We start from the raw sequence: 57,671 nt of genomic DNA on the forward strand, positions 1-57,671 counted from the left end.
GCCTGCTTTGGGAGCAGGATGTCGCAGGTTCAAATCCTGTCGTCCCGACCATATCTTGCGGGCGTAGTTCAATGGTAGAACCCCAGCCTTCCAAGCTGATGACGCGGGTTCGATTCCCGTCGCCCGCTCCACAAGATAGCTTAACGGCTCTGATTCCCTTTGGGATCAGAGCCATTTTCATATACATGCCGGGGACCCCACATCCCCTCCTAAGTTGCGGTGAAATACGGACTGTTTTTCGGCTTTTATGGCCCATGTACTCCGTATTTCACCGCAACTATTTGTAAGGTTGGATTTTGATGCCGTTGGGAGGGTCGTAGCGACCGTCTACCGAGAGTGGAAATATTTTTTGAAGCTCTGACCTGCGGCGTCAAGCTTTTTGTCAGCTTTTGGCAAAGCCTGCGGACGGAAGCATGCGATAGCGTAATGGTATTCTCTCCGCCGTGATGGTTATGGGGTTGGCCATGCTCGATAAAGGCAAACATTTTCCGCAGTCATATGCAAGGATGCTATTCTCGGCCGTTGGAATTCATCAAGATGGACAGCTGCTTATAACAATTGATCCTTGGGATGAACGCCGTGCGCGTGAGCTTATGCAGGAAGAGCTCATGCTTCGTCTTTACAACCACGTGTATGCGGATCCGGTCTATTGGAATAATCTTGGGGTTGAAGATCGCATCTTTCAGCTGGCATCCGCTATTGCGGTCGTTGAACCGGATGCTGTGTTTTGCGGATCGACGGCAGCGCTGCTCTACGGCATCGGCTCGGCGTATACGCTTCTGGATAAAGTGCAAGTACTGCTGCCACGGTCTACAAGGCGTGATACGTATGAGTTCGTTGAATACAAGCGCTGGCGGGCGGGCGAAGTGTGGCGGCTAGGTCTGTTTACACTGACGGATCCGTGTCGAACGGTTGTTGATATCGCTCGAACGAGCGCCTTTCGCTATGCGCTGGGCTATGTCGATGGCTTGGCCCGTGAGTACGATGTCGAACGCGAAGAACTGCGAGCATACGCGCAGGCAAATTGCCGAGGGTTGCATGGCATCGCGCGTGCTTTTGACGTTTTTGAGTATATGGACGGCAGGTCAGACAATGGCGGCGAGTCTGAGGCGAGAGCAGCGATGATTCTCGCTGGGGTTGCCGCGCCCGAGCTTCAAGTTGAGATAACGCGACCGGGAAACGCTGGCTATTATCTAGCAGATTATGGCTGGCAGATGCCAGGCGGCTCATGGACGCTGGCAGAGCTGCATGGGCTAGGCAAGTTTGAAGACGAAGCTCAAAATGATCCAGAGCAGGCGGCGGCAAAAACGTATCGAGCGGCCCTCATGCGCGACGCGAACCTTCGCGCCATGGGCCACAACGTCATTCATTTCAAACTCTCGGACACCTATGACGTAGAATCGTTCGGTGCCATGATGCGCGGCTACGGCATTCCGACAACAAAACCCTACGCCGAATCCCGATAGCGAAATCGTTCGCGGTCCACCTTCAATAAGTTGCGGTGAAATACGGACTGTTTTGCGGTTTGACCAGCAAAAACAGTCCGTATTTCACCGCAACTTAGGAGGGGATGGGGTTAGCTGCGAGGGCGGTGGCGGAGTTTGTCGATGGTGGAGTCGGTGCTTCGGCTGCGGGCTTCGGCGGCGCGGTCGCGGACTTCGGCAGCGGTTTGGCGCTTGCGGCGGTAATCGATCATGCCTTGAATGATGGGCTTGCCAAAGCTCACGACATCATCGTTGTAGATGGCGGTTCGGGCTGCGAGGAGGCAGTCGGTAAAGTCCATATGGGTCTTGCCAAAGAGTTTGACGGCAAGGGCGACAACGGTGGGCTCGTCGACCATGACGTCATCGAGCAGCCTTCTCATGGCCGTAGCAATCTCAGTGCGGGGAACCTTATAGACGTCGCGCAGCGTGACCACGACGCGCGTGATGATCTCGGGGTAGACGCGAGCGGTGCGCGTGGCGATGACCTTGGCGGCGCGCGGTGACAGAACTTCGTCGTCGTCAAGCAGGTAGCGTAGGATGACGGTCTCGTCGATGATGGTGCTACTCATGGATATCTACTTCCTCGGGACCCAAAATCGAATCGTCGCTTTCCGTGGCAAGGTATTCAACCCAGGCATTGCGCTCCTCGGCGCGGCGATTGGGGTCACCATATGCTTTGAGCGATCCATAGGCGGCGGTGCCGTCCTTTGAGCGCACGGCGACCGGCTAAAAGGGAAGCTTGCGCATCAAAATGCTTTGCGCGACAAATAAACGGACAGCCTCGGCGAGCGATGTGCCCATGGCGTCGTAGAGATGCTCGGCATGCTGCTTGTCTTCCTCGCGAATGCGCACCTGCAGGATGGCTCGTTTTTGCGTCGATGACATTACTGGCCTCCCTTAATGAGCGTGCAATATGAACAGTCAAATACAGCATCGGCTAATAATAGCCAATCTTATAACCACTACTTTATTGCACTAGAGTAATTGATTGTGAACAACATTACAAACGTACTACATCCTTCAGAAGCGAACGTGAAATCTTTCTTGGGCGTACGCATGTAATACACTCACCTTTATAGCTTATAGAGAATAATTCCAACCTGCCCAAACCCCTGCAATACACCCGTATTGCAGGGCCTATGCTCAAGTTTGCCCCCTGCAACTGCGTATATTTAACCTGTATATCGTTGGAGGAATTCTATCGAAGTGCCTGTTTCGCCGCATGCGCTCGATACGCCGATGCCGGACCACGGGCGGTCCGGGGCAACGTCGGCAGGGTCTCTCCGGCATGGGATTCAGGAGGGAGTGAACAACATGGGCAATAAACGAGTCGTGGCTGATTCCTCACGCTGCATTGGGTGCCAAACCTGTATGGCGGCGTGCATCGAGGCACACGATATTCCCGGCAACATCGCCGCGCCGCGCCTGCGCGTGACGCGTACGTACGAGATCTCCGCACCGGTGGCTTGCCATCATTGCGAGGATGCCCCGTGCGCGAAGGCCTGTCCTACGGGCGCCTTGTTCTTTGATCCAAAGAACCATCGCATCGGCGTCAACGAGGACAACTGCATCGGCTGCAAGAGCTGCGTCATGGCATGCCCCTTTGGCGCCGTGAGCGTGGCGACCACGCAGGTCCCCGTCTTGATGGGCGACGTGCGCGTGGGTTCGCAGACTAAGAGCTTCGTGCTTAAGTGCGACCTGTGCGTGGACCGTCCCGGCGGTCCGGCGTGTGCCGAGGCGTGCCCGACCAAGGGTCTCACCCTGGTAGACGATGAGCGCCTGGCAGAACTGACTGCCGAGCGTGCCCGCGCCACCATCGAAAACGAGGCGTAAGCGTCGGGGCGACAGGCCCAATGATTGTCAAATAAGTACCGAGTATTCGGTAGCAGAGAAAGGAAGGAGGGTGTCATGGAGAAGCATAAAGTGATTTGCCCGTACTGCGGCGCCGGTTGCCAGTTTAACCTCTTGGTCCAAAACGGCCAGGTCGTGGGTACCGAACCGCTCAACGGCATCACCAACCAGAGCGAGCTGTGCCTTAAGGGCATGAGCGGCTACGACTTCATCAACGACACCAAGATCTTGACTCCTCGCGTACTGCACCCGATGATCCGCCGCACCAAGGGCGCGGATCTTGAGCGCGTAAGCTGGGACGAGGCACTGGATTTCACCGCATCTAAGATGCAGGCCATAATTGACGAATATGGTCCTAACGCTGTCATGACCACCGGCTCTTCGCGAGGCGGCGGCAATGAGGCGAACTACGTCATGCAGAAGTTTACGCGTGCGTGCATCGGCACCCACAGCGTGGACAACTGCGCCCGTACTTGACACGGCCCTACTGTCCTCGGTCTGATGGACACGGTTGGTTCAGGTTGCATGTCATGCTCCATCCCCGGTATGGAGGATGCGGGCTGCATTTTCCTCTTCGGCTATAACCCTGCCGATTCGCACCCCATCGTCGCAAGGCGTATCGTGCGAGCCAAAGAAAAGGGTTGCAAGATCATCGTCGCCGATCCGCGCCATATCGAAACCGCGCGTATCGCCGATCTCTACCTTCCGATCAAGAACGGTTGCAATGTCGCGTTCCTCAACGCCTTTGCCAACTGCTTGGTCAACGATGGCCTCTACGACAAGGAATTCGTCGCCGAGCATACGAACGGCTTTGACGAGTGGTGGGAGACCATCAAGAACTACACTCCCGAATCCGTACAGGACATCACGGGTGTTGAGCCCGCGCTGATCCACCAAGCTGCCGAGATGTACGCCACGGCGAAGCCCTCTGCCATCATTGGCTGGGGCATGGGCGTATGCCAGCAGAAGCAGAACCTGAAGACGGTGCACACCATTGCCTCCATCGCCTGCGTTGCCGGCCAGATCGGCAAACCCAATTCCGGCCTCGCGCCCGTGCGTGGTCAGAACAACGTCCAGGGCTCCTGCGATATGGGCATGCTGCCCAACCTGTACCCTGGCTACCAAAAGGTCACCGACCCGGCAGTGCGTGCCAAGTTTGCCAAGGCTTGGGGCGTGCCCGAGGAAAAGCTCCCGCTCGAGGAGGGCTACAAGCTCACCGACCTGGGCCACCTGGTCGACGAGGGCAAGGTGCACTGCTTCTACAACTACGGCGAGGACCCGGTGCAGACCGAGCCCGATTCGGCCGGTATGCGCAAGACGCTCTCCGAGCTGGATCTGTTCATTTGCCAGGACATCTTTATGACGCAGACGACCATGCTCGCCGACGTCATCCTGCCCGCTACCTCTTGGGGCGAGCACGAGGGTGTCTTTACTGCATCCGACCGTAGCTTCCAGCACTTTGACGCGGCCGTTCCGCCCAAGGGCGAGTGCCGTCACGACTGGGAGATCTTCGCGGACCTGTCCACGCGTATGGGTTACCCCATGCACTACGACAACACCGAGCAGATCTGGAACGAGTGCATTAGCCTGTGCCCCAACTTTGTGGGCGCGACCTACGAGAAGATGGCTCCCGAGGGCGGTTACGCCCAGTGGCCTGTCAAGAGCACCGATGTGAACGACCACGGTACGCCCGACATGTTCGCTGGTGGCAAGTTCACCACCAAGGACGGTCGCGCCAACCTGATGGCGCACGATTGGGAGGCGCCCTCCGAGCTTCCCGACGATGAGTACCCGCTCATCCTGTGCACCGTCCGCGAGGTCGGCCACTACAGCTGCCGCTCGATGACCGGCAACTGCAAGACGCTGGCGCTGCTTGCCGACGAGCCCGGTTTTGTCCGCATGAATCCCGCGGACGCCGAGGCGCGCGGCATCAAGAACGGCGACATCGTCTCGATTCACAGCCGCCGCGGCCAGGTATACAGCCGCGCCGACGTGAGCGATCGCATCAACAAGGGCACGGTCTATATGACCTACCAGTGGTGGATCGGCAAGTGCAACGAGCTGACCATTCACAAGGTCGACCCGGTCTCGCATACGCCCGAGGACAAGTTCTCCGCCTGCCAGGTCGACGCTATCGCCGACCAGGTCTGGGCCGAGGGCGAGGTCGAGCGTCAGTACACCGAGCTCAAGCAGGCTCTGGTGGACGCAGCCGCTCCCCAGGACGTTGAGCCCGGTGCCGCCAAGTTCGACGACGAGACGCACGTGAATCAAATCGTGTAGTCCCGTTCTCGTTGGCTATTTGGGCCGGGCGTCCCGTACGTTCGGGAGCCCGGCCCGTTATTTTGAAAGGAAGTGGGGATGAACCGCTTCATCGACATCAACCCGGAGAGGTGCATCGGCTGCGGAACATGCCAGTCCGCCTGTGCCGACGCCCACCGGATGCAGGGCCTTCAGGATACGCCGCGCCTGGCGCTCGTGAAGACCGGCGGTATTTCGGCCGCCCTTGCCTGCCACCATTGCGAGGGTGCCCCCTGCGCCGAGGTTTGCCCGGTGAATGCCATCGAGCACGATGGCGACCGCATCCACGTCAAGGAGCAGGAGTGCATCGGGTGCAGACTGTGCGCCATCGCGTGCCCCTTCGGAGCCATCCATCCCGATGGCACGTCTATCGCCGGTGTCGCAGGCATGTGCGACCCGACGCCTTCGTATCCTAAGTCCCTGAGCAGCCTGCTTACGTGGGCTCCTGGCCAGTACACCTGCGCTATCAAGTGCGACCTGTGCGCCTTCGATCCGGACGGCCCGCATTGTGTGGCGGCGTGCCCCACCAAGGCGCTGACCGTCATGGGCGGCGCGGCCGATCGCGAGCTCGACGAGGCCAAGCGCCTGCGCTCGATCGAAAACGGTCCGGTTGTCGACGTTACCGCTGTGGCCCAGGGCCTGTCCGAGAAAGCAGAAGGGAGCGTAAACAATGGATAGCATGACGCTGTTTATCGCATCGCTTGCCGTCTCGTGCATCGGTGCGCTCGCCTCGGTTCTGCTGATCAAGGCCGATAACGCCGCCAAGACCGCCGGCTGCCTTATCGGCGCCGTCGCCGCGGTGCTTTCGTTTGTGGCCGGTATCCAGGCCGTGCTGGGCAATGTCACGTCGGTCGATACCATCGTGTTTTTCCCGTTTGCCCATTTCCAGCTGCTGCTCAATCAGCTGTCCGGCCTGTTCGTGGCGCTCATCTCGGTGCTTGCGTTTGCCGGTTCGATCTACGGTCTCAACTACTTTGATGAGTACCCGGGCAAAAAGGGCCGCGCCGGCTTCTTCTTTAACACCTTCGTGGCGTCTATGATGCTCGTCATCACCGCCGACAACGTGTTCTGGTTCCTGGTCGCCTTTGAGCTCATGTCCCTTACGAGCTACTTCCTTGTCGTTATCGAGGAGAACAAGAACTCCATTAGGGGCGGTTGGCTCTACTTCGTCATCGCGCACGTGGGCTTCGTTCTCATCATGGCGAGCTTCCTGCTCATGACCAACGGCGTGGGCGGTTCCTTCAGCTTCAGTGATTTCCGTACGCATGACTTTGGACCCGCCGTCTCCTCCGTGTGCTTCGTGCTCGCCTTCTTTGGCTTTGGCGCCAAGGCCGGTATCATCCCGCTGCACGGCTGGCTGCCCAAGGCACATCCCGAGGCGCCGTCCAACGTGTCGGCCCTCATGTCCGGCGGCATGATCAAGATCGGTATCTTCGGCATCCTCAAGGTGGGCCTCGACCTGCTCTCCGCCTCGGGCGTTCAGGTCTGGTGGGGTCTTATGGTCATGGTCTTCGGTGCGATCTCGTCGGTCCTCGGCGTTGCCTTCGCCCTGCAGGAGCATGACATCAAGCGCCTGCTGGCCTATCACTCGGTCGAGAACATCGGCATCATTCTGCTCGGCGTCGGCGCCTCCATGGCCGCCATGGCGCTCAACTCGGTCGGCATCGCCGTCCTGGCTCTGATGGCCGCCCTCTACCACACGTTTAACCACGCGATGTTTAAGGGCGAGCTGTTCTTGGGCGCCGGTGCGCTGCTGTACTCCACGGGTACGCGCAATATGGAGAAGATGGGCGGCCTGTTCCGTCGTATGCCGGCAACGGCCATCTGCTTCCTCGTTGGCGCGCTTGCCATCTCGGCCATCCCGCCCTTCAACGGCTTTGTGTCCGAGTGGTTTACCTATCAGTCGCTGTTTAATGCCGCCATGCAGGGTGACAAGGCCGTCATGATTGTGGCCGTGTTCGCTGCCGTCGCGCTCGCCATTACCGGCGCGCTGGCTGTCACGTGCTTCGTCAAGGCCTATGGCGTCTCCTTTGCCTCCGCGCCCCGCTCCGAGGCCGCGGCCAATGCCAAGGAGGTTCCCGCCCCCATGGTGTTTGCGCAGGGCCTGCTCGCTGCCATCTGCGTCGTGTTGGGCATTGGCGCTCCCGTGATCGCTCCCGTGCTGATCAATGTCGCCGCGTCCGTGCTGCATCCGTACGGTGGCGTGTTTGCCGCCGAGGGCATGCAGCTCATGAACCAGTACTCCGGCGCTGCCACCTCCACTCCCGCGATCGCTATTGCGCTTGTGGTGCTCGTCGGCCTTGCCTGCGGTTATCGCAAGCTCAAGACCGTCGGCAAGGTGCAGAAGTCCCAGCCGTGGGCATGCGGCTATGCTCCCAACGAGCATATGCCCGTCGTGGCTACGACCTTCGCCTCCGAGGTGTCCTGGTTTATGCAGCCGCTCTACACGCTGCGCGACCGCTGCACGGCCGTCTGCTGGTCCATCGCGCACTTCTTCCAGAAGCTCACCGGTGTGGCCGAGGCTGTGGAGCCCGTACCCGACAAGGTTCTTGTCGATGCCCCGCATAAGGGTGTCGAGAAGCTCGCCGACCTCGCGACTAAGCTCGAGGGTGGCAACTACAGCATCTATATCTGCTACATCGTCGCGGCACTCGTGGTGTTCCTCGTGCTCGCCGTGCAAATGGGTTAAGGAGGGGAGAGCATGAACAACATCGTACTTGCCGTTCTGCAGGGCGTGGTCGTCATGGCCGTCGCACCGTTCTTCTCCGGTCTCGGCCGCGTGATCCGCGCCAAGATGCACAACCGTCGCGGCCCCAGCATCATGCAGGACTACCGTGACCTGGCCAAGCTCTTTGCGCGCCCCGAGTCCCAGAGCGAGGATGCGAGCTTTGCGCTGCGCATCATGCCGCCGCTGTTCTTCGCCGTCGCCTTTATGCTCGCGATGGGTCTGCCGCTCTTTACGGCACAAAGCCCCATCCCGGTCTTTGGTGACGCCATCACCATCATGTACAGCCTGGCACTCGCCCGCTTCTTCTTCGCCCTCTGCGGTGTGGATTCGTCCAACGCCTACGCCGGTATCGGCGGCGTCCGCGAGCTGCTCATGAGCGTGCTCATCGAGCCGTCTATGCTGCTGGCGCTGTTTGCCGCCGCCCTGGTGTGCGGCTCCACCGATATCGCCACCATGGGTCAGCACATCATGACGGGTGCCATCGACGCACCGGTCGCCGTGATCCTCGCCGGCATCGCCTTTGCGATTGCCTGCTACATGGAACTCGGCAAGCTGCCGTTTGATCAGGCCGAGGCCGAGCAGGAGCTTCAGGAGGGCCCGCTCGCCGAGCTTTCCGGCCCGTCGCTTGCGATGGCCAAGCTCGCCATGTCCATGAAGCAGGTCCTGGTCGTCGCCTGGTTCTGCGCGATCTTCGTCCCCTGGGGCGAGCCCGCGACCGTGGGCGCCGCCGCTGTTCTGGGTGCAGTCATCTTCCTGGTGAAGTGCCTGATCGATTTTGTCGTATGCGGCGTGATCGAGAACTCCTGCTCGCGCTCGCGTTTTAAGGTGCTTGGCAATCAGACCTGGGCCGTCGTGGGCATCGCCGTTCTGGCGTTTGTCTTCGTGGTCGTCGGCGTGTAGGAGAAGGGAGAAACAATGTCATTTGCAGTCAGTCTGTCCCTTCTCGGCTTGGTCGCTATCGCGGCCCCGATGGTGGCCTCGGTGCTCGTCGCCCTGTTCCCCCGTCCGTACGCCAAGTGGTTCAGCGTTTTGGGTGCCGCCGTATCGACGGCCTGCACCATTGCCCTCGCCGCGAATTTCGCTGGCGCCGGCATGCCCGACACGCAGGTCCCCCTGATCTCGTTTGGGCAGACCCTCGTCATGGGATTTACCTTCGATCGCATGAGCACGCTGCTCGCGCCCGCCTTTGTGGGTATCGGCCTGCTTGTTGTGATCTATTCGATTCCCTATATGAGCGAGAATAACCGTGAGCATCCCGACGCACCGCGTCGTCGCTTCTACGCGTATCTCGCGACCTTCATCGGTGCCATGGCCGGCCTCGTGTACAGCTCGACCCTTTTGGGCCAGCTCGTGTTCTTTGAGATCACGGGTGCGTGCTCTTGGGGCCTCATTAGCTACTACATGACGCCTACGGCCAAGAAGGCCGGCATGAAGGCCCTGATCATTACGCATATCGGTGCGCTCGGCCTGTATCTGGGCGCCGCCATCGTGTTTGCCCACACCGGTACCTTCGCCATTACCGCGATTGCCGGCCTCGACGCCAAGCTCAAGGCTATCGTCCTTTTGCTCGTGCTGTTTGCGGCCTGGGCCAAGTCCGCACAGGTTCCCATGTACATGTGGCTGCCTTCGGCCATGGAGGCGCCGACGCCTGTTTCGGCCTACCTGCATGGCGCCTCGATGGTTAAGGTCGGCGTGTGCGTGTTCGCGCGTGCACTCGTCTCTGCCGGCGAGATCCCCGAGATCGTGGGCTGGGTCGCCATTATCGACGCCATGGTCACCATGCTCTTTGGTTTCCTTATGTACCTGCCGCAAAAGGACATGAAGCGCCTGCTGGCCTTCTCCACGATCGCCCAGCTCTCCTATGTGTTCTTTGGTCTGGGCCTTTCGGTCTTTGGCAGCCAGCTGGCCTTTGACGGTGCCGTGTGCCACATCTTTAACCACGCCTTCGCCAAGACCCTGTTCTTCCTGATCGCCGGTTCGTTCTCCTTTACCCTCGGCACGCGTATGCTGCCCAAGCTTCGCGGCATCGTAAAGAAGTACCCGATCTCGGGCGTGGGCTTTGGTGTCGCGGCGCTTGCCATTGCCGGCGTGCCGCCCATGAACACGTTCTTCTCGAAGTTCCAGATTATCGCCGGCGGCTTCTCTGTGGGTGCCGGCAACGTTGCGATCCTGGTGCTCGTGTGCATCATGGTCGCCGAGACCGTCGCCACCTTCGCCTGGTTCCTCAAGTGGATGGGCTATTGCCTGCCCGGCGAGCCGAGCGACGAGGTCGCTGCGGGAGCCCCGCTTCCCCGCGCGATGGCGTTCGTGTTCATCGTGCTCATCATCATGGTTATCGTCAGCGGCCCGCTTTCGGCCAGCTGGATCGGTTAGGAGGTAGAACGACATGGGTTATTCGATCGTCAACATCCTTGGCGGCCTTCTGATCGTCACGTCCACCATGGTGGTCGTCTCAAAGAACATCAAGCACGCCATCAGCTGGTATGCGGTGCAGTCGCTGGTGCTCGTGGGGCTTCTCGCCACGCTCGGTGTCACCACTGGTGCGCAGGAGCTGCTTATGTGGGCTGGATCTGCCTTTATCACCAAGGTCGTCCTGGTCCCTTATATCCTCAACCGCGCATACAAGAAGATGGGTGAGCCGAGCGACGCATCGCTCAAGGCCGGCCTTAAGCCCGCGTGGGCCATTTGCATCATCGCCGTCGAGGTCGCGATTTGCTTTGCCGTCGTGACGCAGATCAGCCTGCCCACGGCCGAGGTCGCAACGCCTGCGCTCGCTATTAGCTTCGCTCACTTCTTTGTGGGCCTCACCTGCATCATTTCGCAGCGCAACATCATGAAGCAGATCTTTGGATACTGCCTTATGGAAAACGGCAGCCATGTGACGCTCGCGCTTTTGGCCCCCACCGCTCCCGAGATCATCGAGATCGGTATCGCCACCGACGCCATCTTTGCCGTCATCATCATGTCCATCGTCGTGCGTCGCATTTGGGACGACTCCCACTCGCTCGATGCGCGCGACCTGTCCGAGCTGAGGGGGTAGTCCATGGAAACGTTGATTCTCGCCCTGCTCGCGACTCCTTTGGTGTTCTCGCTGGTCATGGCGTTTTTGCCCAAGAACACGTCCTATAACGTGTTTGCCGGTCTCAACCTGGTCTCCGTCGCAGCCGTCCTGGTGCTGTCGATTATGACGGCCGGCGACGTCCTTATGAGCGGCGAAACCGCGAGCGCTCTTGGCCTGTGGTTCCACCTCGATTCGCTGGGCGCCATCTTTGTGCTGCTCATCGGCTTTATCGGTTTTCTTACGGGGCTGTTCTCACTGCCCTATGTAAAGGCCGATATCGAGGAGGGCTCCATGCCCGCCGAGCGCGCCAAGCAGTATTTTGCGCTGTTTAGCCTGTTTGTGTTCACCATGCTGCTCGCGTGCCTGTCCAACAACATGATCCTCACGTGGGCCGCCGTGGAGGCAACCACGCTTTCCACCGTGTTCCTCGTGGGTATCTACAAGAACAAGACGGCCCTCGAGGCTTCTTGGAAGTATGCGATGGTCTGCACCGCCGGCGTGGCCTTCGGCCTGTTCGGTACGCTGCTGATCTACGCCAACGCCGCCGACGTGATTCCCAACGCCCACGAGGCCGCGTTCCTGTCGTGCGTGCTGCCGTATGCCGACCAGTTCGACCCGACGCTCATGCGCCTCGCCTTTGCGTTTATCGTGATCGGCTTTGGCACCAAGGCCGGCCTGTTCCCCATGCACACTTGGCTGCCCGATGCCCACTCCCAGGCCCCGAGCCCTGTCTCGGCCCTGCTCTCGGGCGTGCTGCTTAAGTGCGCCATGCTTGTGATCATGCGCTTCTATGGCTTTACCATCCAGGCCGTGGGCGCCGAGTATCCGCAACTTTTACTGCTGATCGTCGGCACGCTGTCCATTTTGGTGGCGGCACTCTCGATGTTTCGCCAGGACGACCTCAAACGCCGCTTTGCGTACTCGTCTGTGGAGAACGTGGGTGTTATCGCCCTGTGCCTGGGTATCGGTGGCCCGCTGGGTATCGCCGCGGCCCTGCTGCACTGCGTGTTCCACGGCTTTACCAAGACGCTTGCCTTCTGCGTGTCCGGCAACATCCAGCACGCCTTTGGCACGCGTAGCCTGGCCAAGATCCAGGGCGTCGTCGAGGTTGCGCCCGCAACCGCCGCGCTCGCCGTCCTGGCGCTGCTCGGTCTTGGTGCCTTCCCGCCCTTTGGCATGTTTATCTCCGAGTTCCTGACTTTTGTCGCCGGTGTTACCGCCGGTCCCATGTGGCTGGTCGTCGTGGTCGCCCTCGGTCTTACCGTGGCCATCTCCGCGCTCACCCGCATCGCACTCAAGTCGGTATTCGGCCATGCGCCCCAGGGCATGGGCAAGCATGAGGCCCCGGCGCTCATGCTTGCCCCCGAAATCATCCTGGCTGTCATGATCTTGTGGTTTGGCATCGCCACCCCGCTGCCCCTCGTGCACGGTGTGGAGACCGCGACCGGCATCGTGCTCGAGCAGAGCACCGAGGAACTTCACGCGACGCCGATGTACCGCGCTGTGTTCGGTACCGAGACCGCTCAGAGCGAGGTGGAGTAACGAATGATTGAAACTGAGAACAAGGTGTATGCCCGTCGCTGCGAGAGCCATGTCGAGGCCCTGCGCCGCGCCGTTCCGGGCTGCATCGAGAAGGTCGAGTGGCAGTGCGAGGACCAGCTGACGATTACCGTCAAGCAGGACAAGCTGCCCGAGGCCGTCCACTACCTGTATTACGAGCGCTACGGCTGGATTCCCGTGATCATCGGCAACGACGAGCGCAGTCTGTGCGGCCGTTACGCCGTGTATTACGTCATCTCCATGGAGGGGGAGGACCCCGGCTGGGTGACCGTGCGCACCGAGATCGATCCCGCCAAGATGACGTTCCCGTCCGTGACGCCGTTCGTCCCCGCCTGCGTGTGGGGCGAGCGCGAGCTGCGCGATATGTTCGGCCTGATCCCCGAGGGCCTGCCCGATCGTCGCCGCCTGGTACTGCCCGATGACTGGCCCAGCGGCCTGTACCCGCTGCGCAAGGACTCCATGGACTACCGCTTCCGTCCCGCTCCCGCGAGCGACATGGAAAACTACGAGTTCTTGGCCGACACCAAGGGCAAGGAGACCACGCTCGTCCCCATGGGCCCGCTGCACATTACCTCCGACGAGCCCGGCCACTTCCGCCTGTTTGTCGAGGGCGAGACGATCGTCGACGCCGACTACCGTCTGTTCTACGTGCACCGCGGCATGGAGAAGGTCGCCGAGACGCGCCTGAACTATGACGCCGTGACGTTCCTCGCCGACCGCATCTGCGGCATCTGCGGCTGCGCCCACTCGGTGGCCTATGCCGAGGCCGTCGAGCGCGCCCAGGGCATTCATGTCCCGCCGCGCGCCCAGTACATCCGCGCCATCATGCTCGAGGTCGAGCGTCTGCACTCGCATCTGCTCAACATTGGCCTGGCATCGCACTACACGGGCTTCGACTCCGGCTTCCAGCAGTTCTTCCGCGTCCGCGAGAAGTCCATGGACCTGGCCGAGAAGCTCTCCGGTCACCGCAAGACCTACGGCCTCAACGTGATCGGCGGCGTGCGTCGCGACATTTTGGCCGAGCAGAAGCTCTCCACGCTCACGACCATCCACCAGCTGCGCTCCGAGGTTCAGGAACTCGTCGACATGCTGCTCTCCACGCCCAACTTTATTGAGCGTACGAGTGGCATCGGCATTCTGGACCGCAAGATCGCTCGCGACTTCTCGCCGGTCGGCCCGCTCATGCGTGGCTCGGGCTATGCCCGCGACGTGCGCTTCGACCATCCCTTCGACGGCTACGCCGATCCGGATGTCCAGAAGATGCATGCTGCCACGGCCGACACCTGCGATGCCTTCGGCCGTACCGCCGTTCGCATTCAGGAGGTCTACGATTCGATCGACATGATCGAGACCATGCTCGAGAACTGCCCATCGGGCCCCATCCTCACCACGGATTGGGAGTACACCCCGCACAAGTACGCCATCGGCGCCACCGAGGCGCCGCGCGGCGAGGACGTGCACTGGGCCATGCTCGGCAATAACCAGAAGTGCTACCGCTGGCGCGCCAAGGCCGCCACGTACAGCAACTGGCCGGTCCTGCGCTACATGTTCCGCGGCAACACCGTGGGCGACGCGGCGCTGATCGTCGGCTCGCTCGACCCGTGCTACTCCTGCACCGACCGCGTGACGGTGACCGATGTCGCCGCCAAGCGCGACCACGTGCTTGACAAGGAGCAGTTCGAGAACGTCTGGCGCGACAAGTCGCCGCTTGCGGGCGAGGGCACCATGGCCGCTCCGCTCGATGAGGAGGCGCTCTAATATGCTGAAGCTTTGGAAGGTTAACGCCAAGGCCGGCGACGCGACGGTCAAGTACCCGTTTGCGCCGTTCCCCACCAACAAGGACATGCGCGGCAAGCCCGAGCACAATGCCGAGCTCTGCATCGCCTGCGGTGCCTGCGGCGTGGCGTGCCCGGCCGATGCCATTCGCATGGACACCGACCTTGCGGCCGATACCATCACCTGGTCGATCGACTACGGTCGCTGCATCTTTTGCGGCCGTTGCGAGGAAGCCTGCCCCATGGAGGCCATCAAGCTCACCGAGGAGTTTGAGTTGGCCGTCATGAGCAAGGACGACCTCACCAGCAAGAGCGTCTACACGCTCGAGCACTGCTCGCGCTGCGGCAAGCCGTTCGCCCCGCACAAGGAGATCGACTACGCCAAGCGCCTGCTGCAAAAGGCCGGCGGCATGGAGGCCGAGCAGGCCGCCCGTACCGTCGGTATGTGCCAGGAGTGCAAGCGCGAGCTCGACGCCCTGCGCGCCGCCTCGGCCGTAAAGACCGGCAACGCGCACGGCATGGCCGCCAACGAGACGCTTGCGTCCGGCGAGCCCCAGGGCCCCGGCATGGAGTATCTGGGCGGCCACGGCGTGAACCCGGAGTATATCGACCGCGGGCTCAACCCCGATGCGCCCGAGATTCCCGCCGGTCCTGCGCCGGTCGAGGGCATCATTATGGATTTTGATACGAAGGAGGAGTAACCATGGCCGAACCCACGCTTTTGCCCGAGCGGCTTCAGTACCGCCCGACCAAGATCGAGCTCGACGAGAGCATCGAGAAGGCCAAGGCGACCCTTCTTAAGAAGATCAAGCGCTCGGTGTACGTCTACCGTGTTGACTGCGGCGGCTGCAACGGCTGCGAGATCGAGATCTTCGGTTCCATCACGCCCGTCTTCGATGTCGAGCGCTTTGGCATCAAGGTCGTGCCCTCGCCCCGTCACGCCGACGTACTGCTGTACACCGGCGCCGTGACGCGTGCCATGCGCATGCCGGCCCTGCGCGCCTTTGAGGCCGCACCCGATCCCAAGATCGTGGTGTCCTACGGCGCGTGCGGCTGCACCGGCGGCATCTTCTACGACAACTACTGCGTCTGGGGTGGCACGGATAAGATTCTGCCGGTCGATGTCTATATCCCCGGCTGCCCGCCCAGCCCCGCGCAGACCGTCTACGGCTTTGCCATGGCGCTCGGTCTGCTGGACCAAAAGCTCCATGCCGAGACCACGGTGGAGGCCGCCGGCGAGCAGGCCGATATCCTGCACCCCGGCGTGCCGTACAAGCTGCGCGTTGCCATCGAGCGCGAAGCTCGCGCCATGAGCGGCTACCGTTACGGCCGCGACCTGGCCAACGAGTTTATGGATACGCTCGAGGGCGCGCCCAAGGGCGATATCCGCGGTGCCATGGCGTTGCTCATCGACAAGCAGGACGATCCGCGCCGCGTCGAGGTGTACTCGGCGCTGCAGGATCTGGTGCTTGCCGGAGGTCGCTAGATGGAGCTCACGGACCGCTCTGGTTACTTTGCGGGTCCCGGCATGCTCGGCGGCTCTTTTGGCGATGCCTCGCGCGCAAGCGACGAGGCCGCCGAGGGCGTCGCCGACCCCTGCCTGGGCCATGCGCCCGACCAGGTGGTCTTCTACGAGCTTACGCGTAAGTTTGTGGAGACCGAGGAAGACGTTCCCCAGGAGGCCTGCGACGTGCTGTACTACACGCTCGCCGTGGGCCACCACACCGGCGTGCTCGACTGCTTTGAGCCGCGCCTGTCGGTGCCGGTGGATGTGTTCTATTCGCTCGTCGACGCGCTGTCGGAGGGGGAGGCTAAGACCAAGTTCGAGGCCATCCGTTCCTTTGGCGAGTGCCAGCTCGACAAGGCGGCGGTGCCGTCGCTGCTCGAGGCCTGCGATGCGCTGCTCGACGAGCGCGGTTTTCGCGGGTCGGCCAAGGCCGGCATCTCGGTGTTCGACGACGACTTTGGCCTGCATGCCCAGCAGGTCGCGTTTCTGATGAAGTTCCGCGATTTGGTGGAGCGCGTGCGCGATGTTTCGGGCGTGTATCTGACGGGAAGGTTGCAGTAATGGATCGCGTTGTGGATGGACGTGTGAACGGCGCCCCGTTTGCGGGTATCGTGCTCACGGCGGGAAGCGTGCTGCGTGCCGACGATGCCGCCGGCCCCGTGCTCTCCAAAAAGATGGAGGACGCGCCCATCGCCGGTTGGTACACCATCGACGGCGGGCAAACGCCCGAGGACGACATCATCGAGGTTAAGCGTGAACGTCCGCCGCGTTTGGTTTTGGTCGATGCCGCCGACATGGCGCTGCCCGTCGGCGCCATCCGCTTGCTCGACAAACGTGACGTGGCCCGCAAGTCGATGTTCACCACGCATTCGCTCCCTTTGTCGATTCTGATCGAGGAAATCGAGCAATCGTGCGAAGATATCGTCTTCATAGGGATTCAGCCGGGCGATACGGAGTTTTACAACCCCATGTCCCCGGAGGTCTTTGAGGCCGTCGACGCCGTGTACGACGCCGTGGCCGCCAACGACTTTTCCCACTTTGTCCGCTTGGGGCAGGAGCTATAGCAGCGCTTGCCTCTGCTGAATAGGAAAGAAGTGATTGACATGGCAGATTCCAAGGTGGAGTACCCCGCTCCCGATTGCCTGGCGCCCGCCGCGATCGAGGCCAAGACCGAGGCCGCCGGCGTGACCAAGGCTAACCTGCCGGTCGCTAAGGCCTTTCTGTTGGCAATGTTCGCCGGCGCGTTTATCGCCTTCGGCGGCCTGTTCTTTACGGTGTTTTTAAGCGATAGCACGCTGGGCTGGGGTGCCCAGCGCGTCGTGGGCGGCCTGTGCTTTTGCCTGGGCCTGGTGCTGGTGCTGGTGTGCGGCGCCGAGCTGTTTACCGGCAATTCGCTTATGGTCTGTGCGCTCAAGAGCAAAAAGATCACCCTTGTCCAGATGCTTAAGGCCTGGGTCGTCGTGTGGGTCGGCAATTTTGTCGGTGCTCTGTTCATCGTCTTTTTGGTGTACATGGCCGGCATCTATAAACTCAACGGCGAGGCGGTCGCCAACTCCATGGTGAGCGTCGCCGCCGGCAAGGTGACGGTCGACTGGGCGACGATCTTCTTCCGCGGCATCCTGTGCAACATCTTTGTGTGCCTGGCCGTGTGGATTGGCACTGCGGGCAAGACCGTAGTCGATAAGGTTGTGGGCATTTTGCTGCCCATCGCCGCCTTTGTGGCCTGCGGTTTTGAGCACTGCGTTGCCAACATGTACTTTTTGCCCATGGGTGCCGTGATGCACGCGTGCGGCTATGGTGCCAAGGTTGCCGGCGCCGATGCGCTCAACGTCGCGGGTATTGCGTTTAATCTATCCGCCGCCACGCTGGGCAACATCGTGGGCGGCGCGGTTCTGATCGCGCTCGGCTACTGGTTTGTCTACGCCAAGAAGTCCGAGGCGTAAGGTACCGTCTGTTTGACGTTGGGCCTCCCGCGGGGCGTTGCCGTGCGGGAGGCTTTTTGGGTCTGGGGCCCGTTGCCGGGCTTTTGGCCTGTTGTGTTTTGCTGATGAAAGGGGTAATCGAGATGGCATCTGCTGTGAAGCGTGACGGTCGCGCCGTGGTGACCACATGCGGGGGATGCTATGCCGATTGCGCCTTTGCGGCACGCGTTGAGGACGGCCGCGTGGTGACCGAGTTGCCGGTGCCGGGGCATCCGTGCGCGGCGCGTGCCCTGTGCGCCCGCGGACGGCATCGCCTGGCAATGCCGTTTGACGAGCGCGACCGCATTGTGCACCCCATGCGCCGACGAGCTGATGGCTCGGGGTTCGATGCGATTTCCTGGGACGAGGCGTTTGCCCAGATTGCCGAGCGCCTTTTGGGGATTGTTGACGGGCATGGTCCGCGCGCGCTGGGCATGACGCTCGGCGTGCCCTCGTTCGACCGTTACTGGGCGTATCGTTTTATGCATGCGCTTGGTTCGCCCAACGTGTACGGTGCCGACGGTGCCTGCGAGGTAAGCCGACTTACCGGTTGGGAGCACAGCTTGGGCTATAGTCCCGCCTCTGACCTTGCGCACACCGATTGCATCATGTATCTGGGGCGCTCCATTGTCGATTCGTCGACGATGGGGGCCGTTGATGCGCTCAACGATGCCCGTCGACGTGGGGCTAAGATTATCGTGGTTGACCCCCGGCGCAGTGGCTCGGCTGCGCTTGCCGACCGCTGGCTGCGCGTACGTCCTGGATGCGATCTGGCGTTGCTGCTGGGTATCGCACATGTGCTGGTAGCCGAGGACCTGTACGATCACGAGTTCGTGGACCGCTACGCCACAGGCTTTGACGAGCTGGCGCAGGCGGCCAGTTCTTGGACACCCGAGTGGGCCGAATCGATGTGCGACGTGCCGGCCGCAGAGATTGTCGCCACGGCGCGCGATCTCGCTGCCGCCGCGCCTGCCGCTGTGGTGGATGCGGGTTTTCATGGTGGCATCGGCATCGCGTATGCCAATAGCACCCAGACCGCACGCGCTATCTACTTGGTCGATGTGCTGCTGGGCTGTATTGGACATGCGGGTGGCGCGCTCAATCCGCCCACACCGCTTTCACTGGGCGACCTCGATCTCACTCGCTTTGCGACGCCGCCGGTGCCGCGCGAGCCCAAGCTGGGGTCCGAGCGCTATCCACTGGTCGATCCGGTGCGCGGGCTGTGCACGACCATCGGTCAGTCGATTCTTGCCGGCGATTTGCGTGGGCTCATCGTCTATGCCAGTAACCCCGGTGCGGGCTATGGCAATGCACAGGCTTGGTTGGGTATTTTGCAGCAGCTCGACTTGCTTGTGACGATTGATATTCGTTGGTCCGAGACGGCGCGTGCTTCTGACTTCGTGCTGCCCGACGTGACGTATCTGGAGGCCGACCGCGGTGTGGGCACAGTCGTGGGCGCCAGCGATTCGCGCGTGTTCTACCGCAACGCCGTGCTGCCCGTGCAGCATGACGGCACACGTCCCGGTCGGGAGATTTTTGCCGGTCTGGCGCAGGCGTGTGGCGTGGGCGAGTATTTCCAGTTTACGTCTGACGATCTGACGGCTGCCCAGGTGGCCCCTTTTGGGATCGATCTGGACGAGCTCAAGGAGCGCGGCTGGGCCGATACGGGCGTGGCGCTGCCGTCGCGCACGGGTGAGCCGGTGATTCCGCTTGCCGGCGGCAAGATTGCGCTGGCAAGTGACGTATGGGAGCGAGCCGGCCTGGGGCGCGTGCCAGGCTGGATTGCGCCGATGGTGGAGCCCAGCCCGGGGATGTTTCGCCTCATTAGCGGCAATCGACCCTTTGAGTCACATACCTCGCGAAGGCTTGCGGCCCAAGGTGCCGCCGAGGCTGGATCGGACTTGGACGCCGTGCAGATGAACGCCGATGTCGCCGCTCGCATGGGTATCGCCGATGGCGAGGTCGTCGAGCTTGTGAGCGACATGGGCCGCGACCGCGTGCGCGTGGAGACGACGCCCTATCTGCATCCGGCGTGCATCTTCACCTCGGCCGCCCCCGGCGGGCGTTCGTCTGGCGCCGATACCGGTGGCGCTCAGGCCTTGGGCGTAGGCCCGCTCGACCATACGCCGTTGCGTTGGGACCCGTTGACGGGCGCTGCGCTCACCCAGGAAAACGCCGTTCGCGTGGAAAAGATCGCGGCGCGCGAGGATAATAGCGATTGATTGACTCAGCCGATCGAATTGGCTGATAGTTTGACGTTCGAACGATTGATTCACCTTTGGTTTTGAAAGGTCGCACATGAGCGATAGCCAGAACATGTCCGATGAGGTACGCGCCCGCCTTCGCGCCATTCCTTCTGTCAACGAGCTGCTCGCAGAGTGGCCGGTTGTGAAGGCGGCGGGGGAGACCTGCGACGCGGTGGTGCATGCCGCCGTCACGGCCGAGCTCGATGAGGAGCGCGCCGCGATTCGTGCCGGCGCCGCCCCGCGTTCCAAGCGCGAGCTGGCCTCGGCCATCGAGTGGCGTGCGCATCGCTCCGCGCTGCCGAGCCTGCGTCCCGCCGTCAACGCCACGGGTGTGGTTATCCATACCAACTTGGGTCGCGCCCCGCTCGCGGAATCAGCTGCCAAAGCCGTGGCCGAGGTTGCGCGCGGGTATAGCACGCTCGAGTACAGCGTCGACACCTGTTCGCGCGGGTCGCGCAAGGAGCACGCCGCGCAGCTGATCCGCTCACTCACCGGTGCCGAGGACGCGCTCGTGGTCAACAACAATGCCGCCGCGGTGCTGCTGGTGCTGGCGACCCATGCCGCAGGCAAGGAGGTCATCGTCAGCCGCGGCGAGCTTGTCGAGATCGGCGGCAGCTTCCGCATCCCCGATGTCATGGCGGCTTCGGGCGCCAAACTCGTCGAGGTCGGCGCCACCAATCGCACGCACCTGACAGATTATGAGCAAGCCATCACGCCCGATACGGCGATGATCCTTAAGGTCCATCCTTCCAACTATCGCATCGAGGGTTTTCACGAGGAGGTGGGTTCTCGGGAGCTTGCGGCGCTTGCTCACAAGCATGGCCTGCTGTTCTACGAGGACCAGGGCTCGGGCGCGCTGTTGCCCGACGACATCTTGGTGCGCGGCGGCGAAGAAACCACGCCGGCTTCGGTTTCGGCAGGGCTCGATCTGGTGTCGTGCTCGGGCGATAAACTGCTCGGTGCCGCACAGGCGGGCATTATCATGGGCCGTCGTGACCTGGTCCAGGCCTGCGGGTCGCATCCGCTTATGCGTGCCCTGCGTCCGGGCAAGCTCGCACTGGCGGCGCTCGAGGCTACACTGCGCATTTATATGGATGGGGCGGATGTGGCCCATCGCGAGGTGCCGGTGCTCAACATGCTCACGCTTCCGCAGGCTCATCTGGAGCGTCGCGCACGCAAGCTGCGCGAGCTGATGGTGGCAGGCCTCGATAAGGCGGGTCGCCCGTGCGCCGTTCAGGTGGAGATCGTCGAAGAGTCGTCGACTCTCGGCGGCGGCTCGCTGCCTACCGTCGAGTTGCCCACGATGTGCGTGGCCGTCTGCCCGGTCGACGGGCTCCTGTCCGTCGACGCGCTCAAGCGCTCGCTCGTTCAAGACTTCGATACGCCGGTCGTCACGCGCGCCTCGCACGACCGCATTCTGTTTGATGTGCGCACGCTCGTAGGCGACCGCGATATCGAGACGGCGGCATCGACGCTCGTCGCGTGCGTTGAGAAGGCGATTGCTCGATGAGTGAGGTTCAAGTGCTGGTGGAGTGTCCCGTTATCGTTGGCACGGCGGGTCATGTCGACCACGGTAAGTCGGCGCTCATCGAGGCGCTGACCGGCAAGAATCCCGATCGCCTTGAGGTCGAGCGTCGCCGCGGCATGACGGTGGAGCTGGGCTTTGGCGAGCTGGCGCTTCCGAGCGGCAAGATCGTTGGCCTGGTCGATGTGCCGGGGCATGCCCATTATCTGCGCGCCATGGTGCAGGGTGCGACGGGCATCGACGTTGCCGTGCTGGTGGTTTCGGCCGTCGAGGGCGTGATGCCGCAGACCCGCGAGCACGTGCATGTGCTGGAGCTGCTGGGCGTTACGCACATGGTGGTCGCGCTGACGATGTGCGACCTGGCCGATGCCGAGATGACCGAGCTTGCCGAGCTCGATGTCGATGACTTTTTGTCGGGTACCGTGTTTGCGGGTGCGCCGATCGTGCCCGTGTCGTCTAAGACGGGCGAGGGGATTGACGGGCTGCTTGCGGTGCTCGACGAGCAGGTAAGTGTCTGCTGGGATGCCTGTCGCGACCGTTCCGATCGGAGCGATGCCGCGCCGCGCCTGCCGATTGACCGCTGCTTTACGATCAAGGGCGTCGGCACCGTCGTGACGGGAACGCTGCATGATGCGCCGGTTGCGGTGGGCGATGAGCTCGTCGCGCTGCCGTCGCGCACGGCCTGCCGCGTACGCGGGATCCAAGTGCATAGCGACACGCAACGGGCGCTGCCCGGTCAGCGTGTGGCGCTCAACCTGGTTGGTGACGGCGTCGCCGCGCTCGATCGCGGTGAGATGCTCGGTGTGGCGGGTCGCTTTGGCCAGACGATGCGCTTTATGATGACGTTTACGTATTTGGGTCTCGAGGGAGCCAAGCCGCGTGTGCTCGAGTCGGGTGCGCGCGTGCACGTGATGGCCGGTACGGCCGAAGTCGTCGGCCGCATCATGCTTTTGGAGGGTGAGGCCCCCATGGCGGTGGGCGAGACCCGTACCGTACAGGTGCGCTTGGAGGAGCCACTGCCGGTGCGCGCCGGAGACCATGCCGTGGCGCTGTCGTATTCGCCCGTGATGCTCATTGGCGGCGGGCGTGTTCTGCTTTCGCGCTGCCGTCGCTCGCGCGAGCTTGCCGAAGGGGAGCGTGCGTTGTATGCGGCGCTTGAGGCCGGCGATATCACAGGCGGTGTGGGCGCTTGGCTGACGCTGCAGACGCTGCCGGTTACGGCGGTTGATGTTGCCGCGGCTTTGGATCTTGGCGTCGGCGAGGTCGATACCGCACTGCGCGGGTTGGTGGCGCAGGGCGCTGCTTGCGCGCTTGCTGGCTCGGATGGCTCGCTGTATGCAGATTCTTCCTCGCTCGACGCCGCGATGGATGCACTGGCGGCGACCCTGTCGGCCATGCACGCGGCGGCTCCCAAGGAGACGGGCTTTACGCCCGGCGCCGTTGCCCATGCTGCGTGGCCTGCCGCTGATGAAGGCGTTGCCGCAGCTCTGATTGCCGAGGGCTGCTCGCGTGGCGTGTGCGCCGCCGAGGGCGCCGAGGTATTCGATCCGCATTCGGCCGCCGCGGCGGCACGCGTGGTGCGAGAGGCTTGTGAGCGGATCGTCGCGCTGCTTGACGAGGCTGGCCTGGATGCACCGGCGCTTCCCGAGGTGGGCGAACAGCTGCAGCTCGGCCGCGACACCATGACGCGTGCCCTGCGCGAACTTTCGCTCAACCGCTCGATCGTTAAGGTCGAGCGCGACGTTGCCCTGTCTGCTGCCGCCGAGGCCCATGCGCGTGAGCTCGTCGCCGCCGCCATCGAGGCAGCCGGCGGCGCAGCCACCACGAGCGTGCTGCGTGAGGCCCTGGGCGTGTCGCGCAAACGCGCCATCAGCATCTTGGAGCACCTGGATGCCGTGCGCTTTACGGTGCTCGACAAGGATGCCGGCGGCCTGAGGTCCCTACGCCAGGCCGGTCATCCGCTCCCGCCTCCTCAGTTGCGGTGAAATAGTTCCTGTTTTTGGGGTCTTGCAGCCTAAGCAAGAACTATTCCACCGCAACTTCTTGCTCGTCTTTTTTGGGATGGAGCCGTTTCGGTTTGGTAAAATACCGCCGCACTTGGGAACGGATGGGCTCCGGTGGGCTCCGCGGTCCTCAAAACCGTTGCGAGGCGTGCAAAACGTCTTGGATGTGTTCGATTCACATACGTTCCCGCCATACGCTACCAGCGCTTTTGTGCTCGCGGTCTTGCTGCGTGCCGCAAAGGCGCTGTTTTGTTTTTGCATGAGCTTTTCGTAGCGCCGCTATTTCGGCGGCGGTATTTAGCTTCGTGCACCGGGTTTCGAGCATACCGATGGGGGTGGTTTGCCGTATGACTACCGTAAGACGAGCCGATCTTTCTTGCGTCGTCCAGGCGGGCGGCCTGTCGTCGCGCATGGGTTGCGACAAGGCACGCATGGCGTTTTGCGGCGAGCCGCTCATCGAGCGCGTGCTGGGTCGGCTGGCGCCAGTTGCCGGCGAGTTAGTCGTGACGACTTCGCGTCCCAGCGAGCTTGCCTACCTTGAGGAATGCGCGTTTGGCGGCTTGGTGCCGCGTGTGGTGGCGGACCTTGAAGGGTCGGCGGGCGCCATGCGCGGCATCGCGAGCTCGTTGGCCGCGGCCCGATTGCCGCTCGTGGCGATCGTCGCCTGCGATATGCCGTTTGTCTCGCCGGAACTCATCGGCGCGCTCGCCGATCGTGTTGAGGCCGAGGCGCTCGACGTGTGCGTGCCGTGCGAGGAGCGGGGGATTGAGCCGCTTTGCGCCGTCTGGCGCCGTGACGCGTGTGCGCCGGTTGCCCATGAGCTGCTCGCCTGCGACCGCCAGCGCATTCGCTGCCTGATCAATTGCGTTCAGGCTGGTTATATAGATGAGCCGCAGATCGTTAAGGCCGCGGGCTCGACGCTCTGCTTCGAAAACGTCAATACACCCGAGGAGTTTGCGGCAGCCGAGCTGCTCGCCTAGACGATTGGAGTTGCCATGTCTCACGATATTTGCCCCGACACGGGAGAGCCTTGCACTTGCGATGGTTCCGAGCCCTGTACCTGCGGCTGCGGTGGCTGTGGACATACTGCGGAAGAGGAAGCGGCCGCCGCGGCGTATCGTGAGGCACACCGCGAAGGCCCATCCGGTGATGCCCTCGACCACGAACGCAAGATTATCGTGTCGTTTGACAGCACCTTCGATGTGATGGAATGCGAGCAGCTGTGCCTGGATGCCGGCGTGCCCGGGCGCATCATGCCGCTGCCCGGCTCCATTACCGCCGGCTGCGGGCTATGCTGGGCCATGCCGTTCTCGGGCGATGCGCTCACCGCCTTCCGCGCCGCCACCGAGGGCCGCATAACCCCTGCCGACTACCATCAGCTCGTCCTCTAACCACCAACACCACCACAAAGGTGCCCAATGTGGTGGTTTGGAACATGTGGACGAAACAGCTTCGAAACACGCGATTTGCGCGTTGGGTGCTCAAAAACGCTTCTACCTGCATCGTAATCAAAACGAAACATCTGCTCGTCGGCTTATGCGAAACTTTGCTGCAACAGTGCGATATTATCCATACTCGATAAAGTTCGCGACGCATAGGGTGCCGCGACCAACATTTTCTTTTCCATCAATTGGAGGAAGCATGAGCTACACGCAGAAAGTTCTCGACGAGCTCAAGGCCCGCTATCCCGAGCAGCCTGAGTTCATCCAGGCCGCGACCGAGATCCTCGGTACCATCCAGCCGGCGCTCGACGCCCATCCCGAGTACGAGGAGGCCGCCCTGCTTGAGCGCCTCGTCGAGCCCGAGCGCATCGTCATGTTCCGTGTCCCTTGGGTCGACGACCAGGGCAAGGTCCAGGTCAACCGCGGTTACCGCGTCGAGTTCAACTCTGCCATTGGACCCTACAAGGGCGGCCTGCGCTTTAACCCGACGGTCACCCTGGGCATGCTCAAGTTCTTGGGCCTGGAGCAGATCCTCAAGAACAGCCTGACCACCCTTCCCATGGGCGGCGGCAAGGGCGGTTCCGACTTTGACCCCAAGGGCAAGTCCAACAACGAGATCATGCACTTCTGCCAGTCCTTCATGACCGAGCTCTATCGCCACATTGGCCCCAACACCGACGTTCCCGCCGGCGACCTGGGCGTTGGCGGCCGCGAGGTTGCCTACCTGTTCGGTCAGTACAAGCGCCTGACCAACGAGTGGACCGGCGTTCTTACCGGCAAGGGCCTCTCCTTTGGCGGCTCGCTCGCCCGTACCGAGGCCACCGGCTACGGCCTGGCCTACTTTGTGGATGAGTACCTCAAGAGCCGCGGCGACTCCTTCGAGGGCAAGAACGTCGTCGTTCACGGCTCCGGTAACGTCGCCATCTACGCGGTCCAGAAGGTCTCCCAGCTCGGCGGCAAGGTGCTCGCCTGCTCCGATACCCATGGCTGGGTCGATGATCCCGACGGCATCGACTACACTGTGCTCGAGCATGTCTACAACAAGAAGCGCTCTGGCCACGACAAGGGCGTTACGCTCGCTATGTACGTTGACGAGAAGCCTAACGCCGTGTGGCACGAGGGCGACGGCCGCGGCGTGTGGCAGCTTCCCTGCGATATCGCGCTGCCCTGCGCTCGCGAGAACACGCTGCTGCTCGAGGACGCCCAGGCGCTCGTCGCCAACGGCTGCAAGGTGGTCGGCGAGGGCGCGAACATGCCCACGACCATCGAGGCCACGACCTACTTCCAGGAGAACGACGTTGCCTTTATGCCCGGTAAGGCTGCCAACGCCGGTGGCGTGCTCGTGTCCGGCCTGGAGATGAGCCAGAATGCCGAGCACCTGTCCTGGACCTTCGAGGAGGTCGACGGTAAGCTCGAGCAGCTCATGCGCGGCATGTTCCACAACGTGGACGACACCGCCAAGGAGTACGGCCAGGAGGGCAACTTTGTCATGGGCGCCAACATCGCCGGCTTCCTGAAGGTCGCCGACGCCATGCTCGCCCAGGGCGTCTGCTAAATCTTCGCTCGACATAGCCTGTGATGAGGCTCCCAGCCATTCCGGCTGGGAGCCTTTTCTATCCCGGAGGACTCCTCATAACTTGCGGTGATATACGGACTGTTTTGCGTTCCAGAACGGCTAATCAGTCCGTATATCACCGCAAGTTATGGATGGGTGGGTGGATTTTGTCCTAAAACAGTGTGCGGCCCCTCGTTTGGTACACTTAAAAGTACTGGACAAGTGAAGAGATGGGGGAGAACGTGCTCAAGTTCGGTACCTACGTCCGTGTTGGAAACGCGGCCGAAGCCTATGAGCTCTTACAGAAGAACCGCAACAACAAGATTGTGGGCGGCGGCATCTGGATGCGCCTGGGTTCGCGTCGCGTGGCGACGGCGATTGACCTTTCGGCCTGTGGACTCGATCAGATCGAGGAGACCGAGACCGAGTTTCGCATCGGCGCCATGTGCACCCTGCGCCAGCTCGAGCGTCACGCCGAGCTCAACGCGCTTGTCAACCATGTCTTTGAGTTCGCCGTCCACGATATCGTGGGCGTGCAGCTGCGTAATACCGCCACGGTGGGCGGCAGCATTTACGGTCGCTTTGGTTTCTCTGACGTGCTCTCGGCCTTTTTGGCGCTCGATTCGTACGTTGAGCTGACGGGCGCCGGCCGCGTGCCGCTCGCGGAGTTCGTTGACATGGGCTACGTGCGCGACGTGATCGAGCACATCGTGGTCGTTAAGCACGACTACCGCGCAAGCTATGAGGCCGTGCGCAAGGCCGCGACCGACTTCCCCTCGCTCAACGTCACCGCTGCCTGGTGGAACAACAGCTGGCATGTCACCGTGGGTGCCCGTCCACTGCGCGCAAACCTGCTGCAGGGCGAGGCATGCGGTCTGGTGAACGAGCAGCCTTCCGAGGACGAGCTTCGCGCCCTGGCCGCATCCGTGCGCGCGCTGAGTTACGGCACCAACCTGTGGGGCTCGGCAGACTACCGCCGCCGCATCTCGGCCCCGCTCGCCATCCAGGCTGTGCGCCGCGCCGCCGGCATTGAGCTTTCGGCCGCGCTTGCCCGCGAGCTCGAGGGCGTGCAGATTCCTAAGTTTGCCACGGACGAGTATTCCTGCCGCCGCGTGCCCGGCGTCGATTCTAGTGAGGTGCGCTAATGGCTGCCAAACTCATCGATCTTTCCTTTACGCTCAACGGCCGTAAGGTCAAGGTCCAGATTGCCCCCGACACCATGCTCTTTGCGCTTTTGCGCGAGCAGGGTTGCGCGTCGGTGCGCTGTGCCTGCGAAACCACCAACTGCGGCCTGTGCACGGTGTGGCTCGACGGCGACCCGGTGCTGAGTTGCTCGGTTCCCGCGGCGCGCGTCGAGGGTCGTACCATCACCACGCTTGAGGGCCTCAAGGCCGAGTCCGAGGCACTGGCCCGTGCGATGGCTGCCGAAGGTGCCGAGCAGTGCGGTTTTTGCGCCCCCGGCCTCATCATGAACGTGCTGGCGCTTGCCCGTGCTGCCAAGGAGGACCCAAGCCTCGTTGCCACGCGCGAGGAGCTGTCGCGCCAGCTGGCCGGCAACCTCTGCCGCTGCAGCGGCTACGAGAGCCAGCTGCGCGCCATCGTCCGCTTCCTCAACGAGTCCGGCGTGCAGGTAGGCTTCGAGATGCCCGAGCTGCCCGTCAACGACACCAGCTGCGACGGCGTCTCCTACAAGCAGATCACCCACAAGCAGCCCAAGAAGGACTCGAAGGCGCTGCTCGAGGGTCGTCCCGTCTACACGGGCGACATGGTGCCCGCCGGCGCCCTGATCGTTAAGCTCAAGCGCAGCCCGTATGCCCGCGCCAAGATCCGCTCCATCGATACGTCGCGCGCCCTGAAGGTACCCGGCGTCGTGGGCGTCTACACCTACGAGGACGTGCCCAAGCGCCGCTTTACCATCGCCGGTCAGAGCTATCCGCAGCCGAGTCCCTACGACCGCCTGATTCTCGAGAACCTCGTCCGTTACCAAAACGAGGAGGTGGCGATCGTCGCCGCCGAGACCGAGGAGGCCGCCGACAAGGCGCTCAAACTCATCAAGGTCGATTACGAGGTGCTCGAGCCCCTGCTCGACTTTACCCAAGCACTCGATAACGACATCGTGGTCCACCCCGAGGGCGACGTGACCTTTATGTTCCCGCAGGGCGGCGACGTTGCTCGCAACCTGGTGTGCAGCGGTACCAGCGATTTTGGCGACTTGGACGAGGCCTTCGCCCAGAGCGACATCGTCTTTGAGCGCACCTACACCAGCCAAGCCACGCAGACCGCGCCCATGGAGACCTTCCGCGCCTTTGCGACGACCGACGCGTTCGGGCGCATCTCGGTGACCACCTCTACGCAGGTGCCCTTCCACGTGCGCCGCATGGTCGCGCAGTCGCTTGACATCCCGCAGTCGCAGGTGCAAGTCATCAAGCCGCGCATCGGTGGCGGCTTTGGCTCCAAGCAGACGGGCTGCTGCGAGATCTTCGTGGCGTTCGTCACCCAGCAGACCGGCCGTCCGAGCTATTGCTGCTACACCCGTGAGGAGACCATCACCGCGGGCAACTCTCGCCACCAGATGCAGATGACCGTTAAGCTGGGCGCCATGAACGACGGCACCATCACGGCCATCGACCTGCATACGTTGTCCAACGCCGGCGCGTACGGCGAGCACGCCACCACGACGATCGGCCTTTCGGGCCACAAGAGCCTGCCCATCTACAATCATGTGAAGGCGAGCCGCTTTAGCTGGGATGCCGTCTACACCAACACCAACCGCGGCGGCGCGTATCGCGGCTACGGTGCCACCCAGGGCCAGTTTGCCGTGGAGAGTGCCGTCAACGAGCTCGCCGACATGCTGCACATGGACCCCGCCGACCTGCGCCTTAAGAACATCGTGCGCGAGGGCGAGGTCATGCCGCAGTACTACAACGAGAAGCTCAACGCCTGCGCGCTCGACCGCTGCCTGCTGCGCGCGATGGACATGATCGGTTGGCGTGACAAGCCGCTGGCTGTGGACCTGGGCGACCGCGTGCGCGCACTGGGCTGCGCGCTCACCATGCAGGGCTCGGGCATCTCCAACGTGGACATCGCCGGCATCGATATGCGCCTGGAAGAGGACGGCTTCATTACCATCGGCACCGGCGCCACCGATAACGGCATGGGCGTCGATACGATCCTGGCGCAGATTGCCGCCGAGGAGCTGGGCGTGGAGAGCTCGCTGATCGTGGTGCGCGGCGTGGACACCGATGTGTCGCCGTTCGACGCCGGCTCGTACGCGAGCTCGGGTACGTACGTGACGGGCCTTGCCGCCAAGAACGCCGCGACCGAGCTGCGCGAGAAGATCTGCGCCAAGGCAGCCCAGATGTGGGACGTGGACACCGCCGATGTGGTATTTGATGGCCAGTACGTGCGTCTGTCCGACGAGCGTGCCGCGCGCGAGCAGAACCGCTACCTCACGCTGCGCGACTTTGCCAACCTGTGCGTCAAGAACATCGCGGGCGGCGACGCGCTCACCTCGCATGCCTCTGCCTGCCTGCCCGTTTCGCCTCCGCCGTTTATGGCCGGCATTGCCGAGGTTGAGGTCGACAAGGCCACCGGCAAGGTGACCGTGGTGGACTACGCGGCGGCCGTGGACTGTGGCACCGTGATCAACGAGGCACTCGCGCGCGTCCAGGCCGAGGGCGGCATTGCCCAGGGCATCGGTCACGCGCTCTACGAGATCGTCGAGCACGACGACCGCGGCCGCCTGCGCACCGGCAACTTTATGAGCTACAAGCTGCCCACGCGCCTAGATATCGGCAGCATTCGCGTGGCCTTTGAGCCGAGCTACGAGCCGACGGGTCCGTTTGGCGCCAAGTCGATCGGCGAGGTCGTCATCAACACGCCGCTGGCCGCCGTCGCCTCGGCCGTCGCACACGCCACCGGCCACCAGGTTCGCTCGCTGCCGATCACGCCGGAGAAAGCACTGCTGGGGGAGTAGCGGGTCAGCGAACAAGTCGTAATTGGCGGGCGGGGCTACTCGTCCCGCCTTTTGCACTCGTGGTGAGGTCGTGAGCTTGTAAAAGGTGTGCGTGCGCTTGCCGATCGTATCTGCTATCATTCCTAGTCTGTGCGCTCATGCGGGCGTGGCGGAATTGGTAGACGCGCCAGATTTAGGTTCTGGTGGGATTCCCGTGAAGGTTCGAGTCCTTTCGCCCGCACCAACGCACCCGCGTCGGCTTATGCCCTCGCGACGCTTGTTGCATAAAGGTACCAGCACCTCAGATAAGCTGGGCAGTATGAGGAGGAACGTGTTGAACATCACCGCTTCTGACGTCAAGGACGCCAAGCTCACCGCTACGGTCACCATCCCGGCCGCCGACGTCGACGCCGCGATCAAGAAGGCCTACAAGGACACCGCCAAGAAGTACCGCTTCCCGGGCTTCCGCGCCGGTAAGGCCCCCCGTCCGGTCATCGACTCTGCTCTTGGCGCCGAGGCTACTCTCGCTCAGGCCACCAACGACCTGATCGCCGCCAACGAGCCCGCCGTCCTCAACGAGCTGGACATCGTCCCCACCAAGAACGGTGACTACAAGGAGCTCGACCTCGCCAAAGATCACGAGGACTACACCTACACCGTCGAGTTCTCCCTGCGTCCTGCTGCCGAGCTCTCCTCCTTCGACGCCGTCGAGATCGAGATGCCCCCCGCGGAGGTCACCGAGTCCGAGATCAACAACCAGGTCGAGATGCTCCTCAACTACCGTGCCACCTTCGAGGACGTCGAGGGTCGCGCCGTCGAGGCCGAGGACTACGTCACCGTCGACCTCAAGGCCGTCGAGAACGCCGACAACTTTGCCGCCGAGGGCCGTATGCTCATCGCCGGTAGCGACAGCAACCCCAAGGAGTTCAACGAGGCCCTGATCGGCGCTAACGTTGACGACGTCAAGACCGTCACCTGGACCGACGAGGTCGAGGAGGGCGAGGAGGCCGAGACCCACACCGTCGAGGTCACCGTCAAGGGCATCAAGGTCCGCAACACCCCCGAGCTCACCGACGAGCTTGTCAAGTCCGACTTCGGCTTCGACAGCATCGATGCCATGCGCGACGCCATCAAGATCGAGATCGAGCAGGACAAGGCTTCCCGCCTGCCGGCCGAGAAGGAGAACCGTTGCGTCTCCGCTCTCGCCGAGCGCCTGCAGCTCGACGAGATGGATGCCGACTACGAGCAGTCCGTCTTTGAGGAGCTTGGCCAGAACTTCCTGTCCAACCTCGCTGCCCGCGGCATGACCCTGGACACCTGGCTGCCCGCTTCCGGTCTGACCATGGAGCAGTTCATCGGCGACCTGCACAAGCAGGCCAACGACGTTGCCCGTGAGTCCCTGGCTCTGGACGCCCTCGCCCGTGAGCTCAAGATCGAGGTCACCGAGGACGACATCAACGCCGAGTTCGAGAAGGCGGGCGTCAAGGACGTCGAGGCTTCCAAGGCCGAGTTCATCGCCGATGGCCGCATGCCTGCCGTCCGCGAGTCCATCCGTCGCTCCAAGGCCGTCGACCACCTGGTCGAGAACGCTAAGGTGACCGAGGTCGACGAGACCGCCAAGGACGCCGAGTAATTCTCGCCACCTTGCCCGCGAGCGCATGTGTGCGCCCGTGATGGGGTAAAGTTATACACCGGTTATCCGGTTGCTTCGTACGGTGCCAGCCAATGCATAGCATGCGGGCACCGTACGTTTATCTAGAACCAATTTGGTCCGCAAGAGAGAAATGGAGATGCGTATGATCGCTAAGTTCGATTCCGCCCTCGTGCCATACGTTATCGAGCAGACGCCGCGCGGCGAGCGCAGCTACGATATCTATTCGCGCCTGCTCAACGATCGCATCATCTTCTTGGGCGAGGAGATCAACTCCGTCAGCGCCAACCTGGTCGTTGCCCAGCTGTTGCATCTTGAGAGCCAGGATGCCGAGAAGGATATCTCGCTCTATATCAATTCGCCCGGCGGCGAGGTCTACTCCGGCCTGGCGATTCTGGACACCATGAACTTTATCAAGCCGCAGGTCTCCACCATTTGCGTCGGTATGGCTGCGTCCATGGCCGCCGTGCTGCTTTCGGCCGGCGCTAAGGGCAAGCGCTTCTGCCTGCCGCACTCCAAGGTCATGATTCACCAGCCCAGCGGCGGTGCCCAGGGCCAGCAGACCGAGATTGAGATCGTTGCCGAGGAGATTAAGAAGACTCGCCGCGAGCTCAACCAGATCCTGTCCGATGCCTCGGGCCAGCCCATCGAGAAGGTCCAGGCCGACACCGAGCGCGACAACTACCTGACTGCTGCCGAGGCCCTCGACTACGGTCTGATCGACCGTATCGTCACCTCGCGCGATCTGGCCGCGAAGGACGCCTAGGATGGCAGGTAACATGCAGGACAACTTTGACGAGAACGGCAACCCCATCCGCTGCTCCTTCTGCGGAAAAGAGCAGGGCCAGGTCCGTCGTCTCGTAAAGGGCCCGACCAACATCTTTATCTGTGACGAGTGCGTCGCCGCCTGCTCCGAGATCCTTGAGGAGTCGCTGGCTTCGGACTTTATGGACGCCGCCCGCAACGGCAAACTGCCGGGCTTCCTCAACGACCACGGCCAGGCTGCATCCCAGCCCGCCGTGGACCCCGAGACCGAGGGTTTTGAGCTCGAGGACGACCGTCAGGTCATCACGCACGTGCCGACGCCGCACGAGATTTATGACGAGCTTTCGGCCTATGTTATGGGTCAGGAGGACGCCAAGCGCGCCATGTCGGTTGCCGTGTACAACCACTATCGCCGCGTGATCGAGGGCGGCGCCGCGGTGTCTGCCTTTGACGACGACATGGGCTCGCAGTTCGACGACGATATGGACGAGGTAGAGCTCGCCAAGTCCAACATCTTGCTGCTCGGTCCCACCGGTACCGGTAAGACCCTGCTGGCCCAGACGCTCGCGCGCATCCTCGAGGTGCCGTTTGCCATCGCCGACGCCACTGCGCTTACCGAGGCCGGCTACGTGGGCGAGGACGTGGAGAACATCCTACTCAAGCTCATCAACGCCGCCGATGGCGATATTGAACGCGCGCAGGTTGGCATTATCTACGTGGACGAGATCGATAAGATCGCCCGCAAGGCCGAGAACCTCTCCATCACTCGCGACGTTTCGGGCGAGGGCGTTCAGCAGGCGCTGCTTAAGATTCTTGAGGGCACGGTGGCCAGCGTTCCGCCCACCGGCGGCCGCAAGCATCCCCAGCAGGAGCTGCTGCAGATCGACACGACCAACATCCTGTTCATCTGCGGTGGTGCCTTTGTGGGCCTGGATAAGATCATCGCCGATCGCGTGGGCAACAAGGGCGTGGGCTTTAACTCCGAGATCGCCGGCCCCACCTCGGTCGACGAGAACGACCTGCTGCGTCAGGTGCTCCCGCAGGACCTCAACGCCTTTGGCATGATCCCCGAGTTCGTTGGCCGCACGCCTGTCGTAACCCAGACGCAGGCGCTCGACGAGGACGACCTGGTGTCGATTTTGACCGAGCCCAAGAACGCCGTGGTGCGCCAGTACCGCAAGATGTTCCAGCTCGAGGACGTCGATCTTGAGTTTGAGGACGCGGCCCTGCACGAGATCGCCCGCATGGCGCTCGCTCGCAAGACCGGCGCCCGCGGCCTGCGCTCCATCTGCGAGGACGTGCTGCAGCAGACGATGTTCGACCTGCCCAGCGAGGAGGGCGTTTCCAAGGTCATCGTGACCGAAGCCTCCGTAAAGGGCGAAGAACAGCCCCAACGCATCTACGGGTAAACCAGCCAAAAACGTGCTTGCAAATAGCCTCCGACCACCCGCGGTCGGAGGCTATTTTATATATACGCAATAACCCCAACTACCTGTGTTATTCTGTGTGTTTGTTTAAGCCTCAGCGAAGTCATATCAGACTGAAGTAATCGATACCTAAGGCGTGTCCGCCTGCTTGGTTTTCGTAGATTCCGCACGAGCCGAAGAGCACTTAACGTGCTCTTCGTGCGAGCCAGGACCTGACCGAGCGAAAACCAAGCAGGCGGACACGCCGGCGGGACAGGGAGAGATATATGGAAGAGATGCCCAAGAACTACGATCCGTCGACCAACGAGCCGGCGATCCTGCAGAAGTGGCTCGACGGCGGCTACTACAAGCGCCGTGAGGGCGTGGGCGACTGCACCGTCACCATTCCGCCTCCCAACGTGACCGGCAAGCTCCACATGGGCCACGCTACCGACGACTCCATCCAGGACGCCATCATCCGCATGGCCCGCATGCGCGGCAAGTCCACGCGCTGGGTGCTGGGCACAGACCACGCCGGTATCGCCACGCAGACCAAGGTCGATAAGAAGCTCAAGAGCGAGGGCATCAGCCGCCTGGAGATCGGTCGCGACAAGTTCGTCGACGCCTGCTGGGACTGGACCCACGAGTACGGCGGCATCATCGTCGAGCAGATCAAGCGCATGGGCTGCTCCGTCGACTTTGATAACGAGCGCTTCACCATGGACGAGGACTACGCCCAGGCCGTGCGCAAGGTCTTCTGCGACTGGTACCACGACGGCCTGATCTATCGCGGCAAGCGCATCGTCAACTGGTGCCCCAACTGCACCACCGCCATCTCGGACGACGAGGCCGAGTATAAGGACGAGAAGGGCCACCTGTGGCACCTGCGCTACCCGCTGACCGAGCCGGTCAACGGCCAGGACTACATCGTCGTCGCCACCACGCGCCCCGAGACCATGCTCGGCGACACGGGCGTCGCCGTCTCCCCGAAGGACCCCGAGAAGGCCGTTTTTGTGGGTAAGACCGTCAAGCTCCCCATCGTGGACCGCGAGATCCCCATCTTTGAGGATTGGCATGTCGACGCCAATTTCGGCTCTGGCTTCGTCAAGGTAACGCCTGCTCACGACCCCAACGACTATGCCATGGGTCAGGCCCATGACCTGCCGCAGATCAACATCTTCGACGAGCACGCGGTGGTCGTCGAGGGCTACGGCGAGTTCACCGGCATGAACCGCGACGAGTGCCGCGAGGCCGTCATCAAGTGGTTCGAGGAGCATGACCTGCTCGATCACGTCGAGGACCTCGATCACTCTGTCATGCACTGCTACCGTTGCGACTCCGCGCTGGAGCCGTGGCTGTCCGAGCAGTGGTTCGTCGCCGTCGACAAACTCAAGGGACCGGCGCTCGACGCCGTCAACTCCGGCAAGGTCACCTTCCACCCTGCGCGCTGGACGCAGACCTACACCACCTGGATGGAGAACCTTAAGGACTGGTGCATCAGCCGCCAGCTGTGGTGGGGCCACCGCATCCCCGTGTTCTACTGCGAGGACTGCGGCTGGGAGGACGCCCTGACCGAGGACACCGACGTGTGCCCCAAGTGCGGCGGCCATCACGTGCATCAGGACGAGAACGTGCTGGACACCTGGTTCAGCTCGCAGCTGTGGACCTTCGCCACGCAGGGCTGGCCGCAAAAGCCAGAGCTGCTCGAGGGCCATCATCCCACGACGGCGCTCGTCACCGCACGCGACATCATCGCGCTGTGGGTCGCCCGCATGGTCATGAGCTCGCTGTACTTCCTGGACGAGGTGCCGTTTAAGGACGTCGTCATCTACCCGACGATTCTGGCCAAGGACGGCAGCCGCATGTCCAAGTCCAAGGGTAACGGCGTTGACCCCATGGACCTCATTGGCATGTACGGCGCCGACGCCATGCGCTACAACCTGCTCACGCTGTGCACCAACAACCAGGACGTCAAGTTCGACGCGAACATCGACAAGAAGACCAAGAAGCTTATCGACAGCCCGCGCACCGAGCAAGCCAAGTCGTTTGTGACCAAGATCTGGAACGCCAGCCGCTTCCTGCTCATGAACATGGAGGGCTACACGCCCGGCGAGCCCGTCGTGGAGACGCCGGCCGACGCCTGGATGTTCAGCCGCCTGGCCAAGGCCGTGAAGATGGTCACCGAGGGTATTGAGAACTACACCTTTGGCGATATGGCCCGCGGCGTGCAGCAGTTCTTCTGGAACGAGGTCTGCGACTGGTACGTCGAGGTCACTAAGGCTCGTCTGAAGGGCGAGGGCCGTCTGCAGGCTCAGCGCAACCTGATCTTTGTGCTCGATACCTCCATTCGCCTGATGCACCCGCTTATGCCATTTGTCACCGAGGAGATCTGGGACAACATGCCGGCGAGCGTGCTCGACCTGGACGCCGAGGGCAACGTGAACCGCGCCGAGGCGCTCATGATCGCCAAGTGGCCGGAGCCCGCCGACTACGCGAAGTATGTTGACGAGGACGCCGAGCGCGCGTTTGAGCTGTGCCGCGCCGTCGTGTCTGCCGCCCGCGCCACGCGTTCGCGTTATCGCTTGAGCCCCAAGGCCGAGCTCGACGTGGTCGTGCGCGCCGGTGCCGAGGATATCGAGAAGCTCGAGAGCCTGCGCTCGACCATCGAGCCGCTGGCCAACACCGCTTCGCTGGTCATGGGTACCGACGTCGAGAAGCCGGCCGCGAGCATCGCCGTGGTCGACAGCGGCGTCGAGGCCTTTGTGGTGCTCGAGGGCAAGGTTGATCTTTCGGCCGAGAAGGCGCGCCTGGAGAAGGAGATCGCTGCGGCCCAGAAGGAGCTCGCCGGCTGCGAGAAGACGCTTGCCAACGAGGGCTTTGTGGCCAAGGCCGCGCCCGCGGTGGTGCAGAAGAAGAGGGACCGTGCAGCTGAGCTCAAGGAGATCCTGGCGGCGCTGACTGCTCAGGTTGCTGACTTCTCGTAGTTCTTACTGAGGGGCGCGTCCCGACGCTTTGCTCGCTACTGCGGACAGTCCTGCTCGCACGAAGGCCACATTAAGTGGCCTTCGGCTCGTGCGGAACTTGTATCGAGCAAAGCCCCAAACCGCTCCCATGGCGGTTACGGAGGCATCCGCTGCCTGGTGGGGCCACTTGGTTGTGGCCTTGAGGTCGCTGCAAAGCGGTGTTTGGCTGATATTTTGTATGGGAGGGGCTCGTTGTTGATTCGGGCCTCTTTTTATGTTGAGGGGACTTTGGGTTATGGCTAAGCGTTCTGGGTCGTATGTCGTTCCTTTCTCGTTTGATTTGCTTTCGTTTGGTGAGGCTGTTGCTTTGGCTGCTGATACGGGGCGGATTTCTGGGGATGCTGGTCCTCTGCTCGAGACGGTTGTCGATATGCTCGATGAGCTGGGGCGTCCGGACGAGTACTTTGATTGCATTCAGGTTGCCGGTACCAATGGCAAGACTTCGACGACGCGTTTTTCGGCTGCCATTCTTCGCGGCGAGGGACTCAAGACTGCGCTGTATACGTCGCCGCAGCTTGTGCGCTATCCCGAGCGCATGGAGGTTGACGGGCGCGTTGTGAGCGATGAGGCCTTTGCCCGTGGCGTTTCGGCGGCTGTTGAGGCGGGACATCGCGTGAATGCGCGCCGTGTGGCGGCGGGGGAGCGTGCCTATTCCATCACACCATTTGACCTGTTGACGGCTGCTGCACTTGTAGTGTTTGCCGAGGCCGCGGTGGATGTTGCCGTGCTCGAGGTTGGCATGGGCGGTCGTTGGGACGCCACGAGTGCGACCGATCCCGTCGCCGTTGCCATTACGGGCATTGGGCTCGATCACACACGTATTTTGGGCGACACGCTCGAGGCCATTGCGGGGGAGAAGGCCGCGGTCATCAAACCGGGACGCCTGGTTGTGCTGGGCGAGGGCACACACGAGGCGAGCGTTCAGCGCGTGATGGATGCTCGTTGCCGCGAGTGCGGCGTCGTGCCGCTTGTGGTGAGCCACGCCACGACTAAGGTGTCGGCGCATGTGGGCGACACGGTTGAGTTTAGCTGCACCACGCCGCGTGCGATCTATACGTCGAGTATGGTCAAGCCGGCGTATCAGCCGCAGAATGCTGCGTGCGCGATTATGCTGTGCGAGGGCTATCTGGGCCGCGAGCTTGACCACGATGCGCTTGATGCGTCGCTTATGGGCTGTCCCACACCGGGTCGTTTTGACGTGCTGGGGACCGATCCCCTCAAGCTGATCGACGCCTGCCATAACCCTCAGAGCTGCGAGAACTTTGTGAGCGCGCTGGACGAGATCGATCCGTGCGTGGAAAATCGCCCCACGCTGCTGTGCGCTGCGCTGGCAGACAAGGACGTGGCGGGTATCGTTGACGTGCTGATTCCGGCCTTCCCGCGCGTGGTCGTGACCCAGACCGATTCCGATCGCGCCCTGCCGGCAGAGGAGCTCGCCGCCCTGGTGGACGCCGATAAGCTCGCGGGCGTGTACGCGAGCGTGCCCGAGGCCCTCGCGGCCTTCGATGCCGCAGACGAGCCTTTCGTAGCCGCCGGCACCATCACCCTAGCCGGCGAAGTAGCCGGTCTGCTCCGCTAACCCATCCCCTCATCAGTTGCGGTGAAATACGGACTGTTTTATAAGCCAGAAGCCTCAAACAGTCCGTATATCACCGCAACTCAAAAGCAGCCAATTTGGGACGGGGCTTTTGGCTGCCCTGTGCCCCGAGTTGACTCGCTTGCCACGAAATGGGCCTATCTACTACGTTTTACCGACTACCCTCGAGCACACGGAACATCGCGAAATTAAAACCGCAGGTAGATGGCTTGCTGGTTCTAAAAAAGACCCGCATGGTCGACTCATGCGGGTTAAACGTAGTAGATAGGCCGTTTTTGTGGCGCGGTTTTGGTGGGATGCGGCAAAGGGGCCGCCCCTTTGCCGCATTGCCTAGTCTAGGCGGACCGGATCGTGGGGGTAGGCGTTGAGAATTTCGACGCCGGTCTCGGTCACCAGGGCCAGGTCCTCGATGCGGACGCCGGTGCGGCCGGGGAGGTAGATGCCCGGCTCGATAGAGAAGGTCATGCCCGGTTCGACAACCTGCTCATTGACGAGCGAGACGTCGCCAGGCTCGTGATCCTGCAGGCCGATCGAGTGACCCAGGCGGTGCGTAAAGTACTTACCGTAGCCAGCATCCTCAATCACGTCGCGCGCGGCGCGGTCCAGGTCGCACATGTGAACGCCCGGTTCGATGAGCGCCTCGGCGGCCTCGTTGGCACGGCGCACGATGTCGTAGATGTGTGCCGCCTTCTCGTCCGGCTCGCCCCAAAAGAACGTGCGCGTCATGTCCGAGCAGTAGTTGCAGTGACGTCCACCAATGTCGAACAGTACCACGTCGCCGCGCTTGAGCACGGTGCCGTCGGGTTCGTGGTGCGGGTCGCCGGCGTTGACGCCAAAGCTCACGATCGGCGGAAAGCTAAAGCCCTCGCAGCCGTGCTTGCGATACAGGCCGAGCATCTGGTCGGCAATCTCGCGCTCCGTCACGCCCTCGTGAACGAGCTTGATGGCGTCGGCCATCACGGCGTCGTTGGCTGCCGAGGAAACGCGCATAAGCTCCTGCTCGGCGGCATCCTTGTGGGTGCGTGCGGCGGTGACGGCAAAGTCGCCTAGGAAGAACTCGCTCGCGGCGTGACGCTCCATGAGGGGCATCAAAAAGCCGGAGCGCATGACGGTGTCGATGCCGAGCGGTTTGGTCGGGTCGATCTCACGCGCGATGGCGTCGGCCACGACATCGGTGTCGGTGTGGTAGGCAACGCGGGCATTGTCATACTCGGGCAGCTGGTGCAGCGCGTTGACCAAGATCACGGGCTCGCTGCCGCGTGCAAGCAGCACGCCGCAAAAACGCTCGAACATATCGGCATAAAAGCCTGTCAGGTAATAAATCGACCACGGGTCGTTTACGAGCAGCTGCGCGCCGGGGTGTTGAGCCTCGAGCGCATCGAGCACGCGCGCCACACGCTGGTCATCAACATGTGCCATACATCGTCCTTTCGCTAGGGTGCCACCATGGTATCCCATGCCCGGCAGATAGGGAATTTCCTTTTATGCCGGCACTTCGGGACATTCCTTTGCATCCCGTGCGGCCCTCATAAGTTGCGGTGAAATACGGACTGTTTAGCGGCCTGAAGCCATAAAACAGTCCGTATTTCACCGCAACTGCGGAGGAGGACCGGGTGGATGGCGGGGTAGTTAAAAGAGCCCCGTCCCAAATGAGCTACTTAGGCTCGGTCGATGTCCATGCTGGCGATTAGGTCGGTACCGGTGTCTAGGAGGTTGGGTAGGACTACGTCGCCCATGCGGATGGAGGCTTTGACCACTAGTCCGCGGATGAGGGCCATGGCTTGGGCGTGGAGTTTTAGCGGGATGGCTTCGGCGGTGCGTACGGGGAGAAGTGTCTCGTCGCCGCCGGAGACGGCCACGGTCGTCGTGAGCACGCGCATGGGGCAGGTGAGTTCCTGATGTGCGAACTTATCACCGCGCGGGCAGTTGTTGCCGGTTACGGAGCACACTTCCACCACGGTGCCATTGGCATCGCGCTCCACCTCTACGGTCAGGAGGCACTCGGATGGGCAGGTGGTGCAGCTGAACTGCAGCGTTTTGGTCGCGTTCGTACTCATGGCTTTACGCCTCCTCAACGGGGTCGACGGACAGAACAATCTCGCTGACACCAAGGTCGAGCGCTTGTTTGATGGCCTTTGCCGGCAGCGGGAAGCTTTCCATAACGCTCGGCTTAAACGCGCGGGCCTTGCCGACGAACAGCTCCTCGCCGTCGGCCAAGATCCTCACGCAGGCGGCATTGACTGGCCGGCGCACGCGGAAGTTGAGCTTGGTGAGCGCTGCGGCCGTAATGCGTCCCGGCAGCGCGTAGCCCGCGATGCCGGCAGGGGAGACCGTGAGCTCGCAGTCCGGAACGGCGCTCGCGCCGGCCCCCATCGCGTACGCCGCTGCAGTTGCGCCAGCCCTCTCGGACTCGGTCGTCACGTTGTCGGCCAGGTCGTGCACGTGTAGTACGTTGCCGCAGGCAAAGATGCCCGGCACGCCCGTCTGCAAACTCTGGTCCACCACGGCGCCGCGCGTGTGTGGGTCAAGCTCAACGCCTGCGGCAACCGAAAGCTCGTTCTCGGGAATCAGGCCCACCGAAAGCAGCAGCGTGTCGCACGGAACAATGCGCTCGGTCCCCGGAATGGGCGCCAGGCGCTCGTCGACCTGGCTCACCTCGACGGCTTCCACGCGGTCGTGCCCGATCACGCGCGTGACCGTGGTAGACAGATGCAGCGGAATGTCAAAGTCGTTCAGGCAGTTCTTCACATTGCGGCGCAGGCCGTTGGCGTATGGCATGATCTCGTACACGCCCTCGACCGAAATCCCCTCGAGCGTGCAGCGGCGTGCCATGATAAGCCCGATGTCGCCGGAACCTAAAATGACGGCGCGCGAGCCGGGTTTGAGGTTCTCGATATTGATGTATCGTTGCGCCAGGCCGGCCGTAAACACGCCGGCGGGACGTCTGCCGGGGATCTTGATCTCGCTGCGGGTGCGCTCGCGGCAACCCATGGCAAGGACGACCGCGCGCCCGGTGAGCTGCAGTATGCCGGCAGGGCTCATAAGCGTGACGGTATGGACTGCGGTGTCTTCCGTAGGCTCGCCTGAATCAATCCCAAGCACCATACTGTTCAGGAACAGCGCAATGTCGGTTGCGTGCACCTGGTCGATAAAGCGCTGCGCGTACTCGGGACCGGTGAGCTCCTGCTTAAAGTGAGACAGGCCAAAGCCGGGGTGGATGCACTGGCGGAGGATGCCGCCCAGGTGCTGCTCGCGCTCCACGATGGCCACGCGTGCGCCTGCCTTATGCGCGGCCAGCGCGGCCGCCATGCCGGCAGGTCCGCCGCCGATAACGACCACGTCGAAGGTTTGCGTTTGTACGGCTTCCACGACGCCGCAATCAATCGCACTCGATTTGAATTCCGCCATCCTAGCGCACCCCCTTCAAAGGGCCCTCTACCAGCCAGGAGCCGGCGTCCTCCAGTAATACCTCGCCGGGATCGCAGCCCAACTCGCGCGCCAGGATCGCCACCACACGGCTCTGGCAAAAGCCGCTTTGGCACCGACCCATGCCGGCACGACAGCGGCGCTTGACGCCCTCGACCGAAACCGCGCCCGGCTGGCGCCGAATCGCTGCCACGATCTCGGCCTCGGGCACCGTCTCGCAGCGGCAGACAATCTGTCCCCACGCGGGATCGGACTCGATCAGCTCCTCCTTGCGCGCCAGCGATGCGCGGTCAAAATCGTCCGGCGCGCGGCGAATTGGGTTCCAGTCCGTTTGCTCGTGCATCTCCACGCCCGACTCACGCATCACAAGCTCCATGCGCTCGGCAATGGCCGGCGCGCTTGCCACACCCGGCGACTGAATGCCCGACGCCTGGAAAAGCCCCGGCACCACGGCCGACTGTCCAATAAAGAAGTCGTTCGTTCTCTGAATGACCGGACGCCCGCCGGCAAATGCGCGCACCACGCGGCGCGTATCCAGATCGGGCACCAGCTTGCGCGCGCCGGTCAGCAGCGCATTCACATCGCTCGCATAGGTCTGCGTATCGCCCGGCTCGCGCACGGCGGCCGTGGCGGTGATCACGGTGTTGCCATGCACGGTGCCCGTCACGATAACGCCCTTCGACACCGGAGTCGGCACGGGGTAGAGCGGCATGAGCGTGCGCGGTTCCTTGTCTAGCACCACGATGTTGCCCTGACGCCAGACCATCTGGAACTCCTCGGCGCCCGCCATATGCGAGATGTCGGCGGCGCCGTTGCCCGCGGCGTTGATCAGGTAGCGGCAGCGCACGTTGCCAGTGGAGGTCGCCAGCGTAAAGCGCGCGTCGTCGCCCGAGCCCGCGATCTCAATCGCTTCCACCGGCGCGGACCGCATAAACGTCACCCCGTTGGCCACGGCGTTCTCCAGCGCGGCGATGGCAACCTCAAACGGGTCGACAAACCCAGTCGAGGGGCACCACAACGCGCACGTTGCATCGGCACTGGCGCGCGGCTCAAGTTCATGGATGCGGTCGGGGCCAACGATTGACAGCTCGGGTACGCCGTTGGCCAGGCCGTTGCACCGCAGCTGCTCCAGATGCGCGCGGTCCTCGTCGTTAAAGCCCAACACCATCGACCCGGTGCGGCAGAACAGAAAGCCCAGTTCCTGTGCCCACGTACCGTACAACTCGCAGCCACGGGCGTTGACCTGCGCCTTAACCGTGCCCGGTGCCGGATCGTAACCGGCGTGCACCAGGCCGCCGTTGGCCTTCGACGCGCCCAGCGCAATATCGTTAGCCGCCTCGACCACGCAAATGGACAGGTCAAACCGCGCGAGCTGCCGTGCGATGGCGCATCCTGTGATGCCCGCGCCGACAATCGCGATATCAAACGTTTCTGTCACGGTGCCTCCAAGACAAGTTGACAGGATGTCAATAAGACTATCCTACGGTCTGCACACCCCCAATGCGGCGGCAATGCGGCGAACAGCCCCGCAACACCCGCCAACGGCAGACGAGGGGAGACCCGGCAACGTCGACAACCTCGTCTGCCGACAACTACGGCAACCGTTCGTCTCGACCTGTAACAGTTCGACGAGGATTTTGTTTCCAGATGTTACAGATCGAGACGTTTGCCAGGCGGCCCCTCCGTTTGTCTCGATCTGTAACATCTAGACCCGGATTCCGCCTCCACCTGTTACAGATTGAGATGTTTGTGTCCGCATCAGCCCCGCCCCTAGCCGTGGTCCCATATAAACAAACCCCGTGGTAAACTTGACCAGACTGTTAATATTCCGAAAGGTACCCGTAATGTCCAAGTACATCTCCGAGCTCATGTCGCCGCAGCTTATGGGCGTCGTCTATGCCTTCGTCGGCTTTATCATCGCCCTGTATGTGCTGTCGGTCGTCTATGTGTTCATCGACGCTCGCCGCCGCGGCGCCAGCGCCTACGTGGCATGGGGCATCATCGCCCTCATCCCGTTTGTAGGCCTCATTGCCTACCTGGTCCTGCGCCCGCACTCCTACGCGTCCGACCGCGAAGAGCAGGAGCTGGACATGGCTCTGCGCGAGCGCCAGCTTGCCCAGTATGGCACCTGCCCGCAGTGCGGCGCGCCCATCGAGAAGGACTTCGTTGTCTGCCCCGTGTGCGACACCCAGGTTCGCAACGTCTGCCCCAGTTGCCATCGCCCGCTCGATGCGCACTGGAAGGTCTGCCCCTACTGCCGAACTCGCATCCAGTAACGCATCCGTCGCCGGGCCGGCCGCAAGCTACGGGCACACCGCAAGCCACACACGCAACCCGCCCCACACGATGAAGCATGCGTAGAAAATCGCCCGCCGTGCCATTAAGGTGCGGCGGGCGCTTGTATACCAAGGCAACCTGCCTATAATGATGCAAGTCAAAAACGCCGAGCGCATCGCACGCACTTGCATCAGGCATCCGAGAGGAGAAAACATACCCATGAAGGCACTCTACAATGACGGTTCGGTGGCCGAGCTCCCGCAGGACGAGGTTACGCACGTCATCCGCCACTCCGCCGCGCACATCATGGCGCAGGCCATCAAGCGCCTGTACCCCGAGGCCGACTTTGCCTACGGCCCCGCGACCGACAACGGCTTCTACTACGACGTCGACCTGCCCGAGGGCGTCAAGATCAGCGAGGACGACTTCCCCGCGATCGAGGCCGAGATGAAGAAGATCGTCAAGGAGAACCTCAAGTTCTCCGTGTACGAGAAGCCCCGCGCCGAGGCCATCGCCCTTATGGAGGAGCGCGGCGAGAAGTACAAGGTCGAGCACATCGGCGACCTGGACGACGACGCCCGCATTACCTTCTACCAGCAGGGCGACTACATCGACATGTGCGTCGGCCCCCACATCTGCTACACCAAGGCCCTCAAGGCCTTTAAGCTCACCGGCGTCTCGGGCGCCTACTGGAAGGGCGACAAGGACAACAAGATGCTCACCCGCATCAACGGCGTTGCCTTTGCCACCAAGGAAGAGCTCGACGAGCACATGCACATGCTGGAGGAGGCCAAGAAGCGCGACCACCGCAAGATTGGCCGCGAGATGGACCTCTTTATGATGCGCGACGAGGCCCCCGGTTTCCCGTTCTTCCTGCCTAACGGCATGATCCTTAAGAACACGCTACTGGACTACTGGCGCGAGATCCACCACAAGGCCGGCTACGTGGAGATCTCCACGCCGCTTATCATGAACAAGCAGCTGTGGAAGACCTCGGGCCACTGGGACCACTACAAGGACAACATGTACTCCACCGTCATCGACGACGAGGAGTACTGCATTAAGCCCATGAACTGCCCGGGCGGCGTGCTGGTGTACGCCTCCAAGCCGCACTCTTACCGCGAGCTGCCCATCCGCGCCGGCGAGATTGGCCTGGTGCACCGTCACGAGCTGCGCGGCGCCCTGCATGGCCTGTTCCGCGTGCGCTGCTTTAACCAGGACGACGCACACCTGTTTGTGCGTCCCGACCAGCTGACCGACGAGATCGTGGGCGTGGTCAACCTCATCGACTCTGTGTACCAGAAGTTTGGCTTTAAGTACCACGTTGAGCTTTCCACCCGCCCCGAGGACTCCATGGGTTCGGACGAGGACTGGGCACGCGCCGAGGAGGGCCTGCGCACTGCCCTGGAGCAGCTGGGCATGGACTACGAGGTCAACGAGGGAGACGGTGCCTTCTACGGCCCCAAGATCGACTTCCACCTGGAGGACTCGCTCGGTCGTACCTGGCAGTGCGGCACCGTCCAGCTCGACTTCCAGATGCCGCTCAACTTTGACCTGGAGTACGTGGACGCCGACGGCACCAAGAAGCGCCCCATCATGCTGCACCGCGTATGCTTTGGCTCCATCGAGCGCTTTATCGGTATTCTGATTGAGCACTTTGCAGGCAAGTTCCCCACCTGGCTGGCCCCCGTGCAGGTCAAGGCGCTTCCTGTCTCCGAGAAGAGCCGCGACTACGCTCACGAGGTGTGCGCCAAGCTGGAGGAGGCCGGCATTCGCGTGGTCTGCGACGACCGCGACGAGAAGATCGGCTACAAGATCCGCGAGGCCCGCAGCATCGACCGCGTGCCCTACATGCTCATCCTGGGCGAGAAGGAGGTCGAGGCCGGCAATATCTCCGTCCGCGACCGCTCCAACGAGACCGTTCAGATGAGCGTTGACGAGTTTGTTTCTAAGGTGACCGAGGAGATCAAGACTCGCGTCTAAGGCGAGCTTCACAACAATTAAAAAAGGCGACCGTCCACAAAGGGCGGTCGCCTTTTTTCATGTCCAAATAAGAAAAGCCGCTGGTTGAGCGGCTTTTTTTGTTGCACAAAAAGGTACAGGTTTTTATAGAGGGGTATGGAGATGCACCTAATGGCAGTAAAATTTGCGTAATCTGGGCAAACGCTGATTAATTGCGCGTATAATATCGTATCCCGAAAGATACAAAAACCTGTACTTTTGCGACTGCGCCTACCTGCGAGCGAGAAGCCTTTTCTAAACGCCCCTGCATTTGCGTGCATCGCAAAGCCAAAAAGAGGGGGCGAGAACATGGAACAGACGGCACGGCGCCAAGAGCAGCTGCCGGGCGCATTTAACGGCGTCACCACCAACAGCCAGCACGGCCGCGTCCGCTGGTATCTGGTCCACACCCCCCATGGAAAAGAGCGCGAGACCTGCGAAAAGGTCCGCCGCATTATCCCGCACAATCTTATGCAGGACGCTTTTGTGATGCAAAAGGAGTTCTGGTTTAAGCGGGACGGCGCATGGTCGCTCCAAACCAAACCTATGTATAAGGAATTTTTCTTCGTCGCCACGCACGATGCCGCCGCGCTCGATAGGGCTTTGGCTCAGCTGAGCTTTGGCTGTCGCATCGCCGGCAGTAGGGAGCGGGCGTACATGCCCATGCCGGATGATGCGCAGGATTGGTACCGCAGCGTGCTGGACGACGACGGTGTGGTGCGCAATAGCGTTGCGCGCATAGTAGACGGCGTGCTGCACATAGAGCAGGGCCCTTTGGTGGGGCAAGAGGCCCGTGTAAAGAAGATTGACCGTCATAAGCGCTGGTGCCTGGTAGACGTGGGCGAGGGCGACTCCACATTTAGGGAGCTGCTGCCGCTCGACGTTCCCAGCAAAACGTAAGGGAGACGTTGCACCGGCTGTTTGGATTCATAGCATTTTGTTTTATGGGGGGGTTCCTGGGGACAGGAACGTGAGTTTTATTGTGGCTGCTAAAGAAGTAACAGAGAGTTGTGCATCAACGGTTGGTGCGCTGGCTTTCAATCAGATAAGGCCGAGCGGTACGCTTGGGTATCGCATCGTCAAGAGGCTGTTTGACCTTGTGTTTAGTCTTTTGATGAGTGTTCTTCTATTGATTCCTATTGCTGTGGTTTGCGCGCTTATTTGCCTTGAATCGCCCGGCAGCCCTATGTACACCCAGGATCGCGTTGGCAAGGGCGGAAAGACAATCAAGATTTTTAAGCTTCGCAGTATGGTCGCTGATGCAAACGACGTGCGTAAGTACCTGAGCCCTGAGCAGCTACATCAGTGGGAAGTCGAGCGCAAGGTCGACGATGATCCTCGCATTACCAGGGTTGGTCAGTTTATTCGTAAGTGCTCCATTGACGAGGTGCCGCAGTTCCTCAATGTGCTGAATGGCGACCTCTCCGTTATTGGACCGCGTCCCATTACAAGGGATGAGCTTGAGCAGCACTTTTCCGACGAGGAAAAGGCTGAGCTTCTCTCTGTCCAGCCTGGCATTACTGGTCTGTGGCAGGCAACCGATCGTAACGAGGCAACCTTCGAGAGCGGCCTGCGTCAGAAGATTGAGCTTCGCTATGTCCAAAACCGTTGTTTTGCTATGGATTGGAAGTGCTTTACTGGTACCTTCGGGGCCATGTTTGGTAAGAAGAGAACGGGACGATAGATGCCGACAAACCTTACTTCTTCCTACAGTGTGTTGATGAGCATTTACAAAAAAGAAAATCCTACCTATTTAGTTCAAGCTTTAGACAGTATGTTGAACCAAACGGTCTCTCCTGCCGAGATTGTCATGGTCAAGGATGGTCCCCTCACGCAAGAGCTTGAAGACGTGCTCCAAGATTATGACTCCCTTTATCCCGGACTGTTCAATTTTGTTTCGTATGACAAAAACCATGGGCTTGGCTACGCGTTGCGACAAGGCTTGGTTGCTTGCTCTAACGAAATTGTTGCTCGTATGGACACTGATGATATTGCTCGTCCGGATCGCATGGAGAAACAGCTTGCCGCTATTGATAGCGGGCTCGATATGGTCGGAAGCGATGTTATCGAATTCGTCACGTCTCCCAATGAACCTGTTGCGGCTACTGACCTTCCCAAGGGCATCGATGCTATACGTTCTTATTCCAAAAGGCGAAATCCCTTTCGTCACCCTCCCATGACGTTTAGAAAGTCGAAAGTTATGGAGGCTGGTAACTACAGTTCCGACTTTCTCTACTTTGAGGATTGGGACCTTTTTAACAGGATGCTCGCATGTGGCTGCAAGGCGGATAACCTGAAGGAACCGCTTGTTGCGATGCGCGTTAGTGAGGATTTCTATGCTCGCAGGGGCGGCTCGCAGTATCTTAAGTACGCTAAAGCATTTAAGCGGGCTCAAGTTGAGCGTGGCTATTTCACAAAACGTGATTATTTCTGTTCTTATTTGCCGCATGCCGCCGTCTGTCTGATGCCAAATTCCGTTAGAGCATTGATATATCGTTATTTTCTCAGGAGGTCCTAGAAATATGGCTTCTGATATTGATAAGCCTCTGGTTAGTGTCATTGTTCCCATGTACAACGTGGGTATGTTTGCGCTTCCTTGCGTAAACTCATTGCTTGGTCAGACTTATTCGAATATCGAATATATTATCGTAGATGATGGATGTACTGATAATACTATCGATCTTATTGAAGATGCCGTTGGGTCAGACACGCGATTTAAGATTTTGCATAAGGAGAACGGTGGTCTTTCTTCTGCGCGTAACTTTGGTACTCAAAGGTGCCACGGTGATTATGTCATGTATGTTGATGGGGACGATTTGATCGATTCGCGAACTGTTGAGTTGATGGTCGAAGCGGCTGACAAGTATCAAGTTCCGCTCGTTATCGGCTCCTTTGCGAAGACGCCTGTCCTTGATAACTATAAGATAGATCAGAATGTAGAATTCCATGTTGAATCTGGAATTGATCATTTTCGAAAACTTCTATTATTAAGCGGTGAGAGTGGCTCTGCTTGCGGAAAGCTCTTTGAACGATCTCTTATTAGCGACCTTGTCTTTCCTGAGGGGCAGCTCTTCGAAGACATGGGCGTAATTGCTAACATTTGTTCCAAAATTCAAAAGGTTGCATTCTCTGATGCGTGCTTCTATGCATACGTGACGAGACCTGGTTCCATTACGACGCTCAAGAACCAGGGTTCCAAGCATGCTAAAGACATGGACAGGGCTATTGAGACAGTTCGACAATTTGCCGAGCCTGAATTTCAGGGCGAGTTTGAGTGCTTCCAGTCATTCTGTACGCTCCGCGTTGCAATGAGGGTTGATCCGGACGGATTTGATGATAAGGCTGAAGCCCAGAATTATTTGAGGAATGCTCGAGGGCTTGCTTGGAGGGCATCGAAGAACCCATATGCTTGTTCAATATGGAGACTGCGTTGTGCTCTCTTTTCTATCTCTCCTAGGGTTCATAACGCTTTCTATGCGTTATATGCTGCAATTTCTGGTAAGGCGATCGGGTAACTCCTATAATTAAAGGTTAATAAGATGAGTTTATCAACTGGCGCGCATTTGTTTAACGTTACTGAATGCCACGGCGGGTTTTTGTATAACATCTATTTTCAAGATGGTTTTAACTGTTATGTTGGTGTTTTCGACACGGTTTCGACCGGAGGAAAATCAACAGTTTACAAACGATATACAAAGCAGGTGTAGAGATGCCAATCTACTTCATTGCCTTTGTGTCCCATATTGCATTGCTATATTTTTCGGTAAAGATAACTAATAAGCGCGTCAGTTTTCTTCTTGCGGTTATTTCGGTTCTCCCCCTTTGCTTGGTGGCGGGGCTGCGCGATGCATCTGTCGGTACCGATACCTCGGCATATCCCCTCAGGTGTTTTTACGCCTCGCAGTATTATTCGCTCACAGGTGCTATGGGTGCTTGCTCAGATCAAGAGCCGCTATTCGTGATTCTCTTCTGGATTCTGGGGAGACTGACTGGTGATTTCCACGCTGTTCTTTTTCTTTCTGAAGCCATCGTTCTCCTTCCCTATATTTTAGTTGTTAGGAAGTTGTACCCTCGCGGATATCCTATCTTAGGTTTCTTTCTTTGTTTCGTTGTGTTTGGTTATACGTTAAACATAATTAGGCAATGTATTGCTACTAGCATGCTCGTCATGATGGTCTATGAGCTGTTCCGCGAGAAACGCGGCCCCGCTATTGTTTATTTGGTTCTTGCAGTTGGCTTTCACAAGATGTCTATCATGGGACTTTTTATTTGGATTATTTATATTTCATGCTTCAACCGCGGGCGCGAACGTTCGTACAAGACCGTTGCACTTCTTGCATGCGTTGGCGTTATCATTTTTACTATTTGCGTGATTATGATTGGCCCGGATGTAATGGAGCTCGTATCTCTATTTACGCCGTCATATAGCTTTCAGATCAAACACGCTGGAATGGGCTCATTTAATACCACAATGCTTATTTATTTTCTATTTTGCCTTGCTATATGGATGTTAGGTAGTAAGGGTTTGAACACGAGCTTCGATCGATGGACGCTTAATTTCTATACGAGCAGCGGCATAATTTCTTCCCTATTCGCTCAACTTGCGAGCATCAGTCCTGAGCTAATTCGACTCAGTTTCCCTTTTCTTTTCATTTCAGGTTTTGTTTACCCCTTTTTGTCTGAAAACCTTGGCAGAGAGCGGTTTCTAACTGGGGCTCTGGGTGTTTTATTTTTCGTGTTTTATTTTGTCATTACGTTTGTATATGGCGGCAGTTGCGATCTTTTTCCGTATTCGTCGGCACTATTAGGAGTTATTTATGACTGACGAAACGCCTGACATCAGTATTGTTGTTCCGGTATATAACACCGAGCGTTTTCTCCCCGCTTGTCTGGAATCTATTGATATTCAAGGAACCGGCTCTTTTGAGGTGATTCTTGTGGATGATGGTTCCACCGATGGGTCTCCTGAGATCTGCGATGCTTATTGCGACAAGCGCGAGAGAGCTTTCGTTATTCACAAGGACAACGAAGGTCTTCTCGCTGCACGACGAGACGGTCTTCGCGTGGCAAGTGGGCGTTATATTCTTTCGCTCGACTCCGATGACGCACTTCTTGAAGGTTGCATTAAAAAGGTATGCGATGTAATTGCCTCGACTGGTGCTGATATCATTTCATTTGATTTCACTATGGGATTGATGCCTATAAAACCCTCGTTAAAAGTTGATATCTGTTCTGGTATGCATACGGGTGAATCATTTAATGCTGTTAAAAGCCTGTTGTGCGGATGCGATTTCAATAGTGTTTGGAATAAGGTCATTCGGAGAGATTTATTTGCCAGTGACGAGTGGTACTCCAAACGAGTTGGCCTTATGCACGGTGAGGATCTTTGCCAACTTCTTCCTGTTTTCGATATCGCAAAGAGTTTATTTCACATTGACGAACCGCTTTACTACTATCGTCAGCATGACGCTAATAGTACGAAGCAGTTTAAAGAAGACCAGATATCTGATTGGAGCTTTGTAAGCGACGAATTGATTCGCTATGCGAGTGAATGGTCGAGCGATTCAGTCAAAAATGCCAATAGGGGTATCTGTCGACACTATTGTGATCTTGATGAAGTTCTTTGGCATTGTGAAGTGGATAAAGAGGTGAAAAAACAATTTGATAGAACAATTAAAAGCGAGTATCGGAGGCGAATCAGCAATTGTCCGGACTATGTTCATAGTCTTGTATTGTCAAATTGCAGTATCGTTTCTTTTGCTGTTCGGCACATACTGAGCAGCTTCAAGTGCCTCCGTCGTCTCTTTCTATAATGCAGGTCATTATTGCTTTTTACTAATATCTTTAGATGGAGCATTATTATTCTTGACCGAGCCTGTCCTTAGCTTTCGACTAAGTGGCGAGCATTTACGATTGAACCGACATAGAGGACTTGGTTCTGTCGTGCGGTGTATTCATTCCTAGGGCTTTAGTTATTTCGGTTGATGCTTAGAAGCTGGTCTTCGCACTTTTTTCAAAGAAGATCTCCAGCATCCTCATGTTCTGGGTGAGGCCATAGGCGCTTACGTTTGTGATTTATTGTTTGTAGCCTATTCCTCTATGGGGTGCTGTCTGCGATTGGTCTTGTTGATTGCATGATAGGGCATCATGATTAAAATGTCCGAATCGATGGAAGCGCATCTTTATTCGACTTTGAAGATGGGAGGAGTCAATTGTTGCAGATTCTTAATTCAATTAAGAAAGCTATAAAACTTTTACTTTCCAGCCCTATTTATGATGGTTTACTCAGGTTAAGTCGTCGTTCCGATGCTATAACCTATGCGTCTAAGGCGAAGCTGAGTATAGTTTCCCTGAGACCGTCCAATATGTTCATGCGGATTGTTTTTAAGGAAAGTGTATCTTACGACATTTCTATTATTGTACCTGTGTATAACGTTGAGAAATACCTCAAAGCCTGCCTAGACTCCATTGTGACTCAGGAGTTTTCTGGCAAGTTTGAGGTTATTATTGTCGATGATGGGTCTAAAGACGATTCTGGTGCTATAGCCGATTCGTATGGGCTAATGCCCAATGTTCTTGTAATTCACCAGGTAAACGGCGGCCTTTCCGCAGCGCGCAATGCGGGTCTCAGTGTTTCTCGCGGTAAGTGCATCATGTTCGTGGATTCTGATGACATGATCGGGCCAGGGTATCTTGAGGCTATGTGGAGCAGGCTCGTTCAAACATCTGCGGATTTCGTTACATCGACTTTTAGATATATGTCTGATGATGGTTTGGTTGGCGAGATAGAGAACGATAGAGCTAGTTGGATGGTGCCGTGGGGCAGACTATATCGTCGTGAAGTCTGGAATCGACTAGGTTTTCCCGTAGGCGCATGGTATGAAGATCTGATTCATCCGTTATGGATTGATTCTATCTTCAAGGATGAGCCTTGTTATGATTTGAGCGGCTATTATTACCGAATCCGTCCTGGATCCATTATGCAGTCTACCCCTACTAATGTTAAGGGCCTTGATTCGTATTGGGTTCTCGATGAATTGATTTCTTATCGTTCGGAGCTTGGAATTTCTTACTCTCAGGAAGACTTCGATCGTATTCTTCCTCTGTTCGGGCCGCTTTTGCTTGGGAGAACCGTTGCCTTGGACAACAGCGCGCGTAAAACAATGTTTGCTTGTTGTTGCGACACGTTTAATTCAATTGATGATTTTAAGACGAAGAAGACATCGTTAAACGGCAGATGGAGGGATATCGAGAGATCTCTTCGTTCTTCGGATTATAACCGTTATCTTCTCGCTTCTCTTGCCCTTGCGGCGCAGGGGGTTTCTGGGCTTAGTGTTTCAGATGCAATTAATATTTGGGTGAACAGGAACAGATAAATAATGAAAATCGGAACGATTACTTTTCACGGCGCATTGAACTTCGGGTCTGCGCTTCAGTCTCATGCGCTTCAAGTGGTTTTGGAAAATATGGGACATGAAGTGCAAATTATCGACTACCGTTCTCATGATTATGAACAGTATAAGCTGCTTCAGCTCCGACATCCAAAGGCAACGCTGCGAACATTGCGCTGTTTAAATAGGTATTTGTCAAGAAAGACTGCATTCGAGGATTTTTCAAATAAATATTTCGGCATGACGAAGAAGTCTTATCACTGGCAAAATGAAGAGGAGATGTGCGAGCTTGCAGATCAGTTTGATTGCTTTATTTGTGGTAGCGATCAAATTTGGAATCTCGATTGCACACAAGGTGTTGTTGGTCCCTATTTCCTTTCATTTGCTGGAGACAGACGTCGAGTCGCTTACGCTCCCAGTCTTGCGCACACTTTCTTTAGACCTGAGAATTTTGATGAACAGCTTGTATCCGAGTTGCTCTCAAGGTTTGATTTCCTGTCTGTTCGCGAGGAGGAGACGGTTCCGTTATTCCAGCCCCTTGTCGATGCGCCCATAGATGTTGTCTTAGATCCCACACTTTTGTTGGAGTCTGAAGACTACGCAGATATGGCATCTAAAGATGTTTTGCAGGGTGAATATATATTTATTTATCTACTACGCGAGTGCCCCGAACTTATTGAGAGCACCGTCGCGATGACGGAAGAGACGGGTATGAAGGTTGCTTACATATCTGAAAAAAACCTAGATATCCCAAATTCAATTAACTTGTTTGGTGTTGGCCCTGAGGAGTTCGTTTCGCTTATTGCGCACGCTGGCCTCGTTCTTACCAATTCCTTTCATGCAACTGTATTCTCGATTCTCTTTCATAAGCCCTTCCGCGTGTATGCAACAGATAAGTCTGGTGCGCGTATGCGCGACTTGTTAGGCAATATCGGGTTGTCTGCTCGTTGTGTCGACGTTATGTGTGCCGACGATGTTGCCCCTTGTGACTGGGGTGCCGTGGATTCTCTCCTTGATTCTCTGCGTGAGCATTCATGGGTCTATCTTAGAAAGGCGCTTTCGTAATGGGAGAGGCAAGTCGACTCATCAAAAATACCGGCATTATTGCAGTGGGTGGAATGGCAACCAAACTCGTCTCGTTTCTTCTACTGCCGCTCTATACATCGGTTCTCTCCACTGGCGATTATGGTACCGTCGACTACATCAACACTATCGCCCTGTTTTGCGTTCCTGCTGTCTCCCTACTTATGGATGAAGCGCTGTTTCGGTTCCTCATCGACTGTCGCACCGATGGGGAACGGTCTATGGCCGTGACCGCGTCTTGCGCTGTTCTCCTTGCTGGCTGCGCGTGCTTTGCGGTCTTGGCGATTCTGGTCTGGTTGCTATTTAGGCCAGATAATCTTGGCTGGGTCGTGGGCCTTGTTATCGCTGGCGCGCTTCTGCAGATGGCTTCTGCGGTCCTACGTGGTTTCGGGGATACCGTGGGTTACTCCGTCATGAATTTCACTGCGAGCGCTCTTACTATCGTGCTAAACGTTCTGTTTATCGCTGTTCTGCATTGGGGCGTTGTGGGCATGCTTTCCGCCACGGTTGTTGCGCAGGGCGGTGTTGCCCTCGTGTTCATGGTCATGAGGAAGCTCTGGCGCTATATCGATCCGTCGGCTTTTTCCATTTCCTATGCTCGAGACCTCCTGCGGTATTCCTTTCCGCTCATTCCCAACAAGGTTTCCTGGACTATTAACAACCTGCTAGACAGGCTGATTATCATGAATACGCTCGGTGCTTCTGCCGCCGGCGTGTACGCCGTCTCCTACAAGTTCCCCGGTGTCATGGACCAGGTGTATGGCTTTTTCTATCAATCTTGGAAGGAGAGCTCGGCGCGCGCCCTCAACTCCGATGAGGACGAGTCGACTTTCTTTAACTCTGTGTATCGTGCGCTAAGGCGTTTCATGATGAGTGTCGTTCTGCTTATGTCTGCACTTATGCCCCTCGTGTACGGCATCCTGATCAAGGGTTCATTCGGTGAGGGCCTGCTGTATGTGCCAATATTGCTCCTGGCGACGTACTTCAGCAACATCTCCGGCTTTTACGGTGGCATCTTTACCGCACATAAGGAGACCGGAATTATGGGTACTACCACTGCGGTGTCTGCAGTCCTTTGCGCCGTTCTGTGTGTTGTGTTGATTCCGCACTTCGGTCTATATGGTGCATCTGTTGCAACGCTCTTGGCGATGATCGTGGTTAATGAGTACCGCAGAATTAAGGTCGCTAAGTTTACGAAGCTTGTCGAAGACCGGGTTGAGCAGGTTTTGACTTTGGTTTCAATTGTCGGCGTGTTCGTTTTTTATTATCTGTCCGCCTACGGTGCGGGCATCTGGGGCGCTATCGCCTGCCTGGCAATTGCGCTGGTTTTTTCTGTTTACATGAATGCCGATATCCTGCGCAAGCTCATTTCGGCTCGCAAATAGGGGGATAACTGCATGTCTACCGTGAAAAGGGGCGAAGTTCCCACACTGTTTGAGTCGCCGTCGCATTGCTGCGGATGCGGGGCGTGTGCCGCCGGCTGCCCGAAAGGCGCCATTACCATGTCCGAGGGCAAGGACGGGTTTGTTCTTCCTGTAATTAACAGCGATCTCTGTATCGGTTGCGGCGCGTGCACGAGGGCGTGTGGCCTCAACCGGGGGATAGGCTCTAATTCCGCTGGACCGTTCTTTGCCGCTGCCGGTAGAGATGATGTCTCGGAGTCCGCTTCTGGTGGAGTTTTCGGTGCCGTTGCGCGTGAGTACATTTCCTCTGGTGGGGTTGCATACGGCGCCGCCTATGAGCGCGAGGGGAACTCGCTTCGAGTGCTGCATCGTCGTGCGGCGAGCGTTGATGAGCTTCTCCCACTGCTCAACTCAAAATATGTGCAGAGCGATGCTGGAGTTTGCTTTGCCGATGTTAAGGCGGATCTTCGTGAGGGCAGGCAGGTCCTGTTCTGCGGTACGCCTTGCCAAGTCGCCGGTCTTAGGGGCTTCCTCGGACGCGATTATGGGAACCTGACGACCGTTGACCTGGTCTGCCATGGTGTTCCTTCCGGCCGTATGTTTGCGGACTGCGTTGAGGACTATGGCAAGCAGCTTGGGTCTCCCGTGGTTGATTTTCGGTTTAGGTGTAAGCGTGAGGGGTGGGAATATTCTCTCC

At 59.7% G+C, this 57,671-nt stretch carries 47 protein-coding genes and 4 tRNA genes (2 of these 51 cut by a window edge); 44 read left to right on the top strand and 7 right to left on the bottom strand.

Annotated elements, in window-relative coordinates; all coding sequences use genetic code 11:
* The 3 genes from AAAV44_RS02885 to AAAV44_RS02895 form a co-directional block, all read left to right on the top strand.
* A tRNA-Pro gene (locus tag AAAV44_RS02885) sits at window positions 1-51 on the top strand; it begins 26 nt to the left of the window's first position.
* Window positions 52-57: 6 nt separating this feature from the next.
* Window positions 58-131: transfer RNA gene (locus tag AAAV44_RS02890), tRNA-Gly, on the top strand.
* A 333-nt stretch (window positions 132-464) separates the two neighbouring features.
* A complete protein-coding gene (locus tag AAAV44_RS02895; RefSeq protein WP_349114466.1) occupies window positions 465-1,466 on the top strand; it encodes a hypothetical protein in 1,002 nt (333 codons plus the stop codon).
* A gap of 110 nt (window positions 1,467-1,576) precedes the next feature.
* On the opposite strand, the gene AAAV44_RS02900 is transcribed toward AAAV44_RS02895, so the two are convergent.
* The 3 genes from AAAV44_RS02900 to AAAV44_RS02910 are packed head-to-tail and all read right to left on the bottom strand — an operon-like array spanning window position 1,577 to window position 2,369.
* Window positions 1,577-2,053: a hypothetical protein gene (locus AAAV44_RS02900; RefSeq protein WP_349114467.1), complete on the bottom strand. Its 477-nt coding sequence runs from the start codon at window positions 2,051-2,053 to the stop codon at window positions 1,577-1,579.
* Complete coding sequence (locus AAAV44_RS02905; RefSeq protein ID WP_349114468.1) at window positions 2,046-2,201, bottom strand: hypothetical protein; 156 nt, start codon at window positions 2,199-2,201, stop codon at window positions 2,046-2,048. The genes AAAV44_RS02900 and AAAV44_RS02905 overlap by 8 nt, the downstream gene beginning before the upstream one ends.
* Window positions 2,202-2,210: 9 nt before the next feature.
* Window positions 2,211-2,369 carry a type II toxin-antitoxin system RelB/DinJ family antitoxin gene (locus AAAV44_RS02910; RefSeq protein ID WP_035138346.1) on the bottom strand — a complete coding sequence of 53 codons (159 nt, stop codon included), beginning with the start codon at window positions 2,367-2,369 and terminating at the stop codon, window positions 2,211-2,213.
* Window positions 2,370-2,798: 429 nt separating this feature from the next.
* On the opposite strand from AAAV44_RS02910, the gene AAAV44_RS02915 reads away from it, so the two are divergent.
* The 29 genes from AAAV44_RS02915 to AAAV44_RS03055 all read left to right on the top strand — a co-directional run bounded on the left by AAAV44_RS02915 (window position 2,799) and on the right by AAAV44_RS03055 (window position 39,375).
* Window positions 2,799-3,317 carry a 4Fe-4S dicluster domain-containing protein gene (locus AAAV44_RS02915; RefSeq protein ID WP_346979066.1) on the top strand — a complete coding sequence of 173 codons (519 nt, stop codon included), beginning with the start codon at window positions 2,799-2,801 and terminating at the stop codon, window positions 3,315-3,317.
* 75 nt (window positions 3,318-3,392) lie between these two features.
* Window positions 3,393-5,615 carry a formate dehydrogenase subunit alpha gene (gene fdhF, locus AAAV44_RS02920; RefSeq protein ID WP_195239652.1) on the top strand — a complete coding sequence of 741 codons (2,223 nt, stop codon included), beginning with the start codon at window positions 3,393-3,395 and terminating at the stop codon, window positions 5,613-5,615.
* Between the two features lie 78 nt (window positions 5,616-5,693).
* Window positions 5,694-6,311, top strand: coding sequence for a 4Fe-4S dicluster domain-containing protein (locus AAAV44_RS02925; protein ID WP_271747428.1), 618 nt, complete (start codon window positions 5,694-5,696; stop codon window positions 6,309-6,311).
* Complete coding sequence (gene hyfB / locus AAAV44_RS02930; protein WP_349114469.1) at window positions 6,304-8,322, top strand: hydrogenase 4 subunit B; 2,019 nt, start codon at window positions 6,304-6,306, stop codon at window positions 8,320-8,322. The genes AAAV44_RS02925 and hyfB overlap by 8 nt, the downstream gene beginning before the upstream one ends.
* A 12-nt stretch (window positions 8,323-8,334) precedes the next feature.
* Window positions 8,335-9,261 carry an NADH-quinone oxidoreductase subunit H gene (locus AAAV44_RS02935; RefSeq protein ID WP_022095201.1) on the top strand — a complete coding sequence of 309 codons (927 nt, stop codon included), beginning with the start codon at window positions 8,335-8,337 and terminating at the stop codon, window positions 9,259-9,261.
* Between the two features lie 15 nt (window positions 9,262-9,276).
* Window positions 9,277-10,734: a hydrogenase 4 subunit D gene (locus AAAV44_RS02940; RefSeq protein ID WP_346968673.1), complete on the top strand. Its 1,458-nt coding sequence runs from the start codon at window positions 9,277-9,279 to the stop codon at window positions 10,732-10,734.
* 13 nt (window positions 10,735-10,747) lie between these two features.
* Window positions 10,748-11,401 (top strand): hydrogenase 4 membrane subunit, encoded by a 654-nt coding sequence (gene hyfE / locus AAAV44_RS02945; protein ID WP_055286167.1) that lies wholly within the window; start codon window positions 10,748-10,750, stop codon window positions 11,399-11,401.
* 3 nt (window positions 11,402-11,404) lie between these two features.
* Window positions 11,405-12,964: a hydrogenase 4 subunit F gene (locus AAAV44_RS02950; protein ID WP_349114470.1), complete on the top strand. Its 1,560-nt coding sequence runs from the start codon at window positions 11,405-11,407 to the stop codon at window positions 12,962-12,964.
* 3 nt (window positions 12,965-12,967) lie between these two features.
* Window positions 12,968-14,740, top strand: a complete 1,773-nt coding sequence (locus AAAV44_RS02955) for a hydrogenase large subunit (protein WP_349114472.1) — start codon at window positions 12,968-12,970, stop codon at window positions 14,738-14,740.
* Between the two features lies 1 nt (window position 14,741).
* On the top strand, window positions 14,742-15,458 hold the full coding sequence (locus tag AAAV44_RS02960) for a formate hydrogenlyase complex iron-sulfur subunit (protein WP_349114474.1): 717 nt from the start codon (window positions 14,742-14,744) through the stop codon (window positions 15,456-15,458).
* 2 nt (window positions 15,459-15,460) lie between these two features.
* Complete coding sequence (locus AAAV44_RS02965; protein WP_006234107.1) at window positions 15,461-16,243, top strand: NADH-quinone oxidoreductase subunit B family protein; 783 nt, start codon at window positions 15,461-15,463, stop codon at window positions 16,241-16,243.
* Entirely contained in the window at window positions 16,244-16,825 is a 582-nt protein-coding gene (locus AAAV44_RS02970) for a formate hydrogenlyase maturation HycH family protein (RefSeq protein ID WP_349114476.1), read from the top strand.
* Complete coding sequence (gene hycI, locus AAAV44_RS02975; protein WP_349114477.1) at window positions 16,825-17,328, top strand: hydrogenase maturation peptidase HycI; 504 nt, start codon at window positions 16,825-16,827, stop codon at window positions 17,326-17,328. Before AAAV44_RS02970 ends, hycI begins: the two co-directional genes overlap by 1 nt.
* Before the next feature lie 39 nt (window positions 17,329-17,367).
* Window positions 17,368-18,207 (top strand): formate/nitrite transporter family protein, encoded by an 840-nt coding sequence (locus AAAV44_RS02980; RefSeq protein ID WP_349114478.1) that lies wholly within the window; start codon window positions 17,368-17,370, stop codon window positions 18,205-18,207.
* Between the two features lie 122 nt (window positions 18,208-18,329).
* Complete coding sequence (locus tag AAAV44_RS02985) at window positions 18,330-20,447, top strand: molybdopterin-dependent oxidoreductase (protein WP_349114479.1); 2,118 nt, start codon at window positions 18,330-18,332, stop codon at window positions 20,445-20,447.
* A 76-nt stretch (window positions 20,448-20,523) separates the two neighbouring features.
* A complete protein-coding gene (gene selA, locus AAAV44_RS02990) occupies window positions 20,524-21,981 on the top strand; it encodes an L-seryl-tRNA(Sec) selenium transferase (RefSeq protein WP_349114480.1) in 1,458 nt (485 codons plus the stop codon).
* Complete coding sequence (gene selB / locus AAAV44_RS02995) at window positions 21,978-23,981, top strand: selenocysteine-specific translation elongation factor (RefSeq protein ID WP_349114481.1); 2,004 nt, start codon at window positions 21,978-21,980, stop codon at window positions 23,979-23,981. Before selA ends, selB begins: the two co-directional genes overlap by 4 nt.
* A gap of 114 nt (window positions 23,982-24,095) precedes the next feature.
* A tRNA-Sec gene (locus AAAV44_RS03000) sits at window positions 24,096-24,192 on the top strand.
* Between the two features lie 154 nt (window positions 24,193-24,346).
* Window positions 24,347-24,979, top strand: coding sequence for a molybdenum cofactor guanylyltransferase (locus AAAV44_RS03005; protein WP_349114482.1), 633 nt, complete (start codon window positions 24,347-24,349; stop codon window positions 24,977-24,979).
* 15 nt (window positions 24,980-24,994) lie between these two features.
* Window positions 24,995-25,390 (top strand): DUF3343 domain-containing protein, encoded by a 396-nt coding sequence (locus AAAV44_RS03010; protein WP_349114483.1) that lies wholly within the window; start codon window positions 24,995-24,997, stop codon window positions 25,388-25,390.
* 250 nt (window positions 25,391-25,640) lie between these two features.
* Window positions 25,641-26,996: an NADP-specific glutamate dehydrogenase gene (gdhA, locus tag AAAV44_RS03015; RefSeq protein ID WP_349114484.1), complete on the top strand. Its 1,356-nt coding sequence runs from the start codon at window positions 25,641-25,643 to the stop codon at window positions 26,994-26,996.
* A gap of 242 nt (window positions 26,997-27,238) precedes the next feature.
* A complete protein-coding gene (locus tag AAAV44_RS03020; RefSeq protein ID WP_349114486.1) occupies window positions 27,239-28,141 on the top strand; it encodes an FAD binding domain-containing protein in 903 nt (300 codons plus the stop codon).
* A complete protein-coding gene (locus AAAV44_RS03025) occupies window positions 28,141-30,972 on the top strand; it encodes a molybdopterin cofactor-binding domain-containing protein (protein WP_349114487.1) in 2,832 nt (943 codons plus the stop codon). The genes AAAV44_RS03020 and AAAV44_RS03025 overlap by 1 nt, the downstream gene beginning before the upstream one ends.
* A 139-nt stretch (window positions 30,973-31,111) precedes the next feature.
* Window positions 31,112-31,195: transfer RNA gene (locus tag AAAV44_RS03030), tRNA-Leu, on the top strand.
* Window positions 31,196-31,282: 87 nt separating this feature from the next.
* The gene (gene tig, locus AAAV44_RS03035) at window positions 31,283-32,584 is read left to right on the top strand and encodes a trigger factor (RefSeq protein WP_253276047.1); all 1,302 of its coding nucleotides are present in this window, start codon (window positions 31,283-31,285) and stop codon (window positions 32,582-32,584) included.
* Window positions 32,585-32,747: 163 nt separating this feature from the next.
* Window positions 32,748-33,368, top strand: a complete 621-nt coding sequence (locus tag AAAV44_RS03040; RefSeq protein WP_022095182.1) for an ATP-dependent Clp protease proteolytic subunit — start codon at window positions 32,748-32,750, stop codon at window positions 33,366-33,368.
* A 1-nt stretch (window position 33,369) separates the two neighbouring features.
* Window positions 33,370-34,776 (top strand): ATP-dependent Clp protease ATP-binding subunit ClpX, encoded by a 1,407-nt coding sequence (gene clpX, locus AAAV44_RS03045; RefSeq protein ID WP_349114488.1) that lies wholly within the window; start codon window positions 33,370-33,372, stop codon window positions 34,774-34,776.
* Window positions 34,777-35,060: 284 nt separating this feature from the next.
* Window positions 35,061-37,757: a valine--tRNA ligase gene (locus AAAV44_RS03050; RefSeq protein WP_349114489.1), complete on the top strand. Its 2,697-nt coding sequence runs from the start codon at window positions 35,061-35,063 to the stop codon at window positions 37,755-37,757.
* A 274-nt stretch (window positions 37,758-38,031) separates the two neighbouring features.
* Window positions 38,032-39,375 (top strand): Mur ligase family protein, encoded by a 1,344-nt coding sequence (locus tag AAAV44_RS03055; RefSeq protein WP_349114490.1) that lies wholly within the window; start codon window positions 38,032-38,034, stop codon window positions 39,373-39,375.
* Between the two features lie 348 nt (window positions 39,376-39,723).
* On the opposite strand, the gene AAAV44_RS03060 is transcribed toward AAAV44_RS03055, so the two are convergent.
* From AAAV44_RS03060 to AAAV44_RS03075, 4 genes are all read right to left on the bottom strand, one after another.
* On the bottom strand, window positions 39,724-40,812 hold the full coding sequence (locus tag AAAV44_RS03060; RefSeq protein WP_349114492.1) for an aminopeptidase P family protein: 1,089 nt from the start codon (window positions 40,810-40,812) through the stop codon (window positions 39,724-39,726).
* Window positions 40,813-41,051: 239 nt separating this feature from the next.
* Window positions 41,052-41,450 carry a DUF1667 domain-containing protein gene (locus AAAV44_RS03065; protein WP_349114493.1) on the bottom strand — a complete coding sequence of 133 codons (399 nt, stop codon included), beginning with the start codon at window positions 41,448-41,450 and terminating at the stop codon, window positions 41,052-41,054.
* Window positions 41,451-41,454: 4 nt separating this feature from the next.
* Window positions 41,455-42,801: an FAD-dependent oxidoreductase gene (locus tag AAAV44_RS03070; protein WP_349114494.1), complete on the bottom strand. Its 1,347-nt coding sequence runs from the start codon at window positions 42,799-42,801 to the stop codon at window positions 41,455-41,457.
* Window position 42,802: 1 nt separating this feature from the next.
* A complete protein-coding gene (locus AAAV44_RS03075; protein WP_349114496.1) occupies window positions 42,803-44,257 on the bottom strand; it encodes an NAD(P)/FAD-dependent oxidoreductase in 1,455 nt (484 codons plus the stop codon).
* Between the two features lie 406 nt (window positions 44,258-44,663).
* On the opposite strand from AAAV44_RS03075, the gene AAAV44_RS03080 reads away from it, so the two are divergent.
* The 12 genes from AAAV44_RS03080 to AAAV44_RS03135 all read left to right on the top strand — a co-directional run.
* On the top strand, window positions 44,664-45,095 hold the full coding sequence (locus AAAV44_RS03080; protein WP_055251579.1) for a zinc ribbon domain-containing protein: 432 nt from the start codon (window positions 44,664-44,666) through the stop codon (window positions 45,093-45,095).
* A gap of 220 nt (window positions 45,096-45,315) precedes the next feature.
* Entirely contained in the window at window positions 45,316-47,079 is a 1,764-nt protein-coding gene (thrS, locus tag AAAV44_RS03085) for a threonine--tRNA ligase (protein WP_349114497.1), read from the top strand.
* A 327-nt stretch (window positions 47,080-47,406) separates the two neighbouring features.
* Window positions 47,407-47,997 carry a hypothetical protein gene (locus AAAV44_RS03090; protein ID WP_349114498.1) on the top strand — a complete coding sequence of 197 codons (591 nt, stop codon included), beginning with the start codon at window positions 47,407-47,409 and terminating at the stop codon, window positions 47,995-47,997.
* Window positions 47,998-48,067: 70 nt separating this feature from the next.
* Window positions 48,068-48,781 carry a sugar transferase gene (locus tag AAAV44_RS03095; protein WP_349114499.1) on the top strand — a complete coding sequence of 238 codons (714 nt, stop codon included), beginning with the start codon at window positions 48,068-48,070 and terminating at the stop codon, window positions 48,779-48,781.
* A complete protein-coding gene (locus AAAV44_RS03100; RefSeq protein ID WP_349114500.1) occupies window positions 48,782-49,615 on the top strand; it encodes a glycosyltransferase in 834 nt (277 codons plus the stop codon).
* Window positions 49,616-49,619: 4 nt separating this feature from the next.
* Window positions 49,620-50,612 carry a glycosyltransferase family 2 protein gene (locus AAAV44_RS03105; RefSeq protein WP_349114502.1) on the top strand — a complete coding sequence of 331 codons (993 nt, stop codon included), beginning with the start codon at window positions 49,620-49,622 and terminating at the stop codon, window positions 50,610-50,612.
* 194 nt (window positions 50,613-50,806) lie between these two features.
* Window positions 50,807-51,922, top strand: coding sequence for an EpsG family protein (locus AAAV44_RS03110; RefSeq protein WP_349114503.1), 1,116 nt, complete (start codon window positions 50,807-50,809; stop codon window positions 51,920-51,922).
* Window positions 51,915-52,910 (top strand): glycosyltransferase family 2 protein, encoded by a 996-nt coding sequence (locus tag AAAV44_RS03115; RefSeq protein ID WP_349114505.1) that lies wholly within the window; start codon window positions 51,915-51,917, stop codon window positions 52,908-52,910. The genes AAAV44_RS03110 and AAAV44_RS03115 overlap by 8 nt, the downstream gene beginning before the upstream one ends.
* A gap of 399 nt (window positions 52,911-53,309) precedes the next feature.
* Complete coding sequence (locus tag AAAV44_RS03120; protein WP_349114507.1) at window positions 53,310-54,473, top strand: glycosyltransferase; 1,164 nt, start codon at window positions 53,310-53,312, stop codon at window positions 54,471-54,473.
* A gap of 3 nt (window positions 54,474-54,476) precedes the next feature.
* Window positions 54,477-55,553 (top strand): polysaccharide pyruvyl transferase family protein, encoded by a 1,077-nt coding sequence (locus tag AAAV44_RS03125; protein WP_349114509.1) that lies wholly within the window; start codon window positions 54,477-54,479, stop codon window positions 55,551-55,553.
* Window positions 55,553-56,956, top strand: coding sequence for an oligosaccharide flippase family protein (locus tag AAAV44_RS03130; RefSeq protein WP_349114510.1), 1,404 nt, complete (start codon window positions 55,553-55,555; stop codon window positions 56,954-56,956). Before AAAV44_RS03125 ends, AAAV44_RS03130 begins: the two co-directional genes overlap by 1 nt.
* 12 nt (window positions 56,957-56,968) lie before the next feature.
* A protein-coding gene (locus AAAV44_RS03135; RefSeq protein ID WP_349114512.1) for a Coenzyme F420 hydrogenase/dehydrogenase, beta subunit C-terminal domain crosses the window boundary here: on the top strand, window positions 56,969-57,671 show its 5' portion. The gene runs 524 nt beyond the window's last position; the window shows 703 of its 1,227 coding nt (coding positions 1-703); it begins with the start codon at window positions 56,969-56,971; its stop codon lies beyond the right edge, outside the window.

The organism is Collinsella sp. CLA-AP-H1 (assembly GCF_040092945.1).
In the GTDB taxonomy this organism is placed as follows: domain Bacteria; phylum Actinomycetota; class Coriobacteriia; order Coriobacteriales; family Coriobacteriaceae; genus Collinsella.

Excerpts from the sequence above, each read along its gene's own strand:
- AAAV44_RS02925 (WP_271747428.1), top strand. The coding sequence starts at position 5,694 with ATGAACCGCTTCATCGACATCAACCCGGAGAGGTGCATCGGCTGCGGA.
- AAAV44_RS02895 (WP_349114466.1), top strand. The coding sequence starts at position 465 with ATGCTCGATAAAGGCAAACATTTTCCGCAGTCATATGCAAGGATGCTA.
- hycI (WP_349114477.1), top strand. The coding sequence starts at position 16,825 with ATGGATCGCGTTGTGGATGGACGTGTGAACGGCGCCCCGTTTGCGGGT.
- AAAV44_RS03100 (WP_349114500.1), top strand. The coding sequence starts at position 48,782 with ATGCCGACAAACCTTACTTCTTCCTACAGTGTGTTGATGAGCATTTAC.
- hyfB (WP_349114469.1), top strand. The coding sequence starts at position 6,304 with ATGGATAGCATGACGCTGTTTATCGCATCGCTTGCCGTCTCGTGCATC.
- AAAV44_RS02915 (WP_346979066.1), top strand. The coding sequence starts at position 2,799 with ATGGGCAATAAACGAGTCGTGGCTGATTCCTCACGCTGCATTGGGTGC.
- AAAV44_RS03025 (WP_349114487.1), top strand. The coding sequence starts at position 28,141 with ATGGCTGCCAAACTCATCGATCTTTCCTTTACGCTCAACGGCCGTAAG.
- AAAV44_RS03070 (WP_349114494.1), bottom strand. The coding sequence starts at position 42,801 with ATGGCGGAATTCAAATCGAGTGCGATTGATTGCGGCGTCGTGGAAGCC.
- AAAV44_RS02985 (WP_349114479.1), top strand. The coding sequence starts at position 18,330 with ATGGCATCTGCTGTGAAGCGTGACGGTCGCGCCGTGGTGACCACATGC.
- AAAV44_RS03090 (WP_349114498.1), top strand. The coding sequence starts at position 47,407 with ATGGAACAGACGGCACGGCGCCAAGAGCAGCTGCCGGGCGCATTTAAC.
- AAAV44_RS03105 (WP_349114502.1), top strand. The coding sequence starts at position 49,620 with ATGGCTTCTGATATTGATAAGCCTCTGGTTAGTGTCATTGTTCCCATG.
- AAAV44_RS03060 (WP_349114492.1), bottom strand. The coding sequence starts at position 40,812 with ATGGCACATGTTGATGACCAGCGTGTGGCGCGCGTGCTCGATGCGCTC.
- AAAV44_RS03050 (WP_349114489.1), top strand. The coding sequence starts at position 35,061 with ATGGAAGAGATGCCCAAGAACTACGATCCGTCGACCAACGAGCCGGCG.
- clpX (WP_349114488.1), top strand. The coding sequence starts at position 33,370 with ATGGCAGGTAACATGCAGGACAACTTTGACGAGAACGGCAACCCCATC.
- AAAV44_RS02940 (WP_346968673.1), top strand. The coding sequence starts at position 9,277 with ATGTCATTTGCAGTCAGTCTGTCCCTTCTCGGCTTGGTCGCTATCGCG.
- AAAV44_RS02955 (WP_349114472.1), top strand. The coding sequence starts at position 12,968 with ATGATTGAAACTGAGAACAAGGTGTATGCCCGTCGCTGCGAGAGCCAT.
- AAAV44_RS03080 (WP_055251579.1), top strand. The coding sequence starts at position 44,664 with ATGTCCAAGTACATCTCCGAGCTCATGTCGCCGCAGCTTATGGGCGTC.
- AAAV44_RS02980 (WP_349114478.1), top strand. The coding sequence starts at position 17,368 with ATGGCAGATTCCAAGGTGGAGTACCCCGCTCCCGATTGCCTGGCGCCC.
- AAAV44_RS03055 (WP_349114490.1), top strand. The coding sequence starts at position 38,032 with ATGGCTAAGCGTTCTGGGTCGTATGTCGTTCCTTTCTCGTTTGATTTG.
- AAAV44_RS03005 (WP_349114482.1), top strand. The coding sequence starts at position 24,347 with ATGACTACCGTAAGACGAGCCGATCTTTCTTGCGTCGTCCAGGCGGGC.
- AAAV44_RS03010 (WP_349114483.1), top strand. The coding sequence starts at position 24,995 with ATGTCTCACGATATTTGCCCCGACACGGGAGAGCCTTGCACTTGCGAT.
- AAAV44_RS03110 (WP_349114503.1), top strand. The coding sequence starts at position 50,807 with ATGCCAATCTACTTCATTGCCTTTGTGTCCCATATTGCATTGCTATAT.
- selA (WP_349114480.1), top strand. The coding sequence starts at position 20,524 with ATGAGCGATAGCCAGAACATGTCCGATGAGGTACGCGCCCGCCTTCGC.
- AAAV44_RS02960 (WP_349114474.1), top strand. The coding sequence starts at position 14,742 with ATGCTGAAGCTTTGGAAGGTTAACGCCAAGGCCGGCGACGCGACGGTC.
- AAAV44_RS03130 (WP_349114510.1), top strand. The coding sequence starts at position 55,553 with ATGGGAGAGGCAAGTCGACTCATCAAAAATACCGGCATTATTGCAGTG.
- thrS (WP_349114497.1), top strand. The coding sequence starts at position 45,316 with ATGAAGGCACTCTACAATGACGGTTCGGTGGCCGAGCTCCCGCAGGAC.
- AAAV44_RS02970 (WP_349114476.1), top strand. The coding sequence starts at position 16,244 with ATGGAGCTCACGGACCGCTCTGGTTACTTTGCGGGTCCCGGCATGCTC.
- AAAV44_RS03115 (WP_349114505.1), top strand. The coding sequence starts at position 51,915 with ATGACTGACGAAACGCCTGACATCAGTATTGTTGTTCCGGTATATAAC.
- AAAV44_RS02965 (WP_006234107.1), top strand. The coding sequence starts at position 15,461 with ATGGCCGAACCCACGCTTTTGCCCGAGCGGCTTCAGTACCGCCCGACC.
- AAAV44_RS02910 (WP_035138346.1), bottom strand. The coding sequence starts at position 2,369 with ATGTCATCGACGCAAAAACGAGCCATCCTGCAGGTGCGCATTCGCGAG.
- AAAV44_RS02900 (WP_349114467.1), bottom strand. The coding sequence starts at position 2,053 with ATGAGTAGCACCATCATCGACGAGACCGTCATCCTACGCTACCTGCTT.
- AAAV44_RS03040 (WP_022095182.1), top strand. The coding sequence starts at position 32,748 with ATGATCGCTAAGTTCGATTCCGCCCTCGTGCCATACGTTATCGAGCAG.
- AAAV44_RS03125 (WP_349114509.1), top strand. The coding sequence starts at position 54,477 with ATGAAAATCGGAACGATTACTTTTCACGGCGCATTGAACTTCGGGTCT.
- AAAV44_RS02935 (WP_022095201.1), top strand. The coding sequence starts at position 8,335 with ATGAACAACATCGTACTTGCCGTTCTGCAGGGCGTGGTCGTCATGGCC.
- AAAV44_RS02950 (WP_349114470.1), top strand. The coding sequence starts at position 11,405 with ATGGAAACGTTGATTCTCGCCCTGCTCGCGACTCCTTTGGTGTTCTCG.
- selB (WP_349114481.1), top strand. The coding sequence starts at position 21,978 with ATGAGTGAGGTTCAAGTGCTGGTGGAGTGTCCCGTTATCGTTGGCACG.
- AAAV44_RS03065 (WP_349114493.1), bottom strand. The coding sequence starts at position 41,450 with ATGAGTACGAACGCGACCAAAACGCTGCAGTTCAGCTGCACCACCTGC.
- hyfE (WP_055286167.1), top strand. The coding sequence starts at position 10,748 with ATGGGTTATTCGATCGTCAACATCCTTGGCGGCCTTCTGATCGTCACG.
- gdhA (WP_349114484.1), top strand. The coding sequence starts at position 25,641 with ATGAGCTACACGCAGAAAGTTCTCGACGAGCTCAAGGCCCGCTATCCC.